Source organism: Neobacillus sp. Soil_C_43 (assembly GCF_057656715.1).
Genome location: NZ_JBDGJV010000006.1, coordinates 115,343 through 173,013 on the forward strand (window position 1 = coordinate 115,343; position 57,671 = coordinate 173,013).

The window sequence follows — 57,671 nt, forward strand, 5'->3', positions numbered from 1 at the left end:
TTATAATAGACGCCCATTTTCCTATAATAATTCTTTCGATCTTTTAGATCGAATAAATAAGACTTTCCGGTTTGGGCTAATCGGATCTCTGCCTTATAATTATTTAAAAAGTGACTCTCCATCTCGAGTGGTTCAGGTACTGCTAATTTGGTGACTTCAAAGTCTTTTAAAGAGTAAAGGAAGTTGACCACGGTTCCTTCATTTTCTTCCGATAGCACACTCGTAAATAAGTCTTTTACACCATCATTGTTTAGGTCGATGAGCTGAACGGAAGCTTTAGAACCACTTTCTAATGAAAGGGTATATGTTTTCTCATTGGAAGCGGCCACTTCAAGATAAATTCTTTTTAAAAAAGAATCCTCTTCATCATAGGGAACTCCCTTTAACAAAATAACATCATCTTTTCCATCTCCGGTAATATCCATTTCCTCTTTGTATATCGTTACTGTTTCTTTACTTTTTTCGATTGCGTAAACTCCGGTAATGGCAGTTAAAGATATAAAAAAACACGCAACCATAGCAAGCAGCATCTCTTTTTTCATCCATTTCCCCTCCAAACCTTGTTAATAACTAGTATGTCCAGAAATGGAAAAATGATGAAAAAAAGACTCTCTAAATTTTAGAGAGTCCATTAATCATTTTATTCACTTGGATTTTGAGTAGCTTCCTCTTTCCAAACGTTACTAACCTTACCGTTGTCACCCTCATCAAGGATAAACGAACCGTTTGAGTAACGGTCACTAAAACGAATATCTTCAGCTTTAAAGGTTTCTATATAGCCTTTTTCTGTTTGAATAAAAATAATGTCCGGGTCATTACCTACAACGAAGCCAATGACTCGATGTGGGTTCGATTTTAGCTCTCTTAAAATGATTACACCACGTTTAGCACGAGAAGATTTTTCAAACTCTTTTAACTTCATTCTCTTCACAGAACCACGCTGCGTAGCAATGACAATGCTTTCTTTGCTGTCAGGAGTAATTAGTTTACCGCCAACTACAAAGTCGCCATCCTTTAAATTGATGCCTTTCACACCAGCAGCACGTTGACCAACAATACTAATTTCTTCCTCATGGAACCATAGGGCATACCCGAAATTGGTAATCATGAATACTTCTTTCGTTCCATCGGTTAAGTGAACGTCAATCACTTGGTCATCATCTTTAAGATTCACAGCAACAAGCGGCTTGGAATATCGCTGTGCTTTATATGCTTTAAGCTCAGTTTTCTTTACCATTCCGTTTTTGGTAACAAACACTATGAAGGCTTCCGTTTCAAAATCCTTAATTGGAAGGACTTTGATAATTTCCTCGTCACGTTCAATTGGAATAATATTGGCCACATGCTGTCCAAGATCCTTCCAGCGGATATCAGGCAGTTCATGAACAGGGCAGAATAAGTAATTCCCTTTGTTCGTGAAGAGAAGAAGGACATCCTTTGTATTCATGTCGAGCTGTGCAAATAATCGGTCGGAATCCTTCATTGCTAAATCTTGTCCATTGGAAGCTGCGTACGAACGCTGACTTGTCCGCTTTACATACCCTTCCTTCGTGACGGTAACAATAACATCTTCACTTGGTACAGTTACTTCTAGATTTATTTTCAATTCTTCGATTTCCGCTTCAATTTTGGAGCGTCGTTCATCAGCAAAGCGCTTTTTCACATCTTTTAACTCTTTTTTAATGACAGAGAAAAGCTTTTTCTCACTTGCTAAGATGCTAGTAAGCTCTTCGATTTTCTTGGCCAATTCTTCTGCTTCCTGTCTTAAAGCAGTGATATCTGTATTTGTTAAGCGATAAAGCTGTAAAGAAACGATGGCTTCTGCCTGTAGCTCGGTAAACGCATATTTCGCAATTAAATTGTCCTTTGCATCGCGTTTATCCTTCGATGCACGAATCGTTGCAATAACCTCATCAAGGATGGATAATGCTTTCATTAATCCTTCAACGATGTGCTGGCGTTCCTTTGCCTTGTTTAGTTCAAATTGGGTTCTTTTTGTAACCACTTCTTTTTGATGTTCGATATAAGCATCTAGTAGCTCTCGAAGACCCATTAATTTTGGCCGTTTTTTATGAATAGCGACCATATTAAAGTTGTAGGTTACTTGAAGATCACTATTTTTATATAAATAGTTTAAAACACCTTCTGCATCGGCATCTTTTTTCAATTCAATAACAATTCGCATGCCTGTACGGTCTGTCTCATCCCGAACCTCAGACATTCCTTCGACTTTCCGATCAAGGCGGAATTCATCCATTTTTTTAACAAGGTTTGCCTTATTGATCTCGTAAGGAATTTCAGTGATCACAATTTGCTGCTTACCACCGCGAACTTCTTCAATTTCGGCCTTTCCTCGAACGATAATTTTGCCTTTACCAGTTTCATAGGCTTTTTTAATCCCATCTATTCCTTGAATAATCCCACCCGTTGGAAAGTCGGGGCCTTTGACAATCGTCATAAGCTCATCGACTGAAACATCAGGTTGTTCCATTCTCATGATTACCCCATCAATGATTTCCCCAAGATGGTGCGGTGGAATATCCGTTGCATATCCGGCAGAGATCCCAGTAGACCCGTTAACAAGGAGGTTTGGAAACATCGCAGGTAATACAGTTGGTTCCTTTGATGTATCATCAAAGTTTGGAATAAATTCTACCGTTTGCTTCTCTATATCACGTAACAGTTCAGCTGCAATAGCCGAGAGGCGAGCTTCTGTGTAACGCATTGCAGCAGGCGGGTCACCGTCTACACTACCGTTATTACCATGCATTTGGACAAGAACGTTTCTAACCTTCCAGTCCTGACTCATCCGGACCATTGCTTCATACACGGAAGAGTCACCATGCGGATGATAGTTACCAATTACGTTACCGACTGTTTTTGCTGATTTACGAAAGCCCTTATCGAATGTATTACCTTCCACGTGCATAGCATAAAGAATTCTTCGTTGTACGGGCTTTAGACCATCCCTGGCATCTGGTAGGGCACGCTCCTGAATTATATATTTACTATATCTACCAAAACGATCGCCAAGTACATCTTCTAGAGGTAAGTCACGGAATTTTTCTGTAGCGCTCATCCTTCAGAACCCTCCTCAGAGACCGTTATATTTTCATTTTCCAATATGGTGTCATCCTCTTCTAAACCAAATGCCACATTACTTTCAATCCATTTACGTCGCGGTTCTACCTTATCGCCCATAAGTGTGGTTACACGGCGTTCCGCTCTTGCAGCATCATCAATTCTCACTCGAATCAGCGTTCTAGTTTCAGGATCCATGGTTGTTTCCCATAGCTGATCCGCATTCATTTCTCCGAGACCTTTATAACGTTGAATAATATAGCCTCTGCCAATCTTTTTCATGGCATCCTGAAGCTCATCTTCATTCCAGGCATATTCAATGATTTCTTTTTTACCCGTGCCTTTACTCACTTTATACAGTGGCGGAAGGGCAATAAATACTTTTCCTGCTTCTAGCAATGGCTTCATATAACGATAAAAGAATGTAAGCAACAAAACCTGAATATGAGCTCCATCTGTATCAGCATCTGTCATGATAACGACTTTATCGTAATTGATATCCTCTACATTGAAATCTGAACCAACACCGCCGCCGATTGCATGAATGATGGTATTAATTTCTTCGTTTTTAAAAATATCAGCCAGCTTTGCTTTTTCCGTGTTAATAACTTTACCCCGAAGTGGCAGTACCGCCTGAAAACGACGGTCACGACCTTGCTTAGCTGATCCACCCGCAGAGTCACCCTCAACCAGATAAAGCTCGTTCCTTTGCGGATTTCTTGATTGTGCCGGAGTCAGTTTCCCTGACAAGACTGCTTCAGACCGTTTCTTTTTCTTTCCACTTCTTGCATCTTCACGAGCTTTTCTAGCTGCCTCCCGTGCCTGGTATGCTTTGATAGACTTTCTAATGAGTAAAGAACTAATATCAGGATTTTCTTCAAGGAAATAAGTGAGATGCTCAGATACAACTGCATCAACCGATGATCTTGCTTCACTAGTACCTAATTTTCCTTTCGTTTGTCCTTCAAACTGGAGCAATTGTTCAGGGATTCTTACAGAAATAATTGCCGCTAAGCCTTCACGAATATCTGCACCATCAAGGTTTTTGTCTTTTTCCTTTAAAAGCGATACTTTTCTAGCATAATCATTGAAAACACGGGTCATTGCTGTTTTGGAACCAGCTTCGTGCGTACCGCCATCCTTCGTGCGAACATTGTTTACAAACGAAAGGACATTTTCGGAATAGCCATCATTAAACTGAAAAGCAAATTCTACTTCAATGCCATTTTGTATTCCTTCAAAGCTGACAACATGGTGGAGAGTATCCTTCTCTTCGTTTAGGTATTCAACAAATGCTTCAATACCATTTTCAAAGTGGAACACTTCGTGAAATCCGTTTCTATCGTCAATAATTTCGATTTTCAGTCCTTTTAGCAAGAAGGCTGATTCTCTTAACCTCTCACATAAAGTTTCAAAATTATACGTTGTGGTAGAAAAAATAGATGAGTCCGGCTTAAAGTGAATCGTTGTTCCTGTCTGATTCGTTTTACCGATTTTTTCAAGTGTGGTTACAGGCTTACCGCCATTTTCAAACCTCTGCTCATAAATAAATCCGTCCCTTTTAATGGTAACGGTTAACCACTCTGATAATGCATTTACAACAGATGCACCAACACCGTGTAAACCACCGCTCGTCTTATAACCGCCTTGGCCGAACTTACCGCCGGCATGAAGGACCGTTAATATAACCTCAGGTGTAGGTTTCCCCATTTTGTGCATTCCTGTAGGCATTCCACGTCCTCTATCAATAACACTTATGGAATTATCTTTGTGTATTTTTACAATAATGTGATCACCAAAGCCAGCTAGCACTTCATCGACAGAGTTATCCACGATCTCATACACAAGATGGTGCAGTCCTCGTGCATCCGTACTGCCAATGTACATTCCCGGGCGCTTTCTGACGGCTTCTAACCCTTCAAGCACCTGTATGGCATCATCATTATAATCAAAAGCTTGCTGAGTTCTTGCCACTAAAATACCCCTTTCATACCCTACAAAAAGAAAAAACCTTCTAATTGCTTTATAAACTTTCAATTTAATCATTCGCTCAAATGAGTCATTAATCCTTTAAAAAATGGAATAGAACCCATGTTTGCCACTATTTATTTTATCACATGTTCTTGTGACGTCTATGCTTAATTGTAGCGATTTATTCAGATTTGGCAAATACGTAATTTAAATCAACATATATTTGTCATATCATTTTCCTCGCTTTTTGCCCAAAAAAATAGAAAAAACTGCTAATGATTAGCAGTTTTTTTGAATATTATTTTGTTAATGCATGCTCGACTTTAATGCAGCGGTCCATAACAACCGTATATCCCTTTTCTTTAAGGAATGTATAGGCTTCTTCATTGATAAGACCAAGCTGGGCCCAAAAGATTTCTGCATCAATATCAGCAAATTCCTTTGCAACATCAAATAACTGTTCAGAACGACGGAATACGTTTACGATATCAATATGTCCTTCGATATCCTTTAGTGATGCGACGGCTTTTACACCGAGTACTTCCCCATCAATGGTAGGATTTACGGGGATAATTTCATAGCCTGCCTTTTGCATGGCTGCAGAAACCTGATAGGAGGTACGTTCAGGGTTATTGCTTAAACCTACAACAGCAATTCTTTTTGCTTTTTTTAAAATTGCCCCTAGTTCCTCGCGACTTGGGATTTCAACTGTCATCATACTCACTCCTAGCTTTTTTCTTTTATTTTACCGTTAATGGAGTTAAAAACATAATTTAACGCTTTTAAATTAAGGCTCTTTTCGTAAGCTTTGTTGCTCTCTGTACTTTTTTTATCCTGAATCAAATGCAACTTCGGACAGTGCAGGCGAAAAAAACAGAAACACTGTCAAAAGGCCGGGCAACTTTGGACAGAGTAAGCGAAAAAATAGAAACATTGTCAAATGATGTGAGACTACAATTGGTAAACATAAGTATGAATAACAACAATCTTTACGAAAACAGCATAAATTAAAAAAGCCCCTGCTTTAATCAGGAGCTAACGAGATTATTTATACGGAAACACCCTCTGGTTCGGTTGAAACAGCACACCTTGGCAGAGCAATTTGAAATTTGGTGCCATCGCTTGTATTCTCAACAGAAATTCGACCATCCATTTTCTCAAGGACCATTTTTGCTATATAATGGTCCAATCCGGATCCACCAGAACGGGTGGATAAATCCGGGTCAAATATCTTCTGAATATGAGCGGGATCGATACCACCTGAATTTTCAAAGACCTCTACAATTACGCATTCCTTTGATTCTTCTAATTTGATAACCAATTTGCGTTTTTTTATATTTTTATCCACAAAGGTATCTCGAAAGATTGAAAATAGAATGACCATGACCTGGCTAAATTCATTTGGATAACCATATCCGATATGTTGCCCCCTATATTCAAATGACACTTGGATATTATGATTTTTAAGGCTTGAGGAAAACATAGTTAATGCATCCTCAATCGAATCTCCAACAGAGAAGTAGCTTTTTTCGGTATTTAGCTGGTAAAACTTCCGTAAATCGTTCACTATACCGGACATTACATTTATTTGAGCCAAACCTTCCACTGTAAAGCGGTCAATATACTGATCATCAATTTCATTAAATTCACGTGCTTCTCTAACATCCTGAATTAATAGTGATAGACTATTTAGGGGTTGAAGCCATTGTTGCCCCATGCTCGAAATCATTTCACCTATTGCTGCAAATCTAGAATGTCGGATTAATAGAAGATCTTTTTGCCTGTTTTTTTCAAGTTCTTCCTGTATCCGTATTTCAAATTTTTGATTCCTCAAGTTATACTTTTCTGTTAGATCTTGATAATTACTTTCACTTGTTTTTAGCTGATTCATCAACTTACGAATCTTAGTAAAACACATGAACAATATTACCACCATTAAGGAAATGGTTAGGGATAGTGTTATATACAAAAATAACAATTGGACACCTTCTTAATGAGCTTTGCTGAATAATGTTACACGATTACGTCCATTCTTTTTTGACTCATGGAGAGCGATCTCTGCCTCGTTTAGTAATTCTATCTTTGATTTACAGTTTAAATATTCAGTAACTCCAAAGCTGCATGTCACCTTTCCAATACTTTTAAAATCAAAGGTCCCAATTAAAAAACGAAGGGACTCTGCAATATCAACAGCATCATCTGCTTTAGTATTCGGGAGCAAAAGGAAGAATTCATCAGTTCTCCCATGACCTAAAATATCCTTTTCTCTAATTCTCTGTTGGATAATGGTTGAAATGGTAGTTAACACTTCCTCACCTGCATTCTTGCCAAAACAATCAATAATCTTTTGAAAGAAGTCGATTTCCATTTTAATAATAGACAATGGGTACGTACCTTGTCTGGTACGTTTTATTTCATTTATCAGATATTCATGGAACTTTACACGATTTATACTATTTGGGAAGTAATCGATGGCAGCTACTTTGCTTTTAATTTCATTTTCCAATTGAATTTGGTTCACAGATGATTGTATGGCTTGAAAGAAATAATCTAAATTTATGGGCTTTAGGATGATATGATTCGAGTAACCCTTAATCATGTGAATAAAGATATCATTATCATCATGGTTAGTTGTTAGAATTACTTGTACTTTATCATTCATTTCTTTTATTCTTTGCACCATTTCTAACTGACTCATCTGATCCATTGTAATATCAACGATGATTATGTCAGGTTTATATTGCTGATAGAGCTTTATACCTTCTACACTGTTACTAGCAACAAAAAGCGTAGTAAAACGGCGCTTAAGAATACGAAAAAGCTTCTCACGAGAAAATTTTTCTTCTTCAACTAACAACACTTTAATATCAGGATATTGATAGGTTAAATATTGTGGGATATTTCTTGCCATATGATGATCACCTCTTTCTTCTTTTAATGAGAGTTATGTAAGAAAACCGACCCATTTGTTTGTCTGAAATCGGCCGGTTTTTGCTTGTTTATCTGATTTTATCTAAATTATATGGTCTCTATACATTGCTTTCAACGAGTTAACAAATGGTTTGAAAATTCTTCATATTTTTGTAATAAAATTGACTCTAATTGTTCTTAGTTACTTTGAAAAAAGCGGTTATTGCAAAAAAAAATAATCAAAGGAGTGCCACCCCTTTGACTATTTTTGCGTCACTGATCGATCAGCTAGTAGATTTAATGCTGTCCAAGCGGTTTGATCCCCAAATAATCGAGACCATGTACCAATCCCAGCGAGTTCATATTTGATCGCCAGCTCCGCTCGTTTATTCAATGAAAATTGATCCTCAATCCAAATTTTATAGGTTGCTTTTTCATTTGCTGCATAAAATTCTGCGTAGTTTTGGCCGCTTTCTTCATCATATTTTGGCTGTAGACCTTTTTCAGTCAGCCACGCTTTCACTTTATCCATCGCTAGTGCCTTTGAGGTTATTTCTACCGTACCATCTGCATTCATTTGTTCCTTCCAGAGTCTTGCATATAAGGGAACCCCAAGAATTAATTTTTCCTTTGGCACTTCTGTCAGAAGTATTTCAAGGTTTCGTTCCACCCATGGCAAACTCGCCACACTCCCTGATCCTGAAGAGGCGTTGGTATGCTCATCATATGCCATAACAATAAGGTAGTCGACAATTTGGGCTAGTTGTGGTCTTTCATAAAATGAAGACCAGTTGTTGTTAGCACCCGCTGAGAAGGTAATATCCATCGAAATGACAAGGCCTGCTTCGTGCAGGTATGGCGCTGCCTCTCTCATAAATTGAGTAACTAATGGTCCATCCTCAGGATTAACATTTTCAATATCAAAGTTCATCCCTTGAAGCTGATACATCTGACTAAAGTGAAGTAGTTGCCGGATGATCGTTGCTCTAGTATCAAAATCTTTGAATGCTTCGTGGGTCAATTGAGGATCAAAAGAATTTGAAAACACACCCCAAACCTGATATCCCTTCCCTTGTGCCCATTTACTATAATCAAGTGAGGCAAGGTTTTTAACTGCTCCATCATTGCTAGCAAGGGAGAACCATGTAGGTGAAATAACATTTAATCCAGTCATTTCTGGTATTTTCGACATGTCCGGATTCTTGGTATAGACGGCCTCCCAGGTTAACTGGATGGGTCCATTTATTTTAGGTATTTGAAATGACTTCCGCTCCTGCTTTATGGTAATCTTTACGTGATCCTCATTAGAGACATACTCTTTTTTAATATAGCCGCTAATACCGTTTGCTTTCCTAACTAAATAAAAATCGTCTTTTTCACCCTCGATGATGATCTCTTCTTTCGATTTCATGTCAGCGACATATGGTGACTGCCAGGTGGTCTTTGTGCGGAGTCTAAGCTTCTCTTTATTAATTTCCTTCTCTGTTAACCTACCAATCTCGTATTGATCGCCATCCTGTTGAATCCATAACGCATCACTTTCAGGTAATGTTTTATATTGAAGAGGGTAAAAAGAAAGGATTGGATCAAGGGCTATATACAGTTCTCCATTCTTTGTAAGAATGGGAGAAAGTTGTAAATTTACTGGCTTTTGATTCACATAATAACTTAGTGAATCAGTTGGCATTTGTACTACTTTATCTGTTGAAGTGAAAATAACGGATTTTGATTTCTCATCATAATGGATCGTGTCATCAATATTTTTTTTCACAAATGAAAGTGGCACATACAAAGTCTTTCCTTCAATAAGGGCATTTCCTTGTTGCTTTCCCATGAAAAGGATTGGATGCTGACCTTGAAAATAGGTCATTTTCTCTGTGGATGCAAATGGATAAAGTATAAGAAAAATAGAAGAAATAATAAGTAAAATAGTACTTATTAATCCGCCAATTATCCATTTAGTTGATAGTTTATTATTTTTTGTATATTCTAGACGCGCCATGTTTCCCTTCCTCCTTATTTCTATCCTAAGGTATCTTATTGCAATTGAGAAGGAATTTTTAGAGTCTCTTTCAGCCCTTTCTTCACTAATAATTAAAGTTAATCAAGAAAGCAATAGTGTTTTTTAATCAATACATGGTAAAATAAAAGAACTGGATCTTTTATCGAAGGAGAAATTTTGAATGGTTCAAATTATATTAGTCTTGATCCTTGCCTATTTGCTCGGCTCAATCCCCTCAGGGTTAATCATTGGTAAAACGTTTTATAAAACCGATATTCGTCAGCACGGAAGCGGAAATTTAGGAGGCACGAACACTTTTCGAACACTTGGAGTGAAAGCTGGAATTGCCGTTACTCTTGCTGATATTTTGAAAGGAACCTTAGCAGCTTCCTTACCCTACCTCTTTCAGGTAGACATTAACCCATTACTAGCTGGTGTCCTTGCTGTTATTGGTCACACTTACCCAATTTTTGCGGGATTCCGTGGAGGTAAAGCGGTTGCCACTTCAGGAGGAGTTTTACTACTCTGTGCTCCATTTATGTTTATCACAGTTTTGGTTGTCTTTTTTCTCAGTCTGTACATAACAAAATATGTTTCGTTATCCTCTATGATTGCAGGTCTCTGTGCAGTCATTTACGCACTGGTCATATGGAATGTCCCGTTACTAATTGCTGTAACGTTATTAGCATCATTTGTCATTTACCGCCACCGGGCAAATATTAAGAGGATCGTCAATAAGACAGAACCAAAAATTAAATGGCTATAAAGGAACCGAATCGGTTCTTTTATAGCCATTTTTCATAAAAATGTCGAAATCCCTTCAGTCATATCCCTTTTATTTCCTATAGAATAGAAGTAGGAATAAGCGTCAGTTCATGAGGGGGATAAAATTGCAAATTGTTAAACAAGAACTTATTTTTTCAACCGTTGTTTCAGAGAGCACTGATGTAAATGACTTTATTGTCGAGTTTATGAACCCTGAGGAAGGAACAGACTGTTCTCAGATAAAAGTTACTAGAAATTTTGAGGAATTACTTCAGTTTCTTGATGAATTAGAAGAGTCATAAAGATTTATTTTTAGAAAAAGGTTGACTTTTAATGGGCCAGCCTTTTTCCTACATTCTTAATAGATGGAATTTTTTATTTCCTAATACATCGTCAATATAATCGAGCTTTGTGTGATCGAAGTAAACAAACTCTTTTTCATGAATAAGGATAGTTAGGTCATCGAACTCAAAAGTAAGATCCCCTTGAATTTTCCGCTCTTCCAGAGACAGATTTAATTTTGGCCCACCTCAACCAATTCCCATGCTTAATCGGATATAAAGTATTTCATTCTCCGTCTTTTTTTCTTTGTTTATTGAATCCTGTAATATCTTATGAGCATTCCCTGTAATACGAAACATCAGATTCACGCCCCTATCTTCTTATTCTTTGTCCAAATAAAAATTTAAAAAATCATACTAATATATTATAGTATTATCAAGGAGTACGAAAATAATTTGCCTGAACAAGCTCATACAAGGAGAAATTTATGAGAAAGAAAGCTTTTATTACCTCTGTTTTAATTATTATTATTTGTACCACTCTTGCCTCTATTCTCTTCGTGAATGAGCAAAAAGTAAAAAACGAAAAGAAAAATTATCCTTCAAAAAATCATAGTACGCGGCCTTTCCAACTAACAAATCGAAAGCTGATTGAAAAAGTAACGATTGGAGCAATTGGGGATATACTGATCCACGATGTAGTCTACCAAGATGCCTTCAATGGAAAAGATTATTATTTCGATCCAATGTTTGAAAATATGAAAGCGCTATTAGAAAAACCAGACATTTTAACAGCAAATCAAGAAAGCATGCTAGGAGGCTTGGAACTGGGACTTTCAGGTTACCCTAATTTTAATAGTCCCCATGAGGTAGCTGATGCCCTCATTCATACAGGTGTCGATATCGTTTCAACCGCCAATAACCATACATTAGATAGAGGGTTTAAAGGAGTTCAATCAGAAGCTGCCTACTTACAAAGTATAGGATTACCATATGTGGGGAGCTTTATAGATGATAAGGATCAACAAAATTTAAGGATTATAAATAAAAATGGAATTAAAATCTGCTTCCTTTCTTACACATACGGAACAAATGGAATTCCCTTACCCAAAGGGAAGGATTTTCTTGTCAACTTGATTGACCGTGAGAAAATGAAGGGAGAAATCCATCGAGCAAGAAATGCAGCGGATATAGTCGTGATGAGCATCCATTGGGGGATTGAGTATCAACGAATTCCTACCAATAATCAAAAGGATTTAGCGCGTTTCTTGGCAAATGAAGGTGTGGATATCATATTTGGCTCTCATCCTCATGTCCTTCAACCTATGGAATGGCTCAACACAACTGATGGCAGGAAAGCATTTGTGGTTTATTCATTAGGCAACTTTATTTCTGCTCAGAATAATAATTATAAAGACATTGGCGGTTTAGCCACTATCGATGTAACTAAACAAATTACAGACAAAGGGACAACAATCGAAATTTCGAATCCACTCTTCTTTCCAACCTATGTCACTAGTCAAAAATATCACCACTTTAAGGTTGTTCCATTAGAGCATGCAGCAACATTTGGGCTTTCGAATGCAGATGCAAAATACAAGGAAATTCAACAACATATGAAACAATGGCTCCGTTAAGACGGGGCTTTTTTCTAATGAACAAATTGTGAGAAAGGAGAAATAGGTATGGACACTAGATACTCTAAAGGTTTGTTGTTAGGTGGATTATTTACTATTATGTCCTTCCTTTTTACAAGAAGTTTTTATTCGCTTTTTTTTATAATTCTTTTAGGTTTACTAATACTGGTTACTTTCTTTAAGGAAAACAACCGGCTATTTGTCTGGTTGATCGTTGCATTTTTTCTAGGTAATTTACTCATTGGCTACGTAGACCATTTTATCGGTGCGTACCCGCTATCGCCTTTTGCACTTGTATTAATAAGTCAATTGTTATGGACAATCCCAATTTTACTAATAACCTATGTGACAAAGAAATTCAATAAGCCTACTGGCTATTCTTACATAAGCTTAATAAGGAATTCACCCATTCAAATAACCAGCCAAGTCTCGATCTCCTTCTTTCAGCTTTTTTATTTCATACTAACGCTGCTTGTGTTAAGTGTAATTCTTGTCCTTGTAGTGAAGGCGGGAGAATGGACTATCTTAAAGATCAGTTTGATTCTACTATTTTCTGGATTGAATTCGCTTTTAGAAGAATTATTGTGGCGGGGAATATTATGTCCGCAGTTTATCCGAATGAGCAGCAAGCGTATGGGTATCTTACTAAGTAGTGCTGCTTATGGGCTATATACAACGATGTTTGGTTACTCGATAAAAATAAGTTTGTTCTATTTCCTATTGGGTGTTGTATTTGGCTTCGTCACTGTTAAATCAAAGAGTTTACTCCCTTCCTTTATTATTCATAGCATCATTACGATCCTTTTATTACTTCTTGGCTGGGTAGTTTTGCCGTTATAAAATTCGAATCATTCGATTCTCATCCGCTTTTCTTATATAATAAAATGATTAGCAGCTAGAAAGGAGTCTCTTACATGAATATACATATTACAAATGAGGCTGTAGCATGGTACAAAAGAGAACTAAGTCTTAAAAATGGTGATTATGTTCGCTTTTTTGCTCGGTACGGAGGATGCAGCACAGTACAAAGTGGTTTTTCTTTAGGAATCTCAACAGACGAACCCATAGATATTGGTACAAAAACTGAGGTTGACGGAATTGTCTTCTTTATTGAAGAAAAGGATGTATGGTTCTTTGATAATCATGATTTAACAATTGACTATCAAGAAACGTATGAAGAACCTATTTTTAACTATCATAAATAAAAAGCAATAGAGGTTGACTCATTGATGAGCCAGCCTCTATTTATTCACTCCATATATGCTCTGTTAAGCCCGCCCTTTGTAAAACTTCTTTACCCCTATCTCCAATTAAATCAAAATGAGAATACCCATCTTTTCTGTAATGAATCCATTCCTTTTTTAAACCATACCTTTTACCCCAGGCAGCAAGTTTTTCAAGATCTTGACAACCTACCTTAGTTACGGTATTTGCTCCCGGAAAGCGGTCATCCAGCCAATAATGAGTTAAAAAAGCAATTTCTCCCCTGTCAATTTTTCTTTTCCAATCTATAATTTCCTGTCTCTTAATACCGAATGCCACTACGTCACCCCAAACTTTAACTATCTAGGAAATAAGTGCTTTTTCGAAGAGCCCTCAGTTATTTTTTCTTTACTTCCTCATATTTTAAATACCATTCTGGGAAGGCTTTTTTAAAGGAGGTAGGTCTGAAATTATCCTTTTTAACAATAATATGCGTAGACTTTCCTTCTGCACATATTTCTTCGTTCCCATTAATAATCGTATATCCATAAATCGTTTTTATTCCATCGTTTAACTCTACCCACGTTTTAACAAAGGCCTTATCGCCATAGCGTAACGGTTTTTTGTAAGTGATTTGAATATCATATACGGGAGCATAGTAACCAGACTCTTCCATTGCTAAGTAATTATAGCCAAGATCTTCAATAAACCCTGTTCTGCCTAGCTCAAAAAACTTTAAATAATTTGCATGGTAAATGACACCCATCATATCTGTGTCTGCATAATAAAGTTGAATCTCCCTTGTTGAAATAAAAAAGTTCTCCACGGACAACGTTCCTCTCATTACTTTAATATTTTTTTATTTTACTTAAGGCTTCATTAACATCTTCTGCTTCAAGGAACATTGATTTTTCTATAAGTTCCTGATCCTGTTCTAAATTCATTAGCCGTGAAGCCTGTGCTTGAATCATTTCATCCACCACGTTTGTAGCAAAACGTCCGTTCCCTCTGGAATCTTCTGTTTCAATTGTCTCAAACAATCGCTTCTTTGCATCCTCAGTTAAGTGGTATTGAAAGCTTTCAGCATAAGTGGCCATAATTTCAAGTAGCTCTTCTGAAGAGTAATCAGGGAATAGGAAGTATTTTTTAAACCTTGAGCGAAGCCCTGGATTGCTCTCTAAGAGCTGATCCATTTCATTTGGGTAACCTGCTAAGACAACCACAAGGTTTTCGTTTTGCTTTGTCATTTCATCGACTAGTGTATCAATAACTTCTTTCCCGAAATCACTGTTTGAATGACTAAGAAGAGAATATGCTTCGTCAATGAATAACACACCACCTAGTGCTTCCTTAATCTTTTTCTTTGTTTTCCCGGCAGTTTGACCTACATAACCAGCAACAAAATCTGCCCTGCTAGCTACAATAAGGTGCCCTCGTTTTAGAATCCCGCATTCTTTTAAGTACTCAGCATAAATTTTAGCCACAGTTGTTTTACCTGTACCAGGATTTCCGGTAAATACAGAATGAAGTTGAATGGGTACTGTCGGTAATCCCTGTTTTCTTCTAAACTGTTGCATTTTTACAAACGATATTAATGATCTCATTTCTTCTTTTAAGGCGTTAAGACCAATGAGCTGGTCCAGTTTCTCCTGTGGTGAATCTGTGCTGTGCTCTTTTTCCAAACGAAAATCTTCTTTGTTAAGGAGCATATAATCTAAAAGATCATTTTCTACAGATTGCTTTTCTGACCCCTTTTTAAAAATGGCATCTAAAACAATATTTCGTGCTGTTCTCGCATTTCCAAAAGTTTCATCCACTCGTTCTTGTTCAAGCCGAAGCTCAATTTCGCTTTTTGATTCCTCAGTAAGAAGATAATCGTTGTCTAAGGCCACTTTTTCGGCTATCTGAATTAACTCATCGTTCGAATAATTAGGTAAATGGATAAAATTTGATTGAGGAAAACGGCTGCGTAATCCAGGATTGGCATCTATGAACGAGCGCATTTCTTCAGGATACCCAGCTAAAATGACCGCAAACCTTCCACCGTATTCACTTCCGGTCATCAGTGAAACCAGGGTATCAATGGCAGATTGACCATAATCATTTCCCGTTTGCCCCTCGCGTTTTAAGCTATAGGCTTCATCAATAAATAATACACCGCCAATGGACTTTTCAACGATAGATCGAACATTTTCCTCTGTTTGTCCTACAAAGCCCCCGACTAATTGCGAGCGGTCTGTCTCAATTACTTCTTCCCGTGGAAGGACGCCCAACTCATAATAAATTTTTGCCAATAAACGAGCAAGTGTTGTTTTACCAGTTCCGGGGTTTCCTGTTAGGATCATATTTAAACTTAGTTCATCTTTAACTTGAAAACCAAGCTCTTTACGTTGCTTCTGGTATTTTAGGAATCGGTAAAAATCATTCACGCGTTTTTTAACTAAATCCATTCCAATCATACTATTTAATTCATCCAATGCGTTTTCTGCTGTGATTTCCGAGGGTTGTTCTTCAAGAAATTGCTGCTCCCACGTTCTTTTTATTTCATCAACGTTGGCCATGTGCAATTTTAAATCCTCAAAAAAAGTAGATGTATGGAATACGCCGGTAATTGATTGATCATATTCTTTCGCTGCTTTTAACAGACTTCCTGTTTCCTCTATGGCAGTCAATAGTAATTCAGATAGTTTCTGGTATTTAAGAAAAAGCTGTTTATTCACCATCGTGGAAGCTATGTCTACTTTTGTTTGTAAATCCTTCAATTGTTCTTCTGATGCGTTTAAAAAGCTTTGGCAAATATCTATGTACTGCTCAGCTGTTTTTTTCTTGGCCGTACGGTTATCAGTTTCTCTTATAGGAGGGAACGAAAGTGTAGCCAGAAAATCCTTCATTTTCTTCCAGTCAGATTGAATGCTAAATTCCTTTGCCCTTTGGTTTTCAGGGTCAAGTTCGAGGGCTTTTGCATACCAAACAGCTGCTAAAGTATCCCCTTTATCCCGACCTTGCCTTGATCGTGCCCCGAGAGTTAAAAGCTTGGATAGGGATTTAGGATCCGTTTCCTGACTGATTGCACTAATAAGCTGACTTTCATTAGAAAGGTCACCGGTTTCGTTAAGTTCCTTTTCCCACTGTTTAATTTGTTCCGTATATGGAGTTCGTTGATTAGTTAGTTGTTTCAAGGTCATCACTTCTTTTTAAAAATTTCCCTTCTATCTTACCATAACAAGTCTAAGCAAAAGAAATATCCTGTACTAAGGAGGCAATATAGGTGAAAAAAGAACCTGTCCAAAAACGGAACAGGTTCTTCTTCTTAATCTTTAGCTTTGTTGATTTTGGGCTTCGTCTTTGATTTCTGAGCGGAATGAGTCGATACTTTCACGTCTCCGTTGATTTTTCGATTCGATTTGTTGGCGCTGTTGCTCACTGTCGGTAAAAGCAAGCGATTCTTCAGCCGCTTCCATATTTTCAATTGTATTATGAATCATTGATTGAAGTTTCTCTACATTATCGCTACGATCATCAGGATTTGGTTTGTTATTGTAGGCCATTGTCAAATTCCTCCTTAGAATGTTTTTACTACAGATATAGTTTGTAACGGTAGCAAAAAAATATCACAGAGAAAAAAATGAAATTTTAACATTAGCATAAAAAAGACCCACTGAATAGTAGGCCTTATCCATTCATCTATTATTCGCCCTTAGTTTGAATTACCTGAGCGTGTTTTCCTGAAGTATCATTCATTTTTTTTCCCTTATTCCCACTGAATCCACGTGGTTGTGTTCCAACATGGTCTGGTTGAAAACGTTTTGTTTGATATCCTTTACCCATAGTTGCTATCCCTCCTTAGTAACATTTTGTCCATAAGGATGGAAAACATAATTGGTAAACTTTTGAGGTTACTCAGCTTTTCCGAGACGCTTTTCTTCTAGGCGCTGTTCAATTTTTTCCATTGCAGCACGATCTTTTAATAGTTGTGATTTATTTTCTAAAACAAGTTCTGCAAATGAGCGTTTTCTAGGTTTTCTCATTAGTATCACCTTCCTTATTTCCTATTGTAACAGTTATTATGCCCGGAAACGGTTTCAATTATTACAACTTTTTGAAAATTAATTAAAAAGAGTTTTTTCTTTTATTTGATAGAAGGGAAAGAAAAAAGACATCGGCCAAAACCAATGTCTTCAGTACTATTTTAATTTTTCGGTAAAGTCCTTCATCACATCTAGGTTCATTGATCCCGTAAATTTATTTTTAATAACCCCTTTTGAGTTAATAAAATACGTGGTTGGGATAGATAATACCTGATAGGCTTCATTCACTTTGTCTTCAGCATCTAAGAGGACGGGGAAGGTAATCTTGTTTTCGTTAACAAAACCTTGGACATCCAGTTGTGGGTCAATGTTAACTGCAAGAATAACGACATCATCTCCAGCCTGCTTAGAAAATTGCTCCATTTCAGGCATTTCTGCTTTACATGGTGGACACCAGGTAGCCCAGAAGTTAAGCATAACTTTTTTCCCTTTTAAGTCGGAGAGCTTCACGGTTTCACCTGTTAATGTTTTTAATTCAAAATCGGGTGCTTTTGCTCCTATCGATAGACCTTCTTTATTAGCAGTAGCTTGACTGGTCGTTTCTGGTGCCTCTGTCTTTTTATCCATTGCTTGTACAATTGCTACTGTTAGGAGAGAAACCAAAACAACGGCAGCAATTATTTTCTTTATCATCCCCGACTCCTCCTTTTGTTTCTTAATCTGCTACATCGATTTTACACTATAAACTCAGTTGAAACAAAACTGGGATATGCCGAAACTGTGACAATTTTATAAACTTGTCTGTGTTAAAGAACATTGTTGATTTTTATACCCTGTTGATTGGAGTGGAAGGCACGAAGACTCCTGCGGGAGTAGCGGTCTCGGGAGACCCCGCAGGAGGAACGACGAGGAGGCTCCCGGAACGCCCGCGGAAAGCGAAGTGCCTGGAACGGAAATCAACAGACAACTTTAACATAGCCATAAACTTAAATGATAGGAAGGAAAAAAGGAAAAAGCAAGCACAAATGGCTTGCTTCCTACCTACAAATGTTTCTTTAACTCGTCCAATATATTTTTTGTTACGTTCTCAACAATCGTCTGAAGATCCTGTTTTGATAAGTTTTTTTCCATTGTAGGAATACGTTTCGTTGCATGAACTCCAAGTTCAGTATCAACACCAATGGGCGAATTTCCTTTTATACCCATTTTAGTTTTCATGTCAACTAAAGTTTGAACATGTTTCTTTGATAACTCCCGATCCCCGTTTAATTGCTTGGCGATCCAATTAATTTTCGCGGTAAATTCCATCGATTCCATTAGGAAATAGGCATGTTCAAGGTCTCTTCCCCATGTTAACGCTCCGTGGTTTTCTAATAAGACCCCTTGATGGTCGTACACATATTTCTTCACCGCATTTGGCACTTCTTCCGTTGAAGGGGTCCCATACTCTGCCACAGGAATGGTACCAAGATAGACTACAGACTCTGGCATTATGGCTTGATCTAAAGGGATTCCTGCTATAGCAAACGCAGTGGCATAGGGTGGATGTACATGCACAATAGCTTGTATGTCAGGCCTCTCTTGGTACACAAGCATATGCATTTTCATTTCAGAAGTCGGACGGTAGTCCCCCTCCAATACTTCACCCGCCGCATTCACTTTGACGATCACTTCTGGTGTCATAAAACCTTTACTAACACCTGTAGGGGTGATAAGAAATTCATCCTCACTAAGCCGAATCGAAATGTTTCCATCGTTTGCAGCAACAAACCCTTTGTCATAGATCCTTTTTCCAATTTCACAAATTTGTTTTTTATATTTAATTTCAGAAATCATGTACATACCCGCTTTCCACTTTTTTCATTTAAAAAGTTTTGGAAGCTCTTCTTGGTAATTTCCTGTTAGGATTCCCTTTTCTGTTATAATAGCTGTTACAAGCTCATGTGGCGTCACATCAAAAGCTGGATTAAATACCTTCACACCCTCGGGAGCCGTTCTTTTTCCAAAACCTTCAGTAATTTCAGCCGCCTCGCGTTCTTCAATCGGGATTTCATCCCCAGTTTTAGTTTCTAAATCGATTGTTGAAATAGGTGCAGCTACATAGAACGGGATATTATGGGCTTTAGCTAATAACGCTACTCCATAGGTTCCAATTTTATTTGCTATGTCACCATTCGCAGCTACTCGGTCACATCCCACAATAACTGCTTGCACCCAACCTTTTTGCATAACCATTGCAGCCATATTATCAGTGATTAGAGTGACATCAATTCCAGCTTGCATAAGTTCCCAGGCTGTCAAACGAGCACCCTGTAGAAGCGGTCTTGTTTCATCTGCAAATACTTTGATATTCCAACCTTTTTCTTTTGCCAGGTATAGGGGTGCTAGAGCTGTTCCATATCTTGCGGTTGCAATTCCGCCTGCATTACAATGGGTAAGGACGCCCATTCCATCATTTAATAGTGTTAACGCATGTTCTCCGATTGTTCGGCAAACCTCTTCGTCCTCATTACGGATGGTATGTGCTTCATTTTCGAGTGCAGCTTTTATTTGTTGAACAGGTTGGTCTTTCTCTTTTTGTGCACGCTCATCCATCCGCTTTAACGCCCAAAATAAGTTGACCGCAGTTGGCCGTGAGGTAGCTAAATAATCAGCTTGCTTTTTAAAATAAGTATAAAAATCGTCGAAGGAATTCTCAGGCGCATCCTTTATTCCCACTACTAGTCCATAAGCAGCGGCTATTCCGATTGCCGGTGCACCACGAACCTTTAATTGTTTAATGGCGTCCCATGCATCTTCAATTTTAGTAATTTCAAGAAATTCTGTAACATTTGGAATTTTGGTTTGATCTAATATTTTTAATATCCCATTATCATAAGATACGGATTGTAAAAAAGCGTGTTCCATAAAAAACATCTCCTCATTGTTCACTCAGAAGTATTGTATTTTTAAAAGTACTACTACCTTTGTAATTTTAACAATATTCATGACATATGCAATACTTTCATAATTGAAAATTAGATTTCTTATCATTAACAGAATTATCAAGAAATTTGTTAAGATGAAGTATGTGAGAGGAGATGATTATTTTTGAAAATACTAGTTTTAGGCGGAAGCAGATTTTTAGGGAGAACATTCGTTGAAGAAGCATTATCTCAAAATCATGAAGTTACGATTTTTAATCGTGGGTATCAAAACGTAGGTCTTAAGGATGTTGAAATCATTACTGGCGATCGGTTTGGAGACTTGTGCGAGCTTAAAAACCGCTATTGGGATACGGTTTTGGATACTAGCGGTTTTATTCCTTCTACCGTAAAAAAATCAACTGAGTTATTAAAGGATCATGTTAACCAGTATTCATTTATTTCCAGTATCTCCGTATATCAGGACTGGGTACCAGAAAATTTAGATGAAACCTATCCTGTGTTAGACATGTCTTTTGAGAAATCAAATGAGCTTTCAAAGGATGTGAATGGTCCTGTTTATGAGTATTACGGACATTTTAAAGCATTATGCGAAAGGATTGCAGAAATGAATATGCCTGGCAGAGTATTGAATGTACGAGCTGGGCAATTAATTGGTCCTAATGACTATACAGATCGTATTCCTTATTGGGTACATAGGGTGGCAAAGGGTGGAAACGTGTTAGTGCCCGGAAATGAGAACCGACGAGTACAGCTAATAGATAACAAAGACCTTTCGAAGTGGATTTTGAAGATGATGACAGATAGTACCTCTGGAACGTTTAATGCAACAGGACCTGATTATCCTCTAACGATGAAACAATTCATAGACGCATGCTTAAGAGTTACTGGTTCTGATGCTGAAATTGTATGGGCTGATGAGGAGTTCCTGCTTGAACAAAAGGTTGCACCTTGGACTGAAATGCCTTTATGGGTTCCAGAAAATGCCCCACTATCTCCTGAACTTGAAAAGCCTTGGAAGGGTACTTTTTCAATCAATAATAATAAGGCAGTGAAAAGTGGACTTACGTTCAGGATGCTGGACGAGAGCATATCGGATATTTATGAGTGGGAAAAGACTCGACATATAGCTCAGGATGAGTGGAAATCAGGAATGCGAGCAGAAAGAGAGAAAGAGCTACTTTCGTTAATGGCTAAAAATTAAGGGAAATTGTGGTACGCAAATAAAAGGATGCTTTACGCAAATAAAGGGCGATTTATCGCAAATAAAAGCATGTTTTACGCAAATAAAATATACTTTTTCGCAAATAAGAATGAAGTTACCGCAAATAAACTATGAAAAAAACCTGAAGAGAGCATATATTTAGGCTCTCTTCAGGTTTTTAGTTGTTAAAATTTCGTTTTTGTTTAAGAAGTTCATTGAATTCCTGGTCTAAAACAAGATATTTCGAATCTTTTTGATCGATCGTTGATAATTCACCCAGAATAGAAGCAATTCTGTTTTCAATAATTAAAAGTTGTTCCTTAGAACTTTGTCCCCCCTTCTCATTTTTATTTAAATACTCCTCAGGCTTCATTTCCACTCGCTTTATTTGTTTGCCTTCAAACACCAACAATCGATCACACAGTTTATTAAGAAAATAATAATCATGTGACACAGTAATTATTGTCCCAGTAAAATCAGCTAACGTCCTTTCAAGCTGCTCTCTACTAGGTAAATCCAAGTGATTGGTAGGCTCATCTAAAATGAGAACATCATATTCCTTCATTAACATCTCCACAAGCTTGACTCTCGTCCGTTCTCCTAAGCTTAATGTAGAAATAGGCTTTGTAATAAAAGCTTCCTTTAACCCTAAATTGGCAAGCAAAGTCCTAGCCTTAAGAATACTTTCCCTATCTGTAAAATCCAAGGCCTCGATCGCCGTTTTTTCTACTGGCAAGTCAGCTACATCCTGGCTCAAATAGGCAATCTGTATAGAGTCACTCCTCCACAGTTCCCCAAATGAGACGCTCTCCTGATCTAATATCATTTTTAGTAAAGTTGACTTCCCACAGCCATTTTCACCTAACAGTCCAATCCGTTCTCCATGATTAATGTAGAATTGGGTTTCATGAAAAAGAGTACCGTCTGTGAAACCTTTTCCAAGATTCTTTGCCTCAATAATTCGTCTCCCTCTTTTTCCTTGATTCTCAAATTGAAATCTAACTGCTGCTTCGTCAAGCGGTTTCTCAATCTTATTTTTCTCTAATTCATTCTGCAACCGTTTCATTTTAGATTTGACTTGATTATCTCTTTTTTTCGCTTTTGCTCGGTGGTATTCCTTATATCCGTGATCCCTACTTTGCTTGGTTGAGGTCTGGTGTGCCTTATCAGACCAAGACTTTAGCTGTTCCATTTGCTTTTCAACTGATTCTATTTGACTTTGTTGTACATTATATTGGTGCCGGTGCGCCTCCATTCGTTGTTGTTTTTCTTTCCGGTAGTTGCTGTAGTTCCCATTGTAAAAATGAATCTTACTATTTTCTAATTCAAATATACGTTTAACCGTTCTGTCTAAAAAATGTCGGTCATGGGAGATAATCAAAACTGGCCCATGGAATTTTTCTAATTCGGACACCAGCCATTCAATCCCTGTAAAATCTAAATGATTAGTGGGTTCATCTAGAATTAAGAAATCTGGTTTGGATGACCAAATCATAGATAAGGCAAGCTTTAATTTTTCTCCACCGCTTAGATGGGATAGGCGTGTTTCCTCCCAATCATAGACTTTCTTGAGCCCAAGCTCTTTCGTATGCTGGTACATCGTATTATTGGCACTCCCGAATATTGACTCGTGAAAATCGTTCATTTCATAATCAATCGATTGCGAAAGGTACCCAATTTTTAAATCCTCTCGCTTTTCGATGTGTCCTTGATCAGGTAGTATTTTTCCGAAGAGAATATTTGCCAAAGTTGTTTTTCCAGTGCCATTATAGCCAACCAGACCGATTCTTTCCCCGTTTTTGATTTCAAAATGAATCTGGTCTAATACCTTTCGTAATTGAAAGTTTTTATCTAAACCAGTAACTTTTAATATTGTTTTTTGATTTATAAGCATAAAAAAACTCCCTTCAATGAACCTGAAAGAGAGATTTATGTCTAAAAATATCATGAATTCCCGTAAAAACGAGACAACAAATAAACCTGTTTAAAGGTTTGCATTGTTATACATGTACGATCAGGACATAAAAAAGGACAGATTAATCCTATTCTTCAGGTTCAACATTTTTCGTTTTTCGAATCATGTACTGAAAAATAAGATTATAACTTCATCGGTACTTAATCATTCCTTTTCGTTTGTTAGATTCATTTTATTAGAGGTTCATTGATATTGTCAAACACTTCCTACGAAAGATGGAGAAAAAACACCATGCCAATTGGCATGGTGTTTTTTTATTAAGCTTGTAATTTTTCACGTAGAACCATTGGTAGAATTCCACCGTGACGATAGTAGTCAATTTCAACTTCAGAATCGAAACGAACAAGAACTTCGAATTCTTTCTTGTTACCAGCTTCGTCAGTAGCTGTAACTTTTAGAAGATCACGTGGTCTTACATTTTCGTCTACTTGTACTTCAAATGTCTCTTTACCAGTTAATCCAAGAGTTTCAGCGCTATCGCCATCCTTGAATTGAAGTGGAAGCACACCCATTAATACTAGGTTTGAACGGTGGATACGCTCGAAGCTTTCTGCAAGGACAGTTTTAATACCTAAAAGGTTTGTTCCTTTAGCAGCCCAGTCACGAGATGAGCCCATTCCGTAATCTTTACCAGCAAGAACCATTAGTCCAGTGCCATTTTCTTTGTACTTCATGCAAGCATCGTAAATGGAAGTAACTTCGCCTGTTGGCCAGTAAGTTGTGAAACCACCTTCTGTACCAGGTGCGATTTGGTTACGGATACGAATGTTTGCAAACGTTCCACGCATCATAACTTCGTGGTTACCACGACGGGAACCGTAAGAGTTAAAATCACGCGGTTGAACGCCTTTTTCTAATAGGTATTTACCAGCTGGAGTATTTTTACCAATTGCTCCTGCAGGTGAAATGTGGTCCGTTGTAACAGAGTCACCAAACTTCCCAACAACACGAAGTCCTGCTAAAGGTTCAACCGTACCAGGTTCTGGTGATAAACCTTCAAAGAATGGTGGGTTAGCAATATAAGTTGAATCTTCATCCCAAGTGTATAATGGCTCATTGCTAGTTTTAATTTCGTTCCAACGTTCGTTATCACCGAACACATTCTCGTATTCTCTACGGAATAATTCAGGAGTGACAGTACGTTTAACTACATCATTTACTTCAGCAGTTGATGGCCAAATATCCTTGAAGAATACATCGTTACCGTCTTTATCTTTACCAATTGCTTCAGAGCCGAAATCAATATTAACTGTTCCAGCAAGGGCATATGCAACCACAAGTGGTGGAGAAGCAAGGTAGTTAGCTTTTACAAGCGGGTGAATACGGCCTTCAAAGTTACGGTTACCTGAAAGAACAGATGTAACTAAAAGATCGTTTTCAGCGATAGTTTTTTCGATTTCTTCTTTTAATGGACCGGAGTTACCGATACATGTTGTACAGCCGTAACCAACAAGGTTAAAACCAATTTGTTCTAAATATGGAAGTAAACCAGAATCACGAAGGTATCCAGTTACAACCTTTGAACCAGGTGCTAAAGAAGTTTTTACAAATTTAGGAACTTCCATTCCAAGCTCAACAGCCTTCTTCGCAACAAGTCCTGCTCCAACAAGAACATATGGGTTGGAAGTATTTGTACAGCTAGTGATAGAAGCAATCGCAACTGCACCTGTTTTAATGGCAGCTTCATCACCGTTATTGAATTTAATTGTTGCTTCTTTTGCAAGTTCGTCAGCATGTAAACCGAAACCTTGGTTTCCTTGTGGTGCAGAAACAGCTTTTGTGAATTCCTCTTTCATTTTTGAAAGTGGAATTAAATCTTGCGGACGCTTAGGACCAGAAAGATTTGGTTCAATTACTGAAAGATCAATTTCAACCACATTTGAATAAACAGGTTCAAAAGATGCATCAAAGAACAAGCTATTTGCTTTGCAATACTGTTCAACAACATGAATTTGTTCTTCTTCACGGCCAGTTAAGCGTAAGTACTCAATTGCTTCACCGTCAACCGGGAAGAAACCGCAAGTAGCACCATATTCAGGGGCCATGTTGGCAATAGTTGCACGGTCAGCAAGTGGAAGTACTGATACACCAGGTCCAAAGAATTCAACAAATTTACCAACTACTCCATTACTGCGAAGTACTTGAGTAACTTTTAAAGCTAAATCAGTTGCAGTAGCTCCGTTTGGAAGCTCACCAGTTAATTTAACCCCTACTACTTCAGGAACAGGGAAATATGAAGGCTGTCCAAGCATACCTGCTTCTGCTTCGATACCACCTACGCCCCATCCTAGAACACCAAGACCGTTAATCATGGTAGTATGTGAATCAGTTCCTACTAATGTATCTGGATATGCTTCAAGTTCGCCGTCAGTTTCAGCAACATGAACAACGTCTGCTAAGTATTCAAGGTTTACTTGATGAACGATACCAGTTGCTGGTGGAACTGCACGGTAGTTATTGAATGACTTTTGAGCCCAACTTAAGAATTGGTAGCGCTCTGCGTTACGTTCGAATTCTAGATCCATGTTTACTTTTAATGAATCAGCTGAACCATATGCATCAACTTGTACAGAGTGGTCAATAACAAGATCAACTGTTTTTTCAGGGTTGATTTTATCTGGATCTCCACCAAGGTCAGCCATTGCTTTTCTTAAAGAAGCAAGGTCTACTACTGCTGGAACACCAGTGAAGTCTTGGAGGATAACACGTGAAGGCTTAAATGGTACATCCACCTCATTAAGCTCTGCTGTTCCCCATTTTGCTAAGTTTTCAACATGCTCTTTTGTGATTACACGGCCATCATATTGGCGTAAAACAGATTCAAGTAATACTTTTACAGAATAAGGCAATTTGGTAACATTACCAATGCCTGCTTCTTCCAATGCTGCTAAACGGTAATAGTGGTAGCGTTTGCCGTTTACTTCAAAAGAAGAACGCGCATTAAATACATCATTTTTTACCATGTGTAAAAACCCCCTCGTTCGTCATCATAATACAAGTTTAATGAAAAGTCGAAAAGTTTGAATTTTCCCATCCATCTTCACTTTTCTCACAATTCTAATCTTAATACAACCTTTTACATAAGTAAATAACAAGAAAGTTATTGTGATTGATAAGTTTTTCTTATGTTTTTTTATGTATTTTGTTCGGAATATTTCGAAAATCTTATTGGTCATAAGTGAATTCAGAAATCGTGAAAATCAAATTTTTCGTTAATATTATCTCAAAAAACCAATTGATTGTCATTTTTCAACGTCTAAAGGAAATAGTAACACTATCAGGAGGTGAGTAAAAGATGGCGAAACGCAAGTCAAACCATGTCATTCCTGGTGCCAATGCTGCTAAGGGACAAGGAAATGGTGCCGGATTTAATGAGGAACTAGCAAGTGAACAAGGATTAAGTGTAAAAGAAAAAATGAACAATAAAAAGCGGAAGAAAAATCAATAAAAAAAGGGGTCTCGTCCACTGAAGCAGTGGGACGAGACCCCTTTTTTGTTTAATGCCTTATTCAGTCTGATTTACTTCGGCTACAATACTTTGTAAATCTTGCTGGAATCGCTCTAATTGTGCACGTTGATGTTCAGATGCAACTTCCAAAGCATTTTCAATTTGCTGATATGCTTCATTTACTTCGTTCTTTAGATGCTTTAGTTGGTGGCCATAATTGGCACTATCATTTACAATTTGATTAAAAAATCCTTGTACCTCTTCATATCCTTGCTGTGCTGCCTGAAATGCCTGTTGCTTGTCCTTGTTGTAAGGATATTTCTGCATTGTCTTTTTCACTCCTTAATTTTGTTTACCGTTAAATTGCACAGAAGAACAAAATTTATTCAGCATAAAAAGACTTAATCCTTGCATCCTAATATGTAGGAGGGATGAAAAATGAACAAAAACGATGGCAAAGACATGAGAAAAAATGCACCAAAACAATCGGGGCAGCCAGAACCCTTAAGCGGTTCTCATAAAGTTAAGAATCGCAACCATACCCGTGCAAAACATAATACACATCATGATATGTAAATTTATTAAATAAACCCCTCTTTTTAAGAGGGGTCCACATATACTAAAGCATCTAATAAATTGCTCTCTTCTTCAACTGTTACGGTTCTAAGATCGATAATAAACTCATCTTTTTGGATTCGTCCTACAATAGCTGGCTTGCATTCCGTTCTTAACTTTCTGCCAAGCTGTTCGGATGTAAAGGTATCATGTTTAAGGGCTATTACCAATGTTGGCAACTCGACATCAGGCATGGTTCCCCCACCTACTTGACTAATGTCTTTGAAAATTTTTGTCTCATATCTCTTTGTCCTTTGTAACAATCTGGTAACAAAAGAATGGCATCTTTCGTCTAATTCATGAATAGAAACTAATAAATCACGAATGACCGGAATATTTCGCAAGGCATTTTCACCTCGTGCATAATCAATTAGTGTACCCTCAAGTGCTGCTAAAGTCATCTTATCGACTCGAACCACCCGTGCTAACTGATGTTTCTTTAATTTATCAATGATTTCTTTCTTGCCTGCAATTATGCCTGCTTGCGGACCACCAAGAAGCTTATCGCCACTAAAAGTAACAATATCTGCCCCCATTTCGATGACCTCTTTTACAACCGGTTCTTCTCCAATTCCATGTTTTCTGAAGTCATAGAGGGCCCCACTACCTAAGTCCTCATAGAAAATAGCATCTTCATGGCTTTTCGATAGTGCAATAAGTTCCTCTGTTTCCACAGACTTTGTAAAGCCAATCACCTTAAAATTACTTGTATGGACCTTCATAATGATCGCTGTCTCAGAAGTAACCGCATCTTCGTAATCAAAAAGATGTGTCTTATTGGTTGTCCCTACTTCTTTTAAGATTGCACCGCTTTCCTCCATAATAGATGAAATTCTAAAGGATCCACCAATTTCAACAAGCTGTCCCCTTGAAACGATGACCTCTTTATTTTTCGCTAGTGCTCTTAGGACAAGATAAACAGCGGAGGCATTGTTATTTACAACCATTGCTGCCTCTGCGCCGGTAATTTCCTTAATAAGTGCTTCAACATGACTGTGACGTGAACCTCTTTCCCCTTCTTTTAACTTATACTCAAGATTGGAGTAATTCCGAGCGGTTTCAACGACATGATTGATGGCATTCTCGCTTAATCTTGCCCTGCCAAGATTGGTATGTAGGATAGTCCCCGTTGCATTAATTACTTTTTCTATAGTAAAGGAAAATTGTTTTTCTAATTTATTTTCCAAAATGAGAAATAAATCATCTATAAAAGAGTTTGTTCCAGGGATAGAACCTGGCCATCTATCCTCTATTAGAGCAGTCCTTATATCATCGAGTACTTCTTTTAATTGTTTTGTAAGCTGAGCAGAATCCAACTGGCTTACTTTAAGGAGATATAAAAACCTCTCAAGATTTTGAAGTTCATGCACTGCAGGTATGGAACGTAACCATTGTTTCACCTTAAAAACTCCTTCATTCATCCATCTTTTGCCCCATTATACCATAGGAGTTTCACATTTTAAGGACCAATGAATAAAATGAAACGAGCAAGGGGGTTTAATTATGACTAAAAAAAGACAAACTCAAAATCAATCCTTTGATTATGAGTTAGTAGAAAAATGGCTTGAAAACTATTTTTTGGATCCTCTAACATCGTATCAAGATCAAACTCAATTCCGAATCGATCTTTATGAGACTGAAAAGGAATGGATTGTTGAAGCGCTGTTAAGTGAATATGATGCATCAGAGATTAAAGTATATATTGAACAAAGTAAATTATGTATCACTGCTACAAAATATCCCCCTTCAGAAAACCAATCCAAAAAGTTGCGAAGTATCGATTTTCCTTTTTTAGTGATAAAACAAGAGGTCTTTGCCACTTTTACAAATGGTATTTTAGAGATTTTTATATCAAAAACAAAGAATGGTGTTGGGAAGAATAGATTTATTACCTTGCCTTAAGCTTAAATAGGCAATTATTTTTTAAAGATCAGTTAACATAATACAATTACCGTCAAAAGAAGAGGCCGACTCATAAACCATGGAGTCGGCCTCTTCTTTTTTATTTGGCTTTGTTACATTTGTCTGTTGATTTACGCTCCAGGCGCGAGCGGTTCGCGGGCGTTCCGGAAGCCTCCTCGTCGCTCACTCCTGCGGGGGTCTCCCGAGACCGCTACTCCCGCAGGAGTCTTCGCGCCTTCCGCTCCAATCAACAGGTGTGTCAAATCAACATAATGCTTTAACATAGCCTATTATTTAGATTCCATTATTTGAATGATTTCATCTGTATCAGGAAAAATTCCTGTATCCAGCTTGGAGTATATTTTTTCACCATCAACTGTTACCTCAAATGCCCCACCTGAGCTTGGGATTAGTTCAAGTTTTTGTATGTTTCGATAAAAATGGTTAAACAACTCTTCCGCGAAACTCGCGGCTTTTGGTGCGTAGTTTCATTGCATGCAAAATTCAACGACGACATGATAGTTCTTCATCTTTGTAAACCTCCACATTTCCTCTATCTATATAGTAGAATTATTTTACCCCATCCCCTATTCCATCGCAAATCTTTTGTCTCTTTTAAGTGCGGATTTATAACTAAAGAGTTATACTATGAGAATGGAGGTGGACATGTTGAGTGAGCAAGAAAAGATTCGCCTAACCTCTTTATCAACAAAAGCTGGTTGAGGCTGCAAAATTGGTCCTGAGGACCTGGCGCAAGTTTTGCGTCTGTTACCTAAACAAGAACCTGTTCCCGAATTATTAGTGGGGCTTGATACGTCTGATGACGCTGGAGTATATAAGTTAACTGATTCAATTGCACTTATACAGACCGTAGACTATTTTACCCCTATTGTGGATGATCCTTATATGTTCGGGCAAATTACCGCTGCAAACGCATTAAGTGATGTGTATGCCATGGGAGGACAGCCTAAAACGGTCTTAAATATTGTTGGTTTTCCCATTAAAAAACTAGGAGCCGAAATGCTTTCAGAGATCCTACGTGGTGCTGCAGATAAGGTTAAAGAGGCTGGTGCTATTACTGTGGGCGGTCATTCAATTGATGACCAAGAACCTAAATTTGGTCTTTCGGTTACTGGAATTGTTCACCCTGATAAAGTTTGGAAAAATGTCGGAGCTAAACCTGGCGACGTCCTTGTGATTACCAAGCCAATTGGTGTAGGAATTTTGACAACCGGAATCAAAAGAAGTGTGGTTACAGCTGAGCAAGAACAAATCGTTACGGAAACAATGGCGATGTTGAATAAGACTGCTTCGGAGGTTCTAACCAATTATCAGCCGCATTCCGTTACTGACATTACCGGTTTCGGGCTATTGGGTCATGGCAGTGAAATGGCTCGCGGAAGTGATGTGAGCTTTGAGATCACCAATAGTCAGGTTCCTATGCTAGAAGGTACTTTGCAGTTAGCGAAGGACGGTGTGGTACCAGGTGGATCCAAATCAAATCATCAATGGTTAATAAACGATGTTGTTTATGAGGAAGGAATTCTCCCTGAGGAGCAGCTTGTTCTGTGTGATGCAATTACTTCTGGTGGTTTACTTATTTCAATGGGTGAAGAGGAAGCACAAACATACGTTGATGATCTCCATGCAAAAGGCTTGTCACATGCAGCCATTATCGGTCGCGTGACCGAGAAAAAAGATAAATTGATTTATGTAAAAAGATAACAGCGAAGCAATTGCTTCGCTGTTTTTTTGTACAATTACAGTTTTTTACGCAGTTTTTCAAGCATATCTCGTGTCATTTTGTCTAAATCATACTCGTAAGTAAAGCCCCATTCATTTTTAGCAGCTTTTGCATCAATCGAATTTGGCCAACTATCTGCAATACTTTGACGAGCTGGGTCGACATTATATGAAATTTCGAAGCCAGGGATATACTTAGCAATACTAGTTGCGATCTCCTCAGGGTCAAAGCTCATGGCTGTTACGTTAAATGAATTGCGGTGAATCAACTTTGAAGGATCTGCTTCCATTAAATTAACAATAGCATTTAAGGCATCAGGCATGTACATCATATCCATATATGTGCCTTTATCAATATAAGAAGTATACTTACCATTTTTAATGGCTTCATAATAGATTTCGACCGCATAATCCGTAGTACCTCCACCAGGAAGAGCCACATAAGAAATTAATCCTGGGAAACGTAAGCCACGAGTATCTACGCCAAACTTGTGATAATAATAATCCGATAACAATTCTCCCGCTACCTTATTGACACCATACATCGTGGTTGGACGCATAATCGTGTCCTGTGGTGTACTGTCTTTAGGAGTAGTTGGGCCAAATGCACCAATAGAACTTGGAGTAAAGAATTGAGCATTAAGCTCTCTAGCTGTTTCCAATGCATTCATTAGACCGCCCATATTCAAGTTCCAAGCAAATACAGGCTTTGCTTCCGCGGTTGCTGAAAGAAGTGCAGCTAAATGCATTACAGTGTCTACTTGGTATTTTTTTGCCGTTTCTACCATTTTGTTTAAATCTGTTACATCTACCGTTTCAAACGGTCCGCTATTTGCTGCCTCGCTATCATTCTTCTTGATATCTGTAGCAATAACGTTATCTGCTCCGTATATGTCTCTTAGTTTTAAGGTTAATTCTGAACCAATTTGACCTAAGGCACCTGTAATTAAAATTCGCTTCATTGTTTCTCCGTCCTCTTCACTTTTGCTAAGTAATTCTGTCTTCCATTATAGCTACGTCACCCAATACCTAGAGGTTCCGTTCATATTCATTTATTAAATAACGCCCATTTCCTTGCCGACTTTCTCATAAATAGCAATAGCTCGATCGAGCATTTCTTTTGTATGGGCAGCAGTTGGCATATTACGAACACGTCCTGTTCCTTTTGGTACAGTTGGGAACACAATCGCCTTTGCATATACACCTTCTTCATTCAAACGTTTGCTGAATTGTTGAGTAAGTGCTTCGTCCCCGATGATACATGGAGTTATTGGCGTTTCACTGTTGCCGATATTGAAGCCTAATTCTTTTAACCCTTTTTTCAAATAGTTACCATTTTCCCAAAGCTTTTCGTTCAGTTCCGTACTTTCCATTAAAATTTCAATGGACTTCTTACTTGCCGCAACATCTGCAGGAGTTAGAGAAGTAGAGAATAAGAATGGGCGACTACGAACCTTTAACCAGTCAATTAAATTCTTCTTGCCAGCCACATATCCGCCAACAACACCAATTGCCTTAGATAGTGTCCCAATTTGGAAATCTATTTTATCTGAAAGACCAAAATGCTTCACTGTTCCAGCCCCATCACCAAGGACACCGGAGCCATGGGCATCATCCACATATGTAATCAAATCAAATTCTTCTGCAATTTTTACAATTTCAGGTAATAACGCAACATCCCCGTCCATGGAGAACACACCATCAGTAATTACCATGATTTTATTATAGAGGCCGGACTCTTTCGCTTCTTTGGCCTTTGCACGTAAGTCTTCCATGTCAGAGTGGTTGACACGGATAATTTTTGCTCTAGAAAGGCGGCAGCCATCAATGATAGAGGCGTGGTTTAGTTCATCAGATAGAATGGCGTCATTTTTATCCATTACAGCAGAAATAGCTGCCATATTACAGTTAAAACCGGATTGGTATGCAATTGCTGCTTCAGTATGCTTGAATTCTGCTAATTTTTCTTCTAATTCAACATGAAGTTTAAGTGTCCCGTTGATGGTCCGGACCGCACCAGCACCGACACCAAATTTTTCGATCGCATCAGCTGCTGCCTTTTTTAATCGTTCATCGGTTGCTAAACCTAAATAGTTATTGGAAGAAAGATTGACAAGCTCTCTGCCATTTATCGTAATTAATGGGCCGTTGGGACTTTCAAGTGGGTCAATTACATTGTATAAACCCTTCCCTTTTAAATCCTCTAGGTTTTCATTTAAAAATTGCTCCAAAATGGTACTGGACATGCTCGATTCCCCCTATTTGCGTTCGTAGGTTATATTATTTTTCCTTAAAAAACATTTGTCCGCGTGGAATGGACAATAGATAGCTGTTAAACAGCGTAATTAAAGGATTTCTACCCATACTTTATCATAAAATTAACTTATTGTTCATACCTAGAGGACAAAAGATAAAAATATTTTTATACTTTTTTAAGATACCCTATCTAAATAGCACTTATTTAAGCATAAAACCTACATTTGGAATATTGTTCATTTCATTTACGACTACCATTACGTTATAATCATCTAATTAAGCAAACAGATTGTTTCTAAGAAAGGATGTCAACTTTGTCATTATTGTATTCTCTTATTTATACACTTCTTATTGGTTTCGTGTTTATTTTCCTATTCAAGCTTGCCTATGAATTCTTTTACGGCGAAAATCAAGAAAAGCAAATGAGGAAAATACACAAATATTTTCATAAAGAAACGATTAAGAAAATCGATCGATTAGAACATATACCTCGAAAATATACGATGTACCAAGTAGTAACAGACAAGGAAACAAAAAAGATCAAATTGAAACCGGGATATAAAGTAATTAAAATAGTTGCCAAAGAGCAAAAAAAGAAAAAATAAATGACTTATTCTTGAACATAAAGGAACCTATCCATATCATGGACAGGTTCCTTTCACTTTATATACCGGTTGGCCACGTCGACAACAGCCGTTCACTTTTTTCACGCTTAGAAGTCAGCAGATATTCGATGGATTGAGAGAGAAATTTTCTCGTTTCACTAGGGTGTATGACATCGTCAATTAAATGCTTGGCCGCGGCTTTATATGGTGAGCTGTCAAAAGACCATAGCTCTAATAGCTTCTGCCTTTCCTCTTTTGGATTTTCAGCGTGAGCAAGTTCTCTCCCAAAAACTACGTTGACTCCAACTTCTGGACCGGTAAAATTAATCTCTGCTGTCGGCCAGGCGACGACTAAATCTCCTCCCATTCCTGGGCCGCACATATTCCCGTAAGCAGCACCAATACTTTTTCGAATCACAACGGATATTTTAGGTACAGTTGCTAGCGACAATGCCTGGTTCCATACCATGATTTTTGTCGGCATTTTTGCTTTCTCCGCTTCACTGCTGATTCGAAAACCAGGTGTATCATGCAGGAAAATAAGCGGAATATGGTAGGAATCACATAAACAAATAAATTCCGTTGCCTTTTGACATTCCTGTGGTCCTGGTGCACCAGCATACTGATTTGGCTGGTTAGCAACGATACCTACACAATGTCCATTTAAGTGAGCAAAAGTTGTAATGAGTCCTTTACCAAATTTTCTTTGATACTCAAAAGTAACCCCATCATCAACGAGCACTTCAATTATTTTCTTCATATCATATACACGATTGTTTTGCTGAGGCAAAATAGTAAATACTTCTTCAACCAGGCGATAGGGATCATCGTTCGTTTGTCTCATTTTCGGCCGTTCACCTGCATGTTGTGGCATGTATGAAAAATAGTTTTTTAACTGCTCAATGCATTCATCTTCTGTACTGCCATCCTCATCAATTTGACCCGTAAATTTATGATGAATATCAACTCCTCCTAATTCCTCCGGAGTTAATTTTTGACCATTTGCAAGTTCAAGCATTCGCGGGCCGGCAATAGCCATACATGTCCCTTGAAGCTGGGTAACGAAATCAGAAGATACTGCGGCCCAGGTTGGACCGCCAAAGCTATCACCAAGAATAGCCGTCATGGTCGGAACTTGGCGATGAAGGGTAAGCATTTCACGAGGAAACAATTTATCGCTTATTCCATCAGACCCCATTCCATCAGGCATACGTAAGCCTCCTCCTTCATGAAGAGAAAAAATAGGCAGGCCGTTTTTCACTGCAAATTCATGTATACTCTTTGATTTACGAATATGGACATTGCCTTCTGTACCGGCGAATACAGTCTTGTCCCCAGCTTGAATAATCGCAGGTCTACCGTTTATTTTACCTACACCTGTAATGAGTCCATCTCCATAGCTTTTATGTTCAGCTCCTTTTACATCAGAAGTATTAAGCATGCCGAGCTCCATAAAGGTACCTTCATCTGTTAATTTATTTATTCTCTCCCTCGCTGTCAGCAGTCCTCTATTATGTTGTGCGGCTATTTTTTCGGGTCCTCCACCTAAAAGAGCGGCTTCTTTCTTTGCCTGCAGATCATTAGTAAGTTGCTTTAAAGTATCCATGTTTCGCTCTCCTACTCCTCTTTTAGTAATTTTCGAAGTACCTTCCCAGAAGGTGTTGCGGGAAGTTGATCAATGATTTCTATATAGCGGGGATATTTATAGGCAGCCATCGTCTCTTTTGCCCATGCAATCAGGTCTTCAGCTGTAAGTTTCTCTTTTTCTCTATCATGTAAAACAACAAACGCTTTCACCACTTCACCTTTTATAGGATCAGGAACACCAATGACAGCGGATTGTCTAATAGCAGGGTGGAGGTTTAGTAGAGCTTCAACATCTTCCGGAAAAATACTATAACCCGAACTTTTTATCATTTCCTTTACCCGACCAAGGAAATATAAATAGCCCTCATCGTCAAGATATCCTATATCTCCTGTATGAACCCAACCGTCCTGTAGTGTCTCTGAGGTAGCATCAGGTCTGTTTAAATACCCTTTAAATACACCTGGGTTTTTAATAACAATTTCTCCCTGCTTGCCTGCTGGTAGTTCCTCGCCCGTTTCAAGGCTCAAAATCCGTATTTGTGTTTCATAAATGGGAATACCACAGGATCCATACTTAATTTTATCTTTTGGCATAAAGGTATCACAGGTGTGTGTCTCACTTAGACCGTAGGCTGCTTCAAAGAGGCTACATCCATTTGTCAGAGTACGCCAATTATCCGCTAATTCTGCAGTCACTTGGACACCAAAGCTCGTTGCCAAATTCGTTTTTAAACTGGAAAGATTTCTTTCCTTGATGGTTGGAAGTTGTAAAATGGCCCAATTCATAGGTGCAATGCTATACCAATATGTGATCCGTTCTTTTTCAATGGCTTCAACGGTGGCATGAGGATCAAAACGAGTGAATAAAACACATGGGCGCCCTGTGTATACGGGACTATTAAGTCCCATGACCATACCGGCAATATGACATAACGGGGCACTAGCTAATAAAACATCCTTTTTCCCCATTCCATTTGCTTGCATAGAGGCAGCTGTTTTGAATAACGCATTTCCGTAAGTTAACATGGCCCCTTTCGGCCTGCCGGTTGTGCCTGAGGTAAAAACGATTAATCCAACATCATTCCATATATCAATCGGTTCTTTGGCTTCATAAGGTGATTCATTTTGGAGAATTTCACAAAAGTCATCTGTTTCAGTGAAATGTTGTTTGGGTAATAGGAATTCTTCTGGAAACTGCCATTCGGGTTGCTCTGGGAGGAAATCATGATAATTTGTGGTAACAACAAATTGTAATGGGTGGGTTTTTTCTATAGCTTTTTTCACTAGGGGATACCCTTCTGAACCTGAAATGATTCCTTCAATCGGTGCTTCTTCTAAAAAGTAAGCTAATTCATTCTCTTTAAACATAGGATTCAAAGGAACTACCATTCCGCCTAACTTCTGAATAGCAAAATGAGCAATAATATATTGAGGGCAGTTTTGCATATAAAGGGCTACACAACTCCCCTTCTTCACGCCCATCCTATGTAAATAGTGTGCAAATCGTTGTACCTGATTCGAAAGTGCACCCCAGGTAATCCTCGTACCGTAAAAAATGTAGGCTGTTTCATTAGGTTTCTGTTTAGCATGTTGATCCAAGTAATCAACGAGTGACTTTTCTCCCTGTAAATAAGTTAGTTTAGCGGGTAATTGAGTTGGCCAGTAAGGGTGAGTTTTTTCTACCATTTACATCTCTCCTATATTGTAAGAATAGAAAATACTTTGTTTTAAATTTTTACATTCTAACCGGTTAGTATTTTTATAGAAGAGAAGACCCACAATGAGCCTTCTCTTTTCTATACTACATTTATTCAACTATGAACCTATTAATTCACATGAACCCCGTTTAATTGACTGGCACTCCGATTCAATTTTTCAAGAGCCTCTTTATACTCAAGCTCTAATCGATTAATAATTTCGGCGGTTGATTCAATTTTATCAATCGCCCCCACTCCATGACCAGCGGACCAAATATCCCGCCATGCTTTTGATTTCGTCTCTCTCTGCATACTATCAAAATTAACTTGGTCTTTTTTTACAAGCTGTTCAGGGTTTAATCCCGCTTTTACAATACTAGGCTTTAACATATTACACATCACACCTGAAAAAGCATCTGTTAAAACAATATCTTCCTGTGTGGACTCAACTAGCATCTCTCTATATTCATCATTTGCCATGCTTTCTGTGGCCACAATGAAGCGTGTCCCCATATAAGCAAGATCTGCACCAGCAGCCTGCGCTGCTAATATTCCTTTACCTGTTGATATCGAACCAGCAAGGATGATTATTCCATCCCAAAAGCCTCTTACCATGTCAACAAAGGCAAAACTATTAATTTGGCCAGCATGCCCACCCGCCCCGCTTGCTACTAAAATTAAACCATCTACTCCTGTTTCGGCTGCTTTTCTAGCAAATTTCAAATCGCTTACATCAGAGAATACAAGACCACCATATTCGTGTACGATATCAACTACATGTTTTGGACTCCCTAGTGAAGTAATAACTAATTGTGGTTTATGCTTTTTAATCAGTTCCAACTCTTCCTGAAGGCGGCCATACGTGCTATGTACCACCATATTCATGGCCCACGGAGCAATTTTACGATCAGGGTTCTGTACACGAGCTTCCTCTAGCTCTTCATTTAATTGTCCCATCCATTGATCAAGTACCTCGATAGGTCTTGCATTGGGAGCAGGAAAAGAACCAATCACTCCATTCAAACAACAATTTTTAACAAGGTCTGGCCCAGATACTAAAAACATTGGTGCAGAAATAACAGGAAGCCTAAGCTGAGTCCACCAGTTTTCAGGAATACCTTTATTCATCACACTCACTCCTAATTTAGAATTTTCTGAATAAAACACTCTTCTCTATAGTACCTGAAAATGAATGGTTATTCAATCTTTAGAGGGAATAAATATGAAACTTGATTAAAGGCGAATATTTCAACTAATAACAAACATAGCATTCGTATATTAGATAAATAAGATTGATTTCCGCATTACTTATGCTATAATGTTAGTAAATTAATAAAGTATCACTCATATAATAGCGGGGATATGGCCCGCAAGTTTCTACCAGATTGCCGTTAACAATCTGACTATGAGTGAGTAATAGAAGTTCGTTTATTCAAACGAATATTTCTATATCCTTTCGGCATAAAAGCCCAAAGGTCATTGCTCACTCCATTTTTGTTGTGAACATGACTTTTGGGCTTTTTATTTTTTAGGAGGTAAATATGAAACTATTAGAGGAAAAAATTAAAAAGGATGGAATGGTCCTAAATGAACATGTTCTGAAGGTAGATTCGTTTTTGAATCATCAATTAGACCCTTCTTTAATGAACGAGATTGGCAAAGAGTTTGCTGCTCGGTTTAATGGAAACGGGATTACAAAAATCGTAACCATTGAATCGTCTGGAATTGCACCTGCTGTCATGGCTGGATTACATATGATGATTCCTGTCGTTTTTGCTAGGAAAAAGAAATCTTTAACCCTTACAGATGATTTGCTCACTGCGAGTGTTTATTCGTTTACAAAAAACGAAACAAATGAAATATCTGTCTCAAAAAAATATGTGGATGCAAATGATAAAGTACTGATCATTGATGATTTTCTCGCTAACGGAGAGGCCGCCCTTGGCTTAGTGAACATCGTTCAACAAACTGGTGCAGAGGTTACTGGTATTGGCATTGTGATTGAAAAATCCTTCCAAAACGGTTCCCGTAAGCTGCAGGATCTTGGTTTAAGGGTTGAATCTTTAGCCCAAATTGCCTCACTTACAAATGGAGAGGTTACATTTATTAATGAAAAAGTGGAGGAATATATCAAATGAAACAACATCCTTTAAAAATAGCATCTTTAGGAATTCAACATGTGTTAGCCATGTATGCTGGTGCAGTGATTGTACCACTTATTATTGGAGGAGCACTAAAATTTTCCGGAGAACAATTAACCTATTTAGTTTCCATCGACATATTAATGTGTGGGATAGCCACTATATTACAAGTTTGGCAGAATCGTTTTTTTGGGGTGGGCTTACCAATTGTTCTAGGGTGTACCTTTACGGCTGTCGGACCCATCATTTCAATTGGCAGCCAATACGGTATATCTTCCATATACGGCTCTATTCTTATTTCAGGTCTAATCGTTGTTCTTATTTCACAATTTTTCGGTAAATTAATTAAGTTCTTCCCTCCTGTTGTTACTGGTTCAGTCGTTACCATCATAGGAATTACCTTAATTCCAGTTGCAATGAACAACATGGCTGGGGGCCAAGGGAGCCCTGATTTTGGCAGTATCTCAAATATCAGTCTTGCTTTCGGTACATTGTTATTTATCATTTTACTTTATAGATTTACAAAAGGCTTTATCCGCTCTATTTCAATCCTCCTTGGATTAGGTGCTGGAACAATTGCAGCATCTTTAATGGGTAAAGTGAATTTTGCAGCTGTAACCGACGCTTCATGGTTTCATATGGTCAAACCCTTTTATTTTGGAACTCCTTCATTTGAATTAACACCGATTATTACAATGACATTAGTAGCCATTGTTAGTCTAGTAGAGTCAACAGGTGTCTATTTAGCATTAAGTGATATAACAGGAAAAAAGCTTACCGAGGAGGATTTATCAAGAGGTTATCGTGCAGAAGGAATTGCAAGTATACTTGGTGCTTTGTTTAATGCCTTCCCGTATACCACTTATTCCCAAAACGTTGGACTCGTTCAGTTATCTGGTGTAAAAGGGAAAAATGTTATCTATACGATGGGTGGAATCCTTGTGGTCCTTGGTTTTGTACCAAAAATAGGTGCGTTTACAACGGTGATCCCAACACCTGTTCTAGGTGGGGCAATGGTAGCCATGTTTGGAATGGTAATTGCCTATGGAATTAAAATGCTAAGCAAAGTGGAATTTGCTTCACAAGAAAACCTACTTATAATTGCTTGCTCAGTTGGTATGGGTCTTGGTGTAACTGCTGTACCTGATTTATTTACCCACCTTCCAGAAAGCATAAAAATCTTAACCAACAATGGAATTGTCGCTGGAAGCTTTACTGCTATCTTTTTAAACATTATTTTTAATGTAGTAAAACCATCCAAGCATCAGCAAGCGACTTCCAGTTTACGAGCATCATAATTTACACAAAAAAAATAGGCGGAGCTACTCTATGCTCCGCCTGATTAAATCAATTAAACTCATTACACTTTTTTGGTTTGAAGAATTCGACACTGTTTTCGTAGAGACATCTGTCCCCTGATTTCCTTCACCAGAACCAGTTATGGATTTTGTTACCGAAATGGGAGCAATATATACAGCCCCCCCAAAGTTGACAATACCGCCTGAAATCGTACCGATATTAATCCCGTCTTGATTGAGCGCCACCCTTTGTCCCCCTTTATTTTTTAATAGTATATGTAAAAGTAAGGGTGCTTGTCTAAACTTCTTCATTAATACGAATAAAAATAGAAACTCCTATTTCGTTTCGTCCTTTCATACACGAGAAAAACAAAGTTTGGAATGTTGAAGAATGGCCACATTTATCCGTTTAATGATATTTTAGAACCCCTGTGCTATTTCAGGGGTTTTTCCTATTATCACAGGCTTTTTAAGCTTTTTACCGACATTTATCTATCGATTAAACAGATTTATGCAGATAGAATAAATCGATTTAATGAATTTATTTTAAAATAGCATTTCTCTATAATTTTAAAAGCAAGGACATATCTACTATATAAAACATAAGAACCGAGGAGATTTTGTTTATGAAAAAATGGTTGTCTGTTATGATTACTGTATTACTACTATTTTCTTTAGCTGCATGTGGACAGAAAGAAGAAAAATCAAGTGAAACTAAAAAAGAAACCACAACTAAAGAAGTGTTTAAAATAGGTGCGATTCCTGACCAAAATGCTGCTGACCTGGAAAAAGGGATGACAGCTGTTGCAAATTACCTAAGCGAAAAAACGGGGATGAAGGTTGAATTTGTCCCATCAGTTGATTATGCAGCACTTGTTACTGGCTTTCAACGTGGTGAAATTCATATGGCATGGTTTGGCGGATTAACAAGCGTACAAGCTAGAAATCTTGTTCCAGATGCTGAATCCATTGTCCAAAGACCTCGTGATGCAGAATTCCATTCTGTTTTTATTACCCAAGCATCAGAAAATATTACGAAGCTTGAAGATCTTAAAGGGAAATCTTTTACTTTTGGTAGTGAAAGCTCTACATCAGGCCATTTAATGCCACGTTACTACTTATCCGAAGCTGGTATCGATGCTAATAAAGACTTTGATGGCAAACCAAACTTCTCAGGTTCACATGATACAACATACAAGTTAATTGAATCAGGTGCCTTTAAAGCCGGTGCTCTAAACGAAGCAGTTTGGGAAGCAGCAGTTAAAGAAGGAAAAGTAGATACAAATAAAGTAAAAGTATTCTATACAACACCAGCTTATTATGACTATAACTGGACCATTAACAGCAATGTTGAAGAAGAATTTGGTAAGGGTACGAAAAAGAAAGTAAAGGATGCTCTTCTTTCTATTACTGGTGAGCAAAAAGAAATTGCTGACTTATTCCAAACTGACAGCTTTGTCGAAACAAAAAATGATAACTACAAAAAGATTGAAAAGGTCGCAAAAGAATTACAGATTATTAAGTAGTAGGTGTAGTTGAGATGTCTTCAAATATAAAAATAGAAGCAAAAAACATATCGAAACACTATGAGCGGAAGATAGCCTTATCTTCCCTTTCTTTTTCTATAAAGGAAGGAGAATTAGTTGCGTTAATTGGACCAAGTGGGGCAGGAAAAACCACCCTATTGAATGCAATTGCCGGGTTGGTTCCTTTGAACAGCGGGGATCTCATAATTGATACTAAACTTCTAACTTCCTATAAAAAAGGCAAAGTCTTTGCCAAAAAAGTAGGAGTTATTCGCCAGCAATTCGACTTAATCGGACCACTTGCTGTTATTCATAACGTCCTAGCGGGGAAATTAGCTGACTGGGGTCTTTTCAAGTCCCTTTTGTCATTACTTGTTCCACAAGAAAAAGAAGTAGCCGTCAATGCACTTAAACGAGTGGGATTAACTGAAAAAGTATATGAGATTACCTCTTCCTTATCTGGTGGCGAACAGCAGCGAGTAGCGATGGCACGATTAATGGTACAAAAGCCAGAAGTCATTCTTGCTGACGAACCGGTTGCCTCTCTTGACCCTGCGCGGGCAGATGATTTGCTTTCTATGTTAACTAGTATTGTCACTGAGGAAAAGCAAACCTTAATCGCAAGCTTGCATTCTGTTGAATATGCGCGTAAGTATTTTACGAGGATTATTTCTCTAAAGAACGGTGAAATATTTTTTGATTTACCAACAGACCAAGTGACTGATGAATTGCTTAATGACCTCTATCAGTTAAAGGAGCAAGGGTAAGATGACGAAACAAAGATCCATCTTTCGCGTGCATAACCGCTTCCTCCTCACTTTGCTTTTAGTGGCCATTTTCGCTTGGAGTCTCTTCTCTATTAAATGGAATACAGATTTATTTCATGCTGGTGGGATTCCCACCATGTTGCAAATTTTTGAAGGCATTATTCATCCCGATTTGACTGCGCAAGTGCTGCTCAAAGGATTAGAATCATCTTGGATCACCCTTGCTTACGCTGTGGCTGGAATGTCGCTCGCAATTATTTATGCATTTATTGTTGGGGTTCTGGCATCAGGTACTTTAACGTCAAACCGTGTTTCCCGAATGGTTTCAAAAGTATTTTTTAGAGGGATTTTAGGTTTTACAAGGTCTATCCATGAACTGATCTGGGCTTGGCTTTTTGTGGCAGCAATGGGTCTTTCCCCCTACGCAGCTATCTTTGCCCTTGCCATTCCTTACGGAGGGATTCTAGGCCGTATATTTGCCGATATGTTAAATGATGTGCCACAGAATCCAATTAAAGCCTTAAAATCTACCGGGGCATCGCGACTGCAAATACTAATATATGGCTACCTCCCCTTAGTTTGGGCAGATATGATTAGTTACACCATGTACCGCTTTGAGTGTTCCATTCGCTCTTCAGCTATTATGAGTTTTGTTGGACTCGGTGGCTTGGGGTATCAAATTCAGTTATCCCTCGCTGACTTGAAATACGATCAAGTATGGACGTATGTGTTTTTTCTCATCGGACTTGTTCTATTCGTTGATATTTGGAGTAATTTTGTCCGAAAAGGGTTAACTGACCGGAAAAGAAGAAAGGGCTTTAGCCCTGGTTGGATGTCCACTTTCTTTACTCTATTGTTAATCTTTGTCTCATGGTTCTATATAACCCTTGGGGAAAATGCACAACTATTTGAGCTATTATCTGATAAGAATTTAGAATATGCAAAGAAATTTTTCGGTGGGTTAGTAGGTGTTAACCAAGAGAATCCAGCCTTCCTCAATGCAGACAGCTGGTCTTCTGCATTAAAATTAACGCTTGAAACACTAGAAATGAGTATTATGGCAATCGGATTTTCGACCCTTGCCGCTTTCATAACTGTGATTCCGGCTGCAAGAAATATCGCGAATGGAAGTCTTACTTCGTCAAAGCGATGGTATAACTGGATTCTATATGGTCTTGTTCGCGTCTCCTATATCTTTTCTCGCTCCGTACCTGAACTTGTTTGGGCGATGATGATCATTTTCATCTTCAAACCAGGGCTTTTACCGGGTGCCATTGCTCTTGCTCTCCACAATTTTGGAATACTTGGGAAGCTTTGGGCGGAGGTTATTGAGGATATGGATCCTCGACCAATAAGAAACCTAGCATCCTCGGGTGCTTCCAAGATTCAAATTTTCTTTTATGGAATCCTGCCTACGGTGGTACCTCGATTTCTTACCTATATTCTCTATCGCTGGGAAGTGATTATGAGAACAACCATTGTGGTCGGATTTGTTGGCGCAGGCGGCCTTGGTATGGAATTTAAATTGGCGATGAGCTTTTTCCAATATACTCAAATTACTCTGCTTCTCCTTTGTTATATGATTCTTGTCATTATTGCAGATTTTGCATCAGAAAGTACAAGAAAAGCAGTGAAATAGGTAAAGAGGATGCCCAAAATAGGCATCCTCTTTACTATATTCTAGGTATTCGCGAAATTTTAGGTCGAAATTTACGTAAATTCATTGTTTATTTGCGAAAACTCAAGCTTTATTTGCGATTCTTCTGGTTTTATTTGCGAAAACTCAGGGTTTATTTGCGTAAATCCAAGTTTTATTTGCGAACCATTCCCTACTATAATTTCTACGGCTTCCTCATAGGTTGGTATACGACCATTACACTTCCAAGTCAAAAAGTATGATTGAACTTTCCCGCTATCTAATTTTATGAATATAAAGTGGATACTTTCGTCCTATTAATTTGATAATTTTTCCACATACAAAAAATTATTAGTATAATAGATTCAACAGAAAATAATTGAAAATGGTGGGAATAGATATGTACAAAGTTATGATCATAGAGGACGATCCTAAAATAAGCTCGATTATTGCTCATACACTGCTCAAATGGAAATTTGATCCTATTGAGGCGAATGACTTTGAACATCTTGACAAAGAATTTATGAATAATAAGCCCGACCTTGTACTCCTAGATATTAATCTTCCAATTTATGATGGCTATCATTGGTGTGGTAAATTTCGTCAGTTATCCAATGTCCCTATCATCTTCATCTCTTCCCGTTCTCAAAATATGGATATTGTCATGGCAATGAACATGGGCGGAGATGATTTTATTCAAAAGCCCTTTTCACTCGATGTACTAATGGCTAAAATAAATGCTATTTTTAGAAGGGTCTTTACCTATAAAGAGAAAGAAAAAGATTACATGGAGCATAGAGACCTCATCCTCCATGTGGATAAGGGCAGCATCTCGTATCATGAGAAAGAACTTGATTTAACCAAAAATGAATTTCAAATTTTGTATTTATTACTGAAAAAAAAGGAATGTATTGTACCGAGAGATGAAATAATGACTGCACTTTGGGAAAGCGAAAATTTTATTGATGATAATACATTAACGGTTAATATCGCCCGACTACGAAGGAAACTAGAAGAATTCGGGCTTGATGACTTTATTGAAACAAAAAAAAGACAAGGATATGTGATCAAATGAAATTTTCACACTTTCTTTCTGACCAAAAATGGTTTTTACTCACTTTTTTGATTGTATTACTTTTTATGGTCATCTTAATAAGCGTTGACCCAAAACTACATATCTCTACTGGAAGTCTAGTTTATTTAGTCCTCCTTTCTATCATTGTTTTTAGCGTATTTTTCATTGGCTCTTATCTTTATAAAAATTATCAGCTGGTAAAGTGGAAGCAGCTCCCATCTAATGGATATTTTTCAGATTCAATCCCTTTGCCAGTCACATATGAACAAGAAATTTATATAGAAACCATGAAACGATTAAGTGAGCAGTATGTAATGAGCAACCATCTGCGTGATGAAGAGAAAAAGGAGCAGTTGGAATTTATGACACAATGGTTTCATGAGATAAAAACACCCATTGCTGTCAGTCGTTTATTACTGGAAACTGAAGTTGATTCTCCTAGTCTTCAGGATGAAATCGACAAAATAGAAGCGTTTGTGGAGCAGGCTCTTTACTTTTCAAGACTTAATGATTTCAACAAGGACTATATTATTGAAGAGATCCATTTGGAGAAATGTATCAAAAATATAATTAAAGCGGAGTCAAAGTCATTTATTTCGAAAAAAATAAAAGTTTCAATTGAGACAAGTCAGTTAACGGTTATAAGTGATTTAAAAGGATTGAATTTTATTATCAGACAGATCCTCCTGAATTCTTTAAAATACTCGGATGAATACAGTGAAATCTCCTTCACTATTAATTCGGAGAAAAGAACATTGACAATTATTGATCAAGGGATTGGTATCCCACCTGAGGACCTTCCACGTGTATTTGAAAAAGGATTTACAGGTAAAAACGGACGAACTAATCAACGCTCTACCGGCATGGGATTATATCTTGTCAAAAAAACAGCAGAAAAACTAGGACATGACCTTTCCATCACATCGACAGTCGGCGCAGGAACCCAAGCGATTCTTTATTTTCCTCTACGATATAATTTATATAAAGGATAAAAAAACAAGCTCATTAAGAGCCTGATTTTTTATCCTTTAATTATTTTAAAATAGGATGCGCTTGTTAACCAATAATAGACTAGGTATATGCATAAATAGACTCCGAGACAGGTAATAAAAGGCACTTGCATTTTAATAGGTAAATAATCAGAAAAGAAAGCTAGAAAGACAATACTATGGCTGATTGCAAGAATCAGTGGAAGAAAAAAGGTAATGCCCACTTGTCTCGCGATGGATCCTTTCACTTCTTTGTCAGGAATACCTATCTTTTCTAAAATTTTATACCGACCCTTATCCGTGGCGGCTTCCATTAGTTGTTTAAAATAAATAATACTGCCTGTGGCTATTAGAAAGACCAGCCCAAGGAACCCACAAATAAATATAAGCAAACCGTAAGTCTCAAGTCCATAATGGTATTGCTCATAGAAACTGGAGTAAATGGGTCTCGGTGTGTCCTCCACATATTTATAGGGATCTGTTAGTCTATCGAGTTTTGTATTTAATGCCTTGACCTCTTTTTCATTCTCTATTTTATAAATATAAAGTTTTTCAGAGGTCATCCCCATTTTTAACTCGTTGAACAGTGAGTTGCTAACAACAAGCGGAAAAAGATTATCCCCTTGGTTAAGTAAGGAATATCCTTTATAGTCAATAATTTTAATCGTATGATTGTTTGGCAATGAAAGACTCTTCCCACTATATGGGTCATAATTTTGATTTAAGGTGCCATCGTAAAAGGCAATCGCCTCATTTATTTCTAGGTGAACCTCCTCTTTCACTTTCCTTTTTTTCATCAGATTATGATACGAATCCTCAGAGATCAGGATTGCTTGAAAAAAATCAGGGATTCTTTCTAATGCAGATACATCCGTTTGAATTGGTAAGTACTCTATTTTTTCACTATAGGTGATCTTTGTTGAAGAGTCCTCTTCAATAATTGATTGCAACTGATTATTTACCTTGGTGTCCATCAAATTAAAAATATAACTAAAGGGATTATCCTTTTTGGATATGGAATCAATATGATAATAAAAGCTATAGGTCAACACACAAGCAACAATGGTAATACTGCTTAATAATGAAATGACCGTTAAGACGAGGACATTCCCCTTTATTCGATACATTATCTGACTTACACTAAGCAAGTTCCTTCCCTTGTAATAAACAGAGTTCATTTTTTTCAATAACAATAATAAATAAGCTAATAGAGAATGCATAAAAAAGTAGGTTCCTATTATCAGTAAAAATACGGCTGTAATGATTCGAATACCAATTTGAGCTATTACATTCAACTCTCCAGGATTCATTACTAAAATATATCCTGAGACGATACACGCTATTGCTAAAAAACTAGTAACAATAGAAGGCGTACTTCGTCTCTCTCCTATTCTTTCCGCTTTAAAGAGTTCAGCCAATGAAAACCGATAGATTACACGATAACTATGTATGGAAGTAATCAAAATAATGATGAGAAAAATGATAATTGTTTGGATCAAGGCACGATGTGATATAGTAAAGGCCACTTCCAGGGAAAAGTTCATTAATTTAAAAATAATCATCATAAACAGTTTTGAAAAAAGAAGACCAATACTAATTCCAAGAATCAGCGCCAAGGCACCTATTATCAAATTCTCAAAAAACAGAAGCTGCCCTACTTTTCTTTTACTCATTCCAAACAGGGAGTACAGCCCTATTTCCCTTTTACGTTTTCTAGTAAAAAAAGAGTTGCTATACCAAATAAAAATAGCGGAAAAAATCATTAATACTATTGATGCAACATGAAAAGCAGACTCCATCTTACCAAGAGTAACAGTGGAACCAAGTAATTGATTATTGTATTCTAAAGAAACAAATGTAAAATAAATAGAAATACTTATAATCATAGAGTTTAGGTAAATCAAATATTGGCGAATATTTTTTTTTATATTCTTACTAGCAAGGCTATACAATGTCATGTTGCATCCCTCCTAATGCCGAAAGGATATCAAGTATTTGTTTATACATATGTTTACGTGAATGATCTCCTTTACGGATTTCAGTATAAAGGGATCCATCTTTTATGAAGATAATTCGTGAACAAAAACTTGCAGCGTAAGCATCATGAGTAACCATTAAGATTGTCGATTGATACTCTTTATTAAGTTCAACAAGAGTCTCAAGCAGCTGATAAGCGGATTTAGAATCGAGTGCACCGGTTGGTTCATCAGCAAAAATAATACTTGGATCACAGGCGATAGCCCGGCAAACAGCAGTGCGCTGCTGCTGGCCGCCAGAAACTTCATATGGATATTTTTCAAGGATATCTTGGATTCCAAAGCGATTAGCATGCTCAATCACTTTTTTATCCATTTCATCCACTGATATATGACTAAAAGCTAATGGTAATAGAATATTTTCTTTGATAGTTAATGTATCTAGAAGGAAATATTCTTGAAAAATGAACCCCATTTTTCCTCTTCTATATTCTGTTAAATCATGGTCAGATAAGTTTTGTAAGTTTTTTCCACCAATACTAACAACCCCTGAAGAAGGTTTTTCAATTGACGATAACACATTAAGTAACGTTGATTTTCCCGCTCCAGAAGGACCCATTACCCCAACAAATTCACCTTTTAACATCTTTAAGTCAATATCTTTAAGCGCTGAATAGGAGCTTCTTCTTGTACCAAAGACTTTATTTACTCCTTTTGCCTCCAAAATAATTTCCATAACTTATCACCCATTTCTGTAAATTCCTTATATTTACTATAAAAAATATACAGCTGCCTTTCCATAATGTATCCTTACACAACGGCTCCTGTTCCTTACAATATTGTAAGATATTACATACCATTTTTATAAACGTATCATACCCACATAATTGAAGCTAGAATTAATGTGTTAAGGTTGTATTGTCACTGTACTTTCCATTATTCTATTAATAGTGAAATTTACCATATGACAACAACAGTTGAAATCATCTAAGGAGTGAAATATCTTTGCAAACTAAAGGAGCTTTACCTATTTTATTTGTAGTAATGTTTTTGGTTATGGTTGGGTTTGGTATTATTATCCCAGTCTTACCTTTCTACGCTGAAGAAATCGGAGCGAACCCAACTGAGCTTGGATTGTTGATGGCGGTTTATTCACTCATGCAACTCATTTTTGCACCGATATGGGGACAGGTATCAGATCGAATTGGACGAAAACCTGTAATGATGATTGGCATAACCGGGCTTGCCTTATCTTTCTTTATCCAAGCGGTCTCCACTGAACTATGGATGTTGTTTGCAGCAAGGATTTTAGGCGGTATTCTCTCCTCTGCAAATATGCCAACCGCAATGGCGTACGTGGCAGACATTACTACAGAAGAAAATCGTGGGAAAGGAATGGGGATTGTCGGAGCTGCCACTGGCCTAGGCTTTGTTTTCGGTCCAGCAATTGGAGGGGTTTTCTCAAAAAACAGCTTGAGTATGCCTTTTTACTTAGCTAGTGGATCATCTTTAATCACTTTAGTGCTGGTTTTCCTTTTACTAAAAGAATCTACTAATAAAAAGAGCACCGTTAAAAGAGACTCCATTTGGAAAGCTTTTAACTCGAGTGTCTCGGTTCTTTTCTTTGTTCAATTACTAATTTCATTATCTCTTTCCGGATTAGAGGCAACCTTTGCCTATTTCGCGGCAAAAAGGGCTGGTCTAGAGAGCACTCAACTCGGCTATATTTTTATGATCATGGGATTTGGCAGTGCATTGGTGCAAGGGGGATTAGTTGGCAAATTGACTAAGAAATACGGAGAAAGTACGGTCATTCAAGGCGGAATTATTGTTTCAGCCATTGGCTTTGGATTAATTTTATTTGTACATAATTTTTCAACAGCTGCCATCTTTTTAACCATTTTTGGGTTAGGAAATGGTGTCATCCGTCCAAGTGTATCTTCATTAATTACGAAAATGTCTACTTCGGGCCATGGGAGTTCAACTGGACTTCTATCTTCCTTTGATTCTCTCGGACGGATATTGGGACCACCGATTGGTGGCTGGCTGTTCTCACTCTCTATAGGTCTTCCATATATTTCAGGTGCAATTATATCCATGGCAGCATTTATCTTATTCTTTCTGTTTCGACCGCAGGTGGCTACAGTTAAAACAACAAACATGTAATATCTTATGGGAGGAATATGTTGCTAGGACATGCATAAAATGGGTTATGAGGATTGATGTATAAAGGAGCTTGGAAGAATGAAACGTAAAACCTTTATTAATGTATGTTTCCTTATCGCCATTTTAGGTTTTGCTGCCTATCTCGATTCACCTTATTCCTTTTTGAATAAGGATTATGCCTACTCTGCCGACCAGCCTGTTATGGCTCAGCCGGTTGACGTAGAACCATCGGAAGACATTCCTGTTTTAGAGGAAAAACTTGAAAAGCGGGAAAAAGTGGGTGGTTATATCCTTGAAACGTATGAGGAATATGAGGTTTACAAAGACCAGGATGGAAATGTGGTAAAAAGTGAGCCTACAGGAAAAACGGATACCTTGAAATATTGGGATTACAGCAATGAAGACCGCTAATAATGTTAGCGGTCTTTTTTATGTATGCGTTTGTTCCCTTATCCTTTCGAGTTTCATAAAATATATGTAAGTTTTCAATCATTCTTGAAAGGTGGTAAAAAATGAAAGTTACAATTGGAATTACTACTTTTAATAGAAAGAAATACTTAGTTAAACAACAGCAGTCCTTATATTTGACGCAAAATATCGACTCATGTAACATACGTATTTTTGATGATTGTAGTACCGAATTAGATGTTTCAGATTTAAAGAGCCTATTTCCAAATGCAGCTACGATCATTCAAAGAGATAAGAATATGGGGCCAGATCGAAATTTAAGACAAATGTATCTTGATTTTTTAGCTACACAAGATGATATCCTCGTTACTATGGATTCAGACCTTATTTGTCGTCCTGATTGGTTAAACTTTACAGAGGAACATTTTATTCATACCAAGGGTATTATGAGTTTGTATAATTCTAGACTTCATAGACCAATGAATAAATTCAAAATGAATGGAAAAATATTTTTAGAGAAAACCCATATTGGTGCTGCAGGATCAATCATGTCTAGAGAAATAATTAATGAAATAGTAAAGAATCTACCTCCCAGTGATTCCTTTGATTGGGCTTGGAGTGAATTTTTAAGAAAAAAGGGTGTACCCATCTTGGTTTCAAATGAGAGTTATTTCCAACATATTGGACTTCACGGTTTCAATTGCGATGGTATCAAAGTCGTTGAATACGGATTAAATTTCCAACCGGTACATGAAATTAATCAAAAATTTATAACTGAATACCAACAAGAATATATCAACATCAGACAAGGATGAATGAAAAAAGATGACATGAAAATATGCCATCTTTTTAGAGAACGGACGGTAATTAATCGTCTTTATGGTCTTCACAAAATACAAAATCTTTATAACGGAAAAACGTGGACGGGTCAGCTTGTTCAAGTCCAGGTTCCAGCGGGTTAAAGATACTGCCGGCAACAACTGAAACTTCAAGCAGACCGCAAATTGGTTGACAAGTCTTCTTGCAGATTTTGAAATCTCCTTCTACCGTTACTCGATAAACAGCATTTCTCTCATCCGTTACGACTTCAAAGCTATCGAAACCGCCACCAGGAATATCTCTTTCAATTCTTGTACAAGTGTGAGGATTTAATTCATGTGTACCTAATGAGAAATCCTTTTCATGAATATCACTAAATACATGAAATTGGTTGTTGGTTTGTTCTGCCATTGGCCCTCCATTAGGTTGGAAGCATATCCCCAATTTAACTGATGCCTTTAATTCCTTTTCCGTAGGATTTTTTAGAATAATTACAAGTCTATCATTATTCCGCCCTATTTGAATATCAGTACCCACTTCCTCAGGAATTAGAAATGGCCCTGTAGTAAGTGTTACTCTTTTGCGATCATGTTTATCTCCCATCTAATATTCCTCCTTTCCTTCTTTATTAAATGAAGTCAATTGTCATTCTGTAAGGGCATATATAGTAGTATTTGAAAAATTTATTTGAGGGGGTAATCAATTGAGAGTTGGCATTAATCTTTTAAATTTCTCACAGGACAGATTTGGTGGGGTTGAACAGTACGTAAAAAACTTAATTTTGCATCTAGTAAACGTTCAACAAGATCTGAAGTTATTCCTTTTTATAACTAGACCATACCGAGATATTTTTCCTGTTCATCATGAACAAATAAAAAGAGTAATGTTTAAGGAAGTAAAGAGTCCAGTTCAGATTCATGAAGCTATTCATCAGTATCAAATAGATTTATGGTTCTCTCCTTTACACCGGTCGTATATTCCAGATATCCCTATTCCTACTGTCGTAACCATTCATGACCTTCTACATACTTCCTACCCTCAATATGTTTCAGACAATTTGGAATGGCATAATCACTATTACCAACAATTTTCCCCTTCAATTGATGCCGTCATTACGGTTTCAAACTTTTCAAAACAGACTATTATCCAGAACCTTCAAATTCCTGAAGAAAAAATTCATGTAATATATCAGGATGCACCGATCTGTTTTGAAAGTGAGCTGGACGAAGGTAACAATGTAAAAATAAAGAAAAAATATAATTTACCCGACGAGTATGCATATTATCCAGCTAGTTATAATCCTCATAAAAATCATCTTAATCTTCTAAAAGCAATTTTGTCACTACGCGAGAATTACAACAAAGAGCTCTATCTAGTTCTTACTGGTTATACGTACAAAGGAAACATGTATTTTCAACAGGTATTAAATTTCTTAAAGGAGCACCATTTAGAAAAACAAGTAATGATATTAGACTATATCCCCCAAGAAGAGATGCCATACCTATATTTTCATGCGACCTTTTTGCTTTTCCCTTCTCTTTATGAGGGGTTTGGTATTCCATTAGTGGAAGCAATGAGAGCACAATGTCCAATCGTTTGTTCAAATAGAGGAAGCATTCCGGAGATTGTTGGGGAAGCTGCGTTGCAATTTAACCCTGACAATACAGATGAAATTGCCATCCAAATACTTAAAGCATTTAACACACAGACAAGGCAGGACCTTCTCGAAAAAAGCAAAGAACGGGTGAAAACTTTCTCATGGGAGAACAGTGCAAAGGAAACAATCAATGTGTTTGAAAAAGTAATGCAAAGGAGGAGAAAATGATGAAAAATATACTGGTCATTAATCATTTCCCAACAGTTATCCCTCCCACAAGTGGGGGTACTTTAAGATATTACCATCTTTATAAAGAACTTAGCAGGTATTATAATATAACCCTCTTATCTCAAACACTTGGTCACAAAACTGGTTTTTTTCTTTATTCCCCCACATTCAGGGAGTATAAAGTAGAAAAAGAACTCCTCTCCAATGAACAAAGGGATGATTTTCAAATCAGTAATGAAAATTCTTATGAATTTACTTTAATTGAGTATATGAAACTTTCCTATCAAAACACGGTTTATAAAAAATATTTTAATGACTTGTATAATACAAGCGACATTATTATCCATGAATCCCCTTTTCTACTCGGTTATGATCAATATTTAGGAATAGATAGCAAAATGAGAATTTATAACAGCCACAATCATGAATACGTTTTAGCAAAGCAAATTTGGACAAATGAGAAAGCAAAGAATTTTCTCCCTATCTTATATGCTGAGGAGAAAAAATTAGTAGAAGGTGCCGATTTAGTATTTACAACATCTGAAAATGAAAGAGAAAGCTTTATTGACATATATCATAAAAACCCAAACCAAATAAAATTAGCACCAAATGGAATTCTTCCGGATACATGGATAAAAAAGATATCTAAAACAACTAATAAAAGGACGCAGGCCATGTTCATTGGATCAGAATATCAGCCTAACATTGAAGCTGTTGAATTTATCATTCATCGATTAGCTGACAAATGTCCAGATTTAGATTTTATTATTGCCGGTGGCTGCTGTAATCCCTTTATTAAATTGAGAAAAACAAATGTGAAATTATTAGGTCGAGTTCATCACAAACAAAAGTTAAGAATCTTTGCAGAAGCGGATATGGCAATTAATCCTATAATGAGTGGTGCAGGTGTCAATCTGAAAACATTAGAATTTTTATCAGCGGGAATTCCATTGTTCTCAACCGAATATGGGGTTAGAGGGTTACATTTAATCGATCATCACCATTACATTCATGCTGAAAGAGAAAATTTTGCAGTTAAATTAAATGATTATTATCAAAAAGAAACATTATTAAAAGAAGTCTCATCTAATTCACAGAAATACATTAATGACAATTATACATGGAGTAAAATTGCTAAAGGTATACACGTGGAAATAGAGGGGTTTAAAACTTCTAATCTATAAGATTTTTAATAACATTACTAAGTGTCAACCCAGCATGATCCCACGTTAGTTTTAGCATGTCCAATCTACCTCGTTCTCCTTTATGTTTACAAAGAACGGGGTTTTCATATGCAATCCTCATTTGTTTTTTTAGGTCAGCCAAATCTGTTTCTGCCCAAAGTTGCCCTTCGGCATCAGAAAGGTTGGGATAATATGCTTCAATATTATTTACACTTTGGTTATGAATGGCAATTGGACTAAGTTTATAATCGACAAAAAAAGAGTTATCTTCATTTAAAAAATCCATTTGTCCACCCCATCCAGTAGCTATTACTGGTATACCACTTGATAATGCTTCAATAAAGGGCAAACCTACGCCTTCTCCCCTGGTAGGGAGAACAAAGGCGTTACCTAGAGTGTAAATGCCTTTTAACTGATCTTCTCCTAAGATTCCTGTAATGATGAAAAGTGGTGCAGTTTCATTTCCTATCCCCCAACTTTTTTTTAGATTATTTATGGTAAAAAGGATTTTCTTTCGAGAATTTCCATAGGTCTTAATCAATAGAAGAACATTATCTTTTGAAGAGAATTCCTCCCAATAGGCTTTTAATAACGTTTCAGGATTCTTTCGATATTTAAAATCAAATACAGATACAAAAATGAACTTTTTAATTGGTTGATTGAGTATTAGTTTATTATTATTGGGATTAAACGTATCGGTATCGGCCCCGTGTGGTACTAGATATAACGGAACAGTAACTCCGCTATTCAACATGGCAGCAATATTATGTGAGCAAGGGACACAAACTGCATCAAAAGATTGAATAGTCGGTAGCCATTTACTGGGGATTTTTGTTGTTTCCCATACAGTATTCAAAATAATCCGATCAAATTTTTTTCTATCCTCCTCCTTCCATTCAAAATTTCCCGGAGGAGAATGAATAATTAATACTCTCTGTTTTTCATATGCATATGGCTTATCAATTAATTTTGATAACCTATCACTTTTGGTTTTTTCTATCGGTTTCGAAGGGAAACCCCATGTATAAGTTTCAATTTTCACATCAACCCCTTGGCCGTCTAATGCCAAGGCGTATTCTCTGCTTGCAATTCCATATCCAGTTGAATCCAAAACAGGACCTCTCCATACAACCTGATAGTTTTTCATTTTTATCTCCTTGTAATAACAATCATTGGTTACCCCGCTCAATCCTGAACGAATGGTTTATAGTCTTCTGTTTTACAAACAAATGATGATTTTCTTAAAAGAATTTGATTACTTAAGTTCCAAGTATGATGACCAGGTTTGGAAGTCCTCAAACAAACATAATTGTTTTTATCTGCGGAATATACTTTATACCTGTTGTTTGCACATTCCTTTAAGAATGCAGTGTCTTCACCAAGATTTAATGAAGGAAACCTTACACTTTCACAAATCTTTTTTTTAAACAGCAAAGTTGCCCCTTTTATCCCCTGTTTTACGAATTGATTCTCTTTAGCAGGCTTGTGTAACGCAAGTATTTTTTCCTCTTCAAAGTACATATAAATTGTTCTTTTACCAACAACATCTGCATTTGTTTTCAATAGAGCATCCATTGATCTTGATAAATAATTAGGTGCATAATAATCGTCATCATCAAATTTTGCAATAAACGGATACTTTGCTTTATCAATAGCAAAATTTAGAGATTCGCCCAATGTAACCTCTTCCTTCAACTGACAAACTGTTACGTTTGAAGATTCTTTAGCTCTTTTTTCCCATTTAACTATATCCATATCATCTTTGTTTAATAGAATAATTAGTTCTTTTTCTTTCCAAAACTGACTTTCATAATTCTTAAACACATTCTCCATTAAGTGCTGCCGGATCGTGCAACATATGATAGAGATCAATGAAATTCCTCCTTATTTACATCGTTTCACTGCTTCCACCCAGGAATCAGTAAGCCTGATGACATCCTCTTCATCAATTTTTGTTCCCAATTGTACCACAATAATTTCCAAGGCCGTGATAGCCTTTACCCCATGTTTAACACCAATAGGGATGA

The 57,671-nt window shown here is 37.3% G+C and carries 56 protein-coding genes and 1 riboswitch (2 of these 57 running past the window's edge); of the genes, 23 read left to right on the forward strand and 33 right to left on the reverse strand.

Going from position 1 to position 57,671, the window contains the following annotated elements; translation table 11 throughout:
* From AC3A54_RS10545 to AC3A54_RS10575, 7 genes are all read right to left on the reverse strand, one after another.
* On the reverse strand, positions 1-542 hold the 5' portion of the coding sequence (locus tag AC3A54_RS10545; protein WP_487654429.1) for a hypothetical protein. Its footprint begins 217 nt before the window's first position; only the first 542 of its 759 coding nucleotides appear in the window; its start codon is at positions 540-542; its stop codon lies beyond the left edge, outside the window.
* A gap of 98 nt (positions 543-640) precedes the next feature.
* Positions 641-3,079: a DNA topoisomerase IV subunit A gene (gene parC / locus AC3A54_RS10550; protein ID WP_487654430.1), complete on the reverse strand. Its 2,439-nt coding sequence runs from the start codon at positions 3,077-3,079 to the stop codon at positions 641-643.
* Positions 3,076-5,055, reverse strand: a complete 1,980-nt coding sequence (parE, locus tag AC3A54_RS10555) for a DNA topoisomerase IV subunit B (RefSeq protein ID WP_487654431.1) — start codon at positions 5,053-5,055, stop codon at positions 3,076-3,078. The genes parC and parE overlap by 4 nt, the downstream gene beginning before the upstream one ends.
* 295 nt (positions 5,056-5,350) lie before the next feature.
* Positions 5,351-5,767: a CoA-binding protein gene (locus AC3A54_RS10560; RefSeq protein ID WP_487654432.1), complete on the reverse strand. Its 417-nt coding sequence runs from the start codon at positions 5,765-5,767 to the stop codon at positions 5,351-5,353.
* A 333-nt stretch (positions 5,768-6,100) separates the two neighbouring features.
* Positions 6,101-6,970 (reverse strand): sensor histidine kinase, encoded by an 870-nt coding sequence (locus AC3A54_RS10565; protein WP_487654433.1) that lies wholly within the window; start codon positions 6,968-6,970, stop codon positions 6,101-6,103.
* A gap of 72 nt (positions 6,971-7,042) precedes the next feature.
* Positions 7,043-7,963, reverse strand: a complete 921-nt coding sequence (locus AC3A54_RS10570) for a diguanylate cyclase (RefSeq protein ID WP_487654434.1) — start codon at positions 7,961-7,963, stop codon at positions 7,043-7,045.
* A gap of 261 nt (positions 7,964-8,224) precedes the next feature.
* Positions 8,225-9,964, reverse strand: a complete 1,740-nt coding sequence (locus AC3A54_RS10575) for a glycosyl hydrolase family 18 protein (RefSeq protein WP_487654435.1) — start codon at positions 9,962-9,964, stop codon at positions 8,225-8,227.
* Positions 9,965-10,145: 181 nt separating this feature from the next.
* Here AC3A54_RS10575 and plsY point away from each other — a divergent pair, with 181 nt between their 5' ends.
* The 5 genes from plsY to AC3A54_RS10600 all read left to right on the forward strand — a co-directional run bounded on the left by plsY (position 10,146) and on the right by AC3A54_RS10600 (position 13,852).
* The gene (gene plsY / locus AC3A54_RS10580; RefSeq protein ID WP_487654436.1) at positions 10,146-10,730 is read left to right on the forward strand and encodes a glycerol-3-phosphate 1-O-acyltransferase PlsY; all 585 of its coding nucleotides are present in this window, start codon (positions 10,146-10,148) and stop codon (positions 10,728-10,730) included.
* Positions 10,731-10,854: 124 nt separating this feature from the next.
* The gene (locus AC3A54_RS10585; RefSeq protein ID WP_487654437.1) at positions 10,855-11,031 is read left to right on the forward strand and encodes a hypothetical protein; all 177 of its coding nucleotides are present in this window, start codon (positions 10,855-10,857) and stop codon (positions 11,029-11,031) included.
* 467 nt (positions 11,032-11,498) lie between these two features.
* Positions 11,499-12,647: a CapA family protein gene (locus tag AC3A54_RS10590; protein WP_487654438.1), complete on the forward strand. Its 1,149-nt coding sequence runs from the start codon at positions 11,499-11,501 to the stop codon at positions 12,645-12,647.
* 48 nt (positions 12,648-12,695) lie between these two features.
* Positions 12,696-13,487 carry a CPBP family intramembrane glutamic endopeptidase gene (locus tag AC3A54_RS10595; protein WP_487654439.1) on the forward strand — a complete coding sequence of 264 codons (792 nt, stop codon included), beginning with the start codon at positions 12,696-12,698 and terminating at the stop codon, positions 13,485-13,487.
* A 74-nt stretch (positions 13,488-13,561) separates the two neighbouring features.
* Positions 13,562-13,852 (forward strand): HesB/YadR/YfhF family protein, encoded by a 291-nt coding sequence (locus AC3A54_RS10600; RefSeq protein ID WP_487654440.1) that lies wholly within the window; start codon positions 13,562-13,564, stop codon positions 13,850-13,852.
* 40 nt (positions 13,853-13,892) lie between these two features.
* Here the strand turns inward: AC3A54_RS10600 and AC3A54_RS10605 are convergent, their stop codons facing one another.
* The 9 genes from AC3A54_RS10605 to mtnA form a co-directional block, all read right to left on the reverse strand.
* Positions 13,893-14,189 carry a hypothetical protein gene (locus AC3A54_RS10605; protein ID WP_335546643.1) on the reverse strand — a complete coding sequence of 99 codons (297 nt, stop codon included), beginning with the start codon at positions 14,187-14,189 and terminating at the stop codon, positions 13,893-13,895.
* Positions 14,190-14,247: 58 nt separating this feature from the next.
* The gene (locus AC3A54_RS10610; protein ID WP_374121050.1) at positions 14,248-14,676 is read right to left on the reverse strand and encodes an acyl-CoA thioesterase; all 429 of its coding nucleotides are present in this window, start codon (positions 14,674-14,676) and stop codon (positions 14,248-14,250) included.
* Between the two features lie 22 nt (positions 14,677-14,698).
* The gene (locus AC3A54_RS10615) at positions 14,699-17,035 is read right to left on the reverse strand and encodes an AAA family ATPase (RefSeq protein ID WP_487654441.1); all 2,337 of its coding nucleotides are present in this window, start codon (positions 17,033-17,035) and stop codon (positions 14,699-14,701) included.
* A gap of 132 nt (positions 17,036-17,167) precedes the next feature.
* A complete protein-coding gene (gene tlp, locus AC3A54_RS10620; protein ID WP_308084033.1) occupies positions 17,168-17,398 on the reverse strand; it encodes a small acid-soluble spore protein Tlp in 231 nt (76 codons plus the stop codon).
* Positions 17,399-17,537: 139 nt separating this feature from the next.
* Positions 17,538-17,678 carry an acid-soluble spore protein N gene (locus tag AC3A54_RS10625; RefSeq protein WP_335527850.1) on the reverse strand — a complete coding sequence of 47 codons (141 nt, stop codon included), beginning with the start codon at positions 17,676-17,678 and terminating at the stop codon, positions 17,538-17,540.
* 68 nt (positions 17,679-17,746) lie between these two features.
* Positions 17,747-17,878, reverse strand: a complete 132-nt coding sequence (locus AC3A54_RS10630) for an FbpB family small basic protein (protein ID WP_160723454.1) — start codon at positions 17,876-17,878, stop codon at positions 17,747-17,749.
* 156 nt (positions 17,879-18,034) lie between these two features.
* Positions 18,035-18,571, reverse strand: coding sequence for a redoxin domain-containing protein (locus tag AC3A54_RS10635; RefSeq protein ID WP_308084035.1), 537 nt, complete (start codon positions 18,569-18,571; stop codon positions 18,035-18,037).
* Between the two features lie 348 nt (positions 18,572-18,919).
* Positions 18,920-19,714, reverse strand: coding sequence for a class II aldolase/adducin family protein (locus AC3A54_RS10640; RefSeq protein WP_487654442.1), 795 nt, complete (start codon positions 19,712-19,714; stop codon positions 18,920-18,922).
* A gap of 24 nt (positions 19,715-19,738) precedes the next feature.
* Positions 19,739-20,785 (reverse strand): S-methyl-5-thioribose-1-phosphate isomerase, encoded by a 1,047-nt coding sequence (gene mtnA, locus AC3A54_RS10645; protein WP_487654443.1) that lies wholly within the window; start codon positions 20,783-20,785, stop codon positions 19,739-19,741.
* A gap of 183 nt (positions 20,786-20,968) precedes the next feature.
* Here mtnA and AC3A54_RS10650 point away from each other — a divergent pair, with 183 nt between their 5' ends.
* The gene (locus tag AC3A54_RS10650; RefSeq protein ID WP_487654444.1) at positions 20,969-22,006 is read left to right on the forward strand and encodes an NAD-dependent epimerase/dehydratase family protein; all 1,038 of its coding nucleotides are present in this window, start codon (positions 20,969-20,971) and stop codon (positions 22,004-22,006) included.
* A gap of 178 nt (positions 22,007-22,184) precedes the next feature.
* On the opposite strand, the gene abc-f is transcribed toward AC3A54_RS10650, so the two are convergent.
* A complete protein-coding gene (gene abc-f, locus AC3A54_RS10655; RefSeq protein WP_487654445.1) occupies positions 22,185-23,900 on the reverse strand; it encodes a ribosomal protection-like ABC-F family protein in 1,716 nt (571 codons plus the stop codon).
* A gap of 338 nt (positions 23,901-24,238) precedes the next feature.
* Positions 24,239-26,944 carry an aconitate hydratase AcnA gene (gene acnA / locus AC3A54_RS10660; RefSeq protein WP_487654446.1) on the reverse strand — a complete coding sequence of 902 codons (2,706 nt, stop codon included), beginning with the start codon at positions 26,942-26,944 and terminating at the stop codon, positions 24,239-24,241.
* Positions 26,945-27,276: 332 nt separating this feature from the next.
* Here acnA and sspO point away from each other — a divergent pair, with 332 nt between their 5' ends.
* Positions 27,277-27,429, forward strand: coding sequence for a small acid-soluble spore protein SspO (sspO, locus tag AC3A54_RS10665; protein ID WP_307287702.1), 153 nt, complete (start codon positions 27,277-27,279; stop codon positions 27,427-27,429).
* A 57-nt stretch (positions 27,430-27,486) separates the two neighbouring features.
* On the opposite strand, the gene AC3A54_RS10670 is transcribed toward sspO, so the two are convergent.
* Entirely contained in the window at positions 27,487-27,756 is a 270-nt protein-coding gene (locus tag AC3A54_RS10670) for a hypothetical protein (RefSeq protein ID WP_308084042.1), read from the reverse strand.
* Between the two features lie 111 nt (positions 27,757-27,867).
* Between AC3A54_RS10670 and AC3A54_RS10675 the strand changes: the two genes are divergently transcribed.
* Positions 27,868-28,005, forward strand: a complete 138-nt coding sequence (locus tag AC3A54_RS10675; protein WP_088087701.1) for a small acid-soluble spore protein P — start codon at positions 27,868-27,870, stop codon at positions 28,003-28,005.
* Between the two features lie 23 nt (positions 28,006-28,028).
* On the opposite strand, the gene selA is transcribed toward AC3A54_RS10675, so the two are convergent.
* On the reverse strand, positions 28,029-29,444 hold the full coding sequence (gene selA / locus AC3A54_RS10680) for an L-seryl-tRNA(Sec) selenium transferase (protein ID WP_487654447.1): 1,416 nt from the start codon (positions 29,442-29,444) through the stop codon (positions 28,029-28,031).
* A 103-nt stretch (positions 29,445-29,547) separates the two neighbouring features.
* On the opposite strand from selA, the gene AC3A54_RS10685 reads away from it, so the two are divergent.
* Positions 29,548-29,946, forward strand: a complete 399-nt coding sequence (locus AC3A54_RS10685; protein ID WP_335549374.1) for an Hsp20/alpha crystallin family protein — start codon at positions 29,548-29,550, stop codon at positions 29,944-29,946.
* A 290-nt stretch (positions 29,947-30,236) separates the two neighbouring features.
* Here AC3A54_RS10685 and AC3A54_RS10690 read toward each other — a convergent pair whose 3' ends face one another.
* Positions 30,237-30,476 carry an Rdx family protein gene (locus AC3A54_RS10690; RefSeq protein WP_374121051.1) on the reverse strand — a complete coding sequence of 80 codons (240 nt, stop codon included), beginning with the start codon at positions 30,474-30,476 and terminating at the stop codon, positions 30,237-30,239.
* Positions 30,477-30,612: 136 nt separating this feature from the next.
* On the opposite strand from AC3A54_RS10690, the gene selD reads away from it, so the two are divergent.
* The gene (gene selD / locus AC3A54_RS10695) at positions 30,613-31,671 is read left to right on the forward strand and encodes a selenide, water dikinase SelD (RefSeq protein WP_487654448.1); all 1,059 of its coding nucleotides are present in this window, start codon (positions 30,613-30,615) and stop codon (positions 31,669-31,671) included.
* Between the two features lie 35 nt (positions 31,672-31,706).
* Here the strand turns inward: selD and AC3A54_RS10700 are convergent, their stop codons facing one another.
* Positions 31,707-32,651 (reverse strand): L-threonine 3-dehydrogenase, encoded by a 945-nt coding sequence (locus AC3A54_RS10700; protein ID WP_487654449.1) that lies wholly within the window; start codon positions 32,649-32,651, stop codon positions 31,707-31,709.
* A 93-nt stretch (positions 32,652-32,744) separates the two neighbouring features.
* Positions 32,745-33,935: a glycine C-acetyltransferase gene (locus AC3A54_RS10705; RefSeq protein WP_487654450.1), complete on the reverse strand. Its 1,191-nt coding sequence runs from the start codon at positions 33,933-33,935 to the stop codon at positions 32,745-32,747.
* 324 nt (positions 33,936-34,259) lie between these two features.
* On the opposite strand from AC3A54_RS10705, the gene AC3A54_RS10710 reads away from it, so the two are divergent.
* Positions 34,260-34,550: a hypothetical protein gene (locus tag AC3A54_RS10710; RefSeq protein WP_487654451.1), complete on the forward strand. Its 291-nt coding sequence runs from the start codon at positions 34,260-34,262 to the stop codon at positions 34,548-34,550.
* Positions 34,551-34,608: 58 nt separating this feature from the next.
* Here AC3A54_RS10710 and AC3A54_RS10715 read toward each other — a convergent pair whose 3' ends face one another.
* From AC3A54_RS10715 to AC3A54_RS10725, 3 genes are all read right to left on the reverse strand, one after another.
* A complete protein-coding gene (locus AC3A54_RS10715) occupies positions 34,609-36,156 on the reverse strand; it encodes an acyl-CoA carboxylase subunit beta (RefSeq protein ID WP_487654452.1) in 1,548 nt (515 codons plus the stop codon).
* Between the two features lie 11 nt (positions 36,157-36,167).
* A complete protein-coding gene (locus tag AC3A54_RS10720) occupies positions 36,168-37,823 on the reverse strand; it encodes a class I adenylate-forming enzyme family protein (RefSeq protein WP_487654453.1) in 1,656 nt (551 codons plus the stop codon).
* Between the two features lie 140 nt (positions 37,824-37,963).
* Positions 37,964-38,962 (reverse strand): NAD(P)H-dependent flavin oxidoreductase, encoded by a 999-nt coding sequence (locus AC3A54_RS10725; protein WP_487654454.1) that lies wholly within the window; start codon positions 38,960-38,962, stop codon positions 37,964-37,966.
* 196 nt (positions 38,963-39,158) lie between these two features.
* Positions 39,159-39,260, forward strand: a riboswitch (purine riboswitch).
* A gap of 115 nt (positions 39,261-39,375) precedes the next feature.
* On the opposite strand from AC3A54_RS10725, the gene AC3A54_RS10730 reads away from it, so the two are divergent.
* Positions 39,376-39,972: a xanthine phosphoribosyltransferase gene (locus AC3A54_RS10730; protein WP_487654455.1), complete on the forward strand. Its 597-nt coding sequence runs from the start codon at positions 39,376-39,378 to the stop codon at positions 39,970-39,972.
* The gene (locus AC3A54_RS10735; protein WP_487654456.1) at positions 39,969-41,273 is read left to right on the forward strand and encodes a nucleobase:cation symporter-2 family protein; all 1,305 of its coding nucleotides are present in this window, start codon (positions 39,969-39,971) and stop codon (positions 41,271-41,273) included. The genes AC3A54_RS10730 and AC3A54_RS10735 overlap by 4 nt, the downstream gene beginning before the upstream one ends.
* 24 nt (positions 41,274-41,297) lie before the next feature.
* Here the strand turns inward: AC3A54_RS10735 and AC3A54_RS10740 are convergent, their stop codons facing one another.
* Positions 41,298-41,519, reverse strand: a complete 222-nt coding sequence (locus tag AC3A54_RS10740) for a spore germination protein (RefSeq protein ID WP_487654457.1) — start codon at positions 41,517-41,519, stop codon at positions 41,298-41,300.
* A gap of 380 nt (positions 41,520-41,899) precedes the next feature.
* Here AC3A54_RS10740 and AC3A54_RS10745 point away from each other — a divergent pair, with 380 nt between their 5' ends.
* The 5 genes from AC3A54_RS10745 (at position 41,900) to AC3A54_RS10765 (ending at position 47,269) form a co-directional block, all read left to right on the forward strand.
* Positions 41,900-42,799: a putative selenate ABC transporter substrate-binding protein gene (locus AC3A54_RS10745; RefSeq protein ID WP_487654458.1), complete on the forward strand. Its 900-nt coding sequence runs from the start codon at positions 41,900-41,902 to the stop codon at positions 42,797-42,799.
* A 14-nt stretch (positions 42,800-42,813) separates the two neighbouring features.
* Entirely contained in the window at positions 42,814-43,566 is a 753-nt protein-coding gene (locus AC3A54_RS10750) for a phosphonate ABC transporter ATP-binding protein (RefSeq protein WP_487654459.1), read from the forward strand.
* A gap of 1 nt (position 43,567) precedes the next feature.
* The gene (locus tag AC3A54_RS10755; RefSeq protein WP_487654460.1) at positions 43,568-45,205 is read left to right on the forward strand and encodes a PhnE/PtxC family ABC transporter permease; all 1,638 of its coding nucleotides are present in this window, start codon (positions 43,568-43,570) and stop codon (positions 45,203-45,205) included.
* Between the two features lie 397 nt (positions 45,206-45,602).
* Positions 45,603-46,277, forward strand: a complete 675-nt coding sequence (locus tag AC3A54_RS10760) for a response regulator transcription factor (RefSeq protein ID WP_487654461.1) — start codon at positions 45,603-45,605, stop codon at positions 46,275-46,277.
* Positions 46,274-47,269: a sensor histidine kinase gene (locus AC3A54_RS10765; RefSeq protein WP_487654462.1), complete on the forward strand. Its 996-nt coding sequence runs from the start codon at positions 46,274-46,276 to the stop codon at positions 47,267-47,269. The genes AC3A54_RS10760 and AC3A54_RS10765 overlap by 4 nt, the downstream gene beginning before the upstream one ends.
* Positions 47,270-47,298: 29 nt before the next feature.
* On the opposite strand, the gene AC3A54_RS10770 is transcribed toward AC3A54_RS10765, so the two are convergent.
* Together AC3A54_RS10770 and AC3A54_RS10775 are read right to left on the reverse strand one after the other, a co-directional pair.
* Complete coding sequence (locus tag AC3A54_RS10770; RefSeq protein WP_487654463.1) at positions 47,299-49,224, reverse strand: FtsX-like permease family protein; 1,926 nt, start codon at positions 49,222-49,224, stop codon at positions 47,299-47,301.
* Positions 49,211-49,978 carry an ABC transporter ATP-binding protein gene (locus AC3A54_RS10775; RefSeq protein ID WP_487654464.1) on the reverse strand — a complete coding sequence of 256 codons (768 nt, stop codon included), beginning with the start codon at positions 49,976-49,978 and terminating at the stop codon, positions 49,211-49,213. Before AC3A54_RS10775 ends, AC3A54_RS10770 begins: the two co-directional genes overlap by 14 nt.
* A gap of 269 nt (positions 49,979-50,247) precedes the next feature.
* Here AC3A54_RS10775 and AC3A54_RS10780 point away from each other — a divergent pair, with 269 nt between their 5' ends.
* From AC3A54_RS10780 to AC3A54_RS10790, 3 genes are all read left to right on the forward strand, one after another.
* On the forward strand, positions 50,248-51,408 hold the full coding sequence (locus tag AC3A54_RS10780; RefSeq protein WP_487654465.1) for an MFS transporter: 1,161 nt from the start codon (positions 50,248-50,250) through the stop codon (positions 51,406-51,408).
* Between the two features lie 78 nt (positions 51,409-51,486).
* The gene (locus AC3A54_RS10785) at positions 51,487-51,819 is read left to right on the forward strand and encodes a hypothetical protein (RefSeq protein ID WP_335535384.1); all 333 of its coding nucleotides are present in this window, start codon (positions 51,487-51,489) and stop codon (positions 51,817-51,819) included.
* A gap of 101 nt (positions 51,820-51,920) precedes the next feature.
* Entirely contained in the window at positions 51,921-52,631 is a 711-nt protein-coding gene (locus tag AC3A54_RS10790; protein ID WP_487654466.1) for a glycosyltransferase family 2 protein, read from the forward strand.
* A 52-nt stretch (positions 52,632-52,683) separates the two neighbouring features.
* Here the strand turns inward: AC3A54_RS10790 and AC3A54_RS10795 are convergent, their stop codons facing one another.
* Positions 52,684-53,238: a hypothetical protein gene (locus AC3A54_RS10795; RefSeq protein WP_487654467.1), complete on the reverse strand. Its 555-nt coding sequence runs from the start codon at positions 53,236-53,238 to the stop codon at positions 52,684-52,686.
* A gap of 100 nt (positions 53,239-53,338) precedes the next feature.
* Between AC3A54_RS10795 and AC3A54_RS10800 the strand changes: the two genes are divergently transcribed.
* On the forward strand, positions 53,339-54,460 hold the full coding sequence (locus tag AC3A54_RS10800; protein WP_487654468.1) for a glycosyltransferase family 4 protein: 1,122 nt from the start codon (positions 53,339-53,341) through the stop codon (positions 54,458-54,460).
* Positions 54,457-55,644, forward strand: coding sequence for a glycosyltransferase family 4 protein (locus AC3A54_RS10805; protein WP_487654469.1), 1,188 nt, complete (start codon positions 54,457-54,459; stop codon positions 55,642-55,644). The genes AC3A54_RS10800 and AC3A54_RS10805 overlap by 4 nt, the downstream gene beginning before the upstream one ends.
* Here AC3A54_RS10805 and AC3A54_RS10810 read toward each other — a convergent pair.
* The 3 genes in view from AC3A54_RS10810 to AC3A54_RS10820 are tightly spaced (at most 38 nt apart) and all read right to left on the reverse strand, a layout consistent with a single transcriptional unit that may run on beyond the window.
* Entirely contained in the window at positions 55,634-56,791 is a 1,158-nt protein-coding gene (locus AC3A54_RS10810; protein ID WP_487654470.1) for a glycosyltransferase, read from the reverse strand. The two genes, AC3A54_RS10805 and AC3A54_RS10810, sit on opposite strands and share 11 nt — an antisense overlap.
* Positions 56,792-56,829: 38 nt before the next feature.
* The gene (locus AC3A54_RS10815) at positions 56,830-57,516 is read right to left on the reverse strand and encodes a glycosyltransferase family 2 protein (protein WP_487654471.1); all 687 of its coding nucleotides are present in this window, start codon (positions 57,514-57,516) and stop codon (positions 56,830-56,832) included.
* Between the two features lie 12 nt (positions 57,517-57,528).
* A protein-coding gene (locus AC3A54_RS10820; protein ID WP_487654472.1) for a sugar phosphate nucleotidyltransferase crosses the window boundary here: on the reverse strand, positions 57,529-57,671 show its 3' end. 1,213 nt of this gene lie beyond the right edge of the window; only the last 143 of its 1,356 coding nucleotides appear in the window; its start codon lies off the right edge, out of view; it ends in the stop codon at positions 57,529-57,531.

What these genes read in the sequence shown, in the direction of transcription:
- abc-f (WP_487654445.1), bottom strand. Translation starts at nt 23,900, where the DNA reads ATGCTTATAAATCAAAAAACAATATTAAAAGTTACTGGTTTAGATAAA.
- AC3A54_RS10770 (WP_487654463.1), bottom strand. Translation starts at nt 49,224, where the DNA reads ATGACATTGTATAGCCTTGCTAGTAAGAATATAAAAAAAAATATTCGC.
- mtnA (WP_487654443.1), bottom strand. Translation starts at nt 20,785, where the DNA reads ATGGAACACGCTTTTTTACAATCCGTATCTTATGATAATGGGATATTA.
- AC3A54_RS10760 (WP_487654461.1), top strand. Translation starts at nt 45,603, where the DNA reads ATGTACAAAGTTATGATCATAGAGGACGATCCTAAAATAAGCTCGATT.
- AC3A54_RS10615 (WP_487654441.1), bottom strand. Translation starts at nt 17,035, where the DNA reads ATGACCTTGAAACAACTAACTAATCAACGAACTCCATATACGGAACAA.
- AC3A54_RS10735 (WP_487654456.1), top strand. Translation starts at nt 39,969, where the DNA reads ATGAAACAACATCCTTTAAAAATAGCATCTTTAGGAATTCAACATGTG.
- AC3A54_RS10755 (WP_487654460.1), top strand. Translation starts at nt 43,568, where the DNA reads ATGACGAAACAAAGATCCATCTTTCGCGTGCATAACCGCTTCCTCCTC.
- AC3A54_RS10635 (WP_308084035.1), bottom strand. Translation starts at nt 18,571, where the DNA reads ATGATAAAGAAAATAATTGCTGCCGTTGTTTTGGTTTCTCTCCTAACA.
- acnA (WP_487654446.1), bottom strand. Translation starts at nt 26,944, where the DNA reads ATGGTAAAAAATGATGTATTTAATGCGCGTTCTTCTTTTGAAGTAAAC.
- AC3A54_RS10675 (WP_088087701.1), top strand. Translation starts at nt 27,868, where the DNA reads ATGAACAAAAACGATGGCAAAGACATGAGAAAAAATGCACCAAAACAA.
- AC3A54_RS10600 (WP_487654440.1), top strand. Translation starts at nt 13,562, where the DNA reads ATGAATATACATATTACAAATGAGGCTGTAGCATGGTACAAAAGAGAA.
- AC3A54_RS10765 (WP_487654462.1), top strand. Translation starts at nt 46,274, where the DNA reads ATGAAATTTTCACACTTTCTTTCTGACCAAAAATGGTTTTTACTCACT.
- AC3A54_RS10795 (WP_487654467.1), bottom strand. Translation starts at nt 53,238, where the DNA reads ATGGGAGATAAACATGATCGCAAAAGAGTAACACTTACTACAGGGCCA.
- AC3A54_RS10725 (WP_487654454.1), bottom strand. Translation starts at nt 38,962, where the DNA reads ATGAATAAAGGTATTCCTGAAAACTGGTGGACTCAGCTTAGGCTTCCT.
- AC3A54_RS10575 (WP_487654435.1), bottom strand. Translation starts at nt 9,964, where the DNA reads ATGGCGCGTCTAGAATATACAAAAAATAATAAACTATCAACTAAATGG.
- AC3A54_RS10750 (WP_487654459.1), top strand. Translation starts at nt 42,814, where the DNA reads ATGTCTTCAAATATAAAAATAGAAGCAAAAAACATATCGAAACACTAT.
- AC3A54_RS10810 (WP_487654470.1), bottom strand. Translation starts at nt 56,791, where the DNA reads ATGAAAAACTATCAGGTTGTATGGAGAGGTCCTGTTTTGGATTCAACT.
- AC3A54_RS10630 (WP_160723454.1), bottom strand. Translation starts at nt 17,878, where the DNA reads ATGAGAAAACCTAGAAAACGCTCATTTGCAGAACTTGTTTTAGAAAAT.
- AC3A54_RS10790 (WP_487654466.1), top strand. Translation starts at nt 51,921, where the DNA reads ATGAAAGTTACAATTGGAATTACTACTTTTAATAGAAAGAAATACTTA.
- AC3A54_RS10805 (WP_487654469.1), top strand. Translation starts at nt 54,457, where the DNA reads ATGATGAAAAATATACTGGTCATTAATCATTTCCCAACAGTTATCCCT.
- AC3A54_RS10715 (WP_487654452.1), bottom strand. Translation starts at nt 36,156, where the DNA reads ATGGATACTTTAAAGCAACTTACTAATGATCTGCAGGCAAAGAAAGAA.
- AC3A54_RS10720 (WP_487654453.1), bottom strand. Translation starts at nt 37,823, where the DNA reads ATGGTAGAAAAAACTCACCCTTACTGGCCAACTCAATTACCCGCTAAA.
- parC (WP_487654430.1), bottom strand. Translation starts at nt 3,079, where the DNA reads ATGAGCGCTACAGAAAAATTCCGTGACTTACCTCTAGAAGATGTACTT.
- AC3A54_RS10590 (WP_487654438.1), top strand. Translation starts at nt 11,499, where the DNA reads ATGAGAAAGAAAGCTTTTATTACCTCTGTTTTAATTATTATTATTTGT.
- AC3A54_RS10745 (WP_487654458.1), top strand. Translation starts at nt 41,900, where the DNA reads ATGAAAAAATGGTTGTCTGTTATGATTACTGTATTACTACTATTTTCT.
- AC3A54_RS10565 (WP_487654433.1), bottom strand. Translation starts at nt 6,970, where the DNA reads ATGTGTTTTACTAAGATTCGTAAGTTGATGAATCAGCTAAAAACAAGT.
- AC3A54_RS10700 (WP_487654449.1), bottom strand. Translation starts at nt 32,651, where the DNA reads ATGAAGCGAATTTTAATTACAGGTGCCTTAGGTCAAATTGGTTCAGAA.
- AC3A54_RS10560 (WP_487654432.1), bottom strand. Translation starts at nt 5,767, where the DNA reads ATGACAGTTGAAATCCCAAGTCGCGAGGAACTAGGGGCAATTTTAAAA.
- AC3A54_RS10785 (WP_335535384.1), top strand. Translation starts at nt 51,487, where the DNA reads ATGAAACGTAAAACCTTTATTAATGTATGTTTCCTTATCGCCATTTTA.
- AC3A54_RS10625 (WP_335527850.1), bottom strand. Translation starts at nt 17,678, where the DNA reads ATGGGTAAAGGATATCAAACAAAACGTTTTCAACCAGACCATGTTGGA.
- AC3A54_RS10705 (WP_487654450.1), bottom strand. Translation starts at nt 33,935, where the DNA reads ATGTCCAGTACCATTTTGGAGCAATTTTTAAATGAAAACCTAGAGGAT.
- AC3A54_RS10595 (WP_487654439.1), top strand. Translation starts at nt 12,696, where the DNA reads ATGGACACTAGATACTCTAAAGGTTTGTTGTTAGGTGGATTATTTACT.
- AC3A54_RS10570 (WP_487654434.1), bottom strand. Translation starts at nt 7,963, where the DNA reads ATGGCAAGAAATATCCCACAATATTTAACCTATCAATATCCTGATATT.
- AC3A54_RS10775 (WP_487654464.1), bottom strand. Translation starts at nt 49,978, where the DNA reads ATGGAAATTATTTTGGAGGCAAAAGGAGTAAATAAAGTCTTTGGTACA.
- AC3A54_RS10640 (WP_487654442.1), bottom strand. Translation starts at nt 19,714, where the DNA reads ATGATTTCTGAAATTAAATATAAAAAACAAATTTGTGAAATTGGAAAA.
- AC3A54_RS10670 (WP_308084042.1), bottom strand. Translation starts at nt 27,756, where the DNA reads ATGCAGAAATATCCTTACAACAAGGACAAGCAACAGGCATTTCAGGCA.
- sspO (WP_307287702.1), top strand. Translation starts at nt 27,277, where the DNA reads ATGGCGAAACGCAAGTCAAACCATGTCATTCCTGGTGCCAATGCTGCT.
- AC3A54_RS10685 (WP_335549374.1), top strand. Translation starts at nt 29,548, where the DNA reads ATGACTAAAAAAAGACAAACTCAAAATCAATCCTTTGATTATGAGTTA.
- tlp (WP_308084033.1), bottom strand. Translation starts at nt 17,398, where the DNA reads ATGGCCTACAATAACAAACCAAATCCTGATGATCGTAGCGATAATGTA.
- plsY (WP_487654436.1), top strand. Translation starts at nt 10,146, where the DNA reads ATGGTTCAAATTATATTAGTCTTGATCCTTGCCTATTTGCTCGGCTCA.
- AC3A54_RS10730 (WP_487654455.1), top strand. Translation starts at nt 39,376, where the DNA reads ATGAAACTATTAGAGGAAAAAATTAAAAAGGATGGAATGGTCCTAAAT.